The sequence below is a fragment of the Streptomyces sp. ISL-10 genome, assembly GCF_018614575.1.
In the GTDB taxonomy this organism is placed as follows: Bacteria; Actinomycetota; Actinomycetes; order Streptomycetales; family Streptomycetaceae; genus Streptomyces.
Genome location: NZ_JAGGOJ010000020.1, coordinates 230,166 through 287,836 on the forward strand (window position 1 = coordinate 230,166; position 57,671 = coordinate 287,836).

The 57,671-nt window shown below is 71.2% G+C and carries 44 protein-coding genes, 1 tRNA gene and 1 pseudogene (2 of these 46 cut by a window edge); 24 read left to right on the top strand and 22 right to left on the bottom strand.

Features of this window, described 5'->3' with window-relative positions; all coding sequences use genetic code 11:
- Positions 1–84 carry the beginning of a hypothetical protein gene (locus tag J7E88_RS24545; RefSeq protein WP_215184622.1) on the bottom strand. The gene continues 186 nt to the left of window position 1, outside the view, so only the first 84 of its 270 coding nucleotides appear in the window; it begins with the start codon at positions 82–84; its stop codon lies off the left edge, out of view.
- A 318-nt stretch (positions 85–402) separates the two neighbouring features.
- Here J7E88_RS24545 and J7E88_RS24550 point away from each other — a divergent pair, with 318 nt between their 5' ends.
- Entirely contained in the window at positions 403–3,318 is a 2,916-nt protein-coding gene (locus J7E88_RS24550; protein WP_215184624.1) for a beta-N-acetylglucosaminidase domain-containing protein, read from the top strand.
- Positions 3,319–3,719: 401 nt separating this feature from the next.
- Here J7E88_RS24550 and J7E88_RS24555 read toward each other — a convergent pair whose 3' ends face one another.
- Positions 3,720–4,256, bottom strand: coding sequence for an HNH endonuclease (locus tag J7E88_RS24555; protein WP_215184626.1), 537 nt, complete (start codon positions 4,254–4,256; stop codon positions 3,720–3,722).
- Between the two features lie 314 nt (positions 4,257–4,570).
- Between J7E88_RS24555 and J7E88_RS24560 the strand changes: the two genes are divergently transcribed.
- The 14 genes from J7E88_RS24560 to J7E88_RS24625 all read left to right on the top strand — a co-directional run bounded on the left by J7E88_RS24560 (position 4,571) and on the right by J7E88_RS24625 (position 23,800).
- A complete protein-coding gene (locus J7E88_RS24560) occupies positions 4,571–5,584 on the top strand; it encodes a mechanosensitive ion channel family protein (protein ID WP_215184738.1) in 1,014 nt (337 codons plus the stop codon).
- 174 nt (positions 5,585–5,758) lie between these two features.
- Positions 5,759–6,961, top strand: a complete 1,203-nt coding sequence (locus J7E88_RS24565; protein ID WP_215184628.1) for an ROK family transcriptional regulator — start codon at positions 5,759–5,761, stop codon at positions 6,959–6,961.
- Between the two features lie 144 nt (positions 6,962–7,105).
- On the top strand, positions 7,106–8,443 hold the full coding sequence (locus J7E88_RS24570; RefSeq protein WP_215184630.1) for an ABC transporter substrate-binding protein: 1,338 nt from the start codon (positions 7,106–7,108) through the stop codon (positions 8,441–8,443).
- On the top strand, positions 8,443–9,396 hold the full coding sequence (locus tag J7E88_RS24575) for a carbohydrate ABC transporter permease (protein WP_215184632.1): 954 nt from the start codon (positions 8,443–8,445) through the stop codon (positions 9,394–9,396). Before J7E88_RS24570 ends, J7E88_RS24575 begins: the two co-directional genes overlap by 1 nt.
- Before the next feature lie 3 nt (positions 9,397–9,399).
- Positions 9,400–10,308, top strand: coding sequence for a carbohydrate ABC transporter permease (locus tag J7E88_RS24580; RefSeq protein ID WP_215184634.1), 909 nt, complete (start codon positions 9,400–9,402; stop codon positions 10,306–10,308).
- A 3-nt stretch (positions 10,309–10,311) separates the two neighbouring features.
- The gene (locus J7E88_RS24585; RefSeq protein ID WP_215184636.1) at positions 10,312–11,577 is read left to right on the top strand and encodes a 6-phospho-beta-glucosidase; all 1,266 of its coding nucleotides are present in this window, start codon (positions 10,312–10,314) and stop codon (positions 11,575–11,577) included.
- Positions 11,574–12,584 (top strand): BadF/BadG/BcrA/BcrD ATPase family protein, encoded by a 1,011-nt coding sequence (locus J7E88_RS24590; RefSeq protein WP_308307590.1) that lies wholly within the window; start codon positions 11,574–11,576, stop codon positions 12,582–12,584. Before J7E88_RS24585 ends, J7E88_RS24590 begins: the two co-directional genes overlap by 4 nt.
- A gap of 369 nt (positions 12,585–12,953) precedes the next feature.
- Positions 12,954–14,348: a hypothetical protein gene (locus J7E88_RS24595; RefSeq protein ID WP_215184639.1), complete on the top strand. Its 1,395-nt coding sequence runs from the start codon at positions 12,954–12,956 to the stop codon at positions 14,346–14,348.
- Between the two features lie 11 nt (positions 14,349–14,359).
- Positions 14,360–15,457 (top strand): glutamate ABC transporter substrate-binding protein, encoded by a 1,098-nt coding sequence (locus J7E88_RS24600; protein WP_215184641.1) that lies wholly within the window; start codon positions 14,360–14,362, stop codon positions 15,455–15,457.
- Positions 15,458–15,587: 130 nt separating this feature from the next.
- The gene (locus J7E88_RS24605) at positions 15,588–16,925 is read left to right on the top strand and encodes a hypothetical protein (protein WP_215184643.1); all 1,338 of its coding nucleotides are present in this window, start codon (positions 15,588–15,590) and stop codon (positions 16,923–16,925) included.
- Positions 16,922–19,612: a serine/threonine-protein kinase gene (locus J7E88_RS24610; RefSeq protein WP_215184645.1), complete on the top strand. Its 2,691-nt coding sequence runs from the start codon at positions 16,922–16,924 to the stop codon at positions 19,610–19,612. The genes J7E88_RS24605 and J7E88_RS24610 overlap by 4 nt, the downstream gene beginning before the upstream one ends.
- 3 nt (positions 19,613–19,615) lie before the next feature.
- Positions 19,616–20,977, top strand: coding sequence for a PP2C family serine/threonine-protein phosphatase (locus J7E88_RS24615; protein WP_215184647.1), 1,362 nt, complete (start codon positions 19,616–19,618; stop codon positions 20,975–20,977).
- 142 nt (positions 20,978–21,119) lie between these two features.
- Entirely contained in the window at positions 21,120–22,481 is a 1,362-nt protein-coding gene (locus J7E88_RS24620) for a VWA domain-containing protein (RefSeq protein ID WP_215184649.1), read from the top strand.
- A gap of 71 nt (positions 22,482–22,552) precedes the next feature.
- Positions 22,553–23,800 carry an FHA domain-containing protein gene (locus J7E88_RS24625; protein ID WP_215184651.1) on the top strand — a complete coding sequence of 416 codons (1,248 nt, stop codon included), beginning with the start codon at positions 22,553–22,555 and terminating at the stop codon, positions 23,798–23,800.
- 121 nt (positions 23,801–23,921) lie between these two features.
- On the opposite strand, the gene J7E88_RS24630 is transcribed toward J7E88_RS24625, so the two are convergent.
- A complete protein-coding gene (locus J7E88_RS24630) occupies positions 23,922–24,908 on the bottom strand; it encodes a methyltransferase domain-containing protein (RefSeq protein ID WP_215184653.1) in 987 nt (328 codons plus the stop codon).
- Positions 24,909–25,050: 142 nt separating this feature from the next.
- Between J7E88_RS24630 and J7E88_RS24635 the strand changes: the two genes are divergently transcribed.
- Positions 25,051–25,458: a globin gene (locus J7E88_RS24635; protein ID WP_215184655.1), complete on the top strand. Its 408-nt coding sequence runs from the start codon at positions 25,051–25,053 to the stop codon at positions 25,456–25,458.
- Positions 25,459–25,948: 490 nt separating this feature from the next.
- Here J7E88_RS24635 and J7E88_RS24640 read toward each other — a convergent pair whose 3' ends face one another.
- From J7E88_RS24640 to ettA, 3 genes are read right to left on the bottom strand one after another with little or no spacing between them, the layout of a single operon-like run.
- Entirely contained in the window at positions 25,949–26,617 is a 669-nt protein-coding gene (locus J7E88_RS24640) for a hypothetical protein (protein ID WP_215184658.1), read from the bottom strand.
- An 8-nt stretch (positions 26,618–26,625) separates the two neighbouring features.
- Complete coding sequence (locus tag J7E88_RS24645; RefSeq protein WP_215184660.1) at positions 26,626–27,087, bottom strand: thioesterase family protein; 462 nt, start codon at positions 27,085–27,087, stop codon at positions 26,626–26,628.
- A gap of 7 nt (positions 27,088–27,094) precedes the next feature.
- Positions 27,095–28,759, bottom strand: a complete 1,665-nt coding sequence (gene ettA / locus J7E88_RS24650) for an energy-dependent translational throttle protein EttA (RefSeq protein WP_215184662.1) — start codon at positions 28,757–28,759, stop codon at positions 27,095–27,097.
- 421 nt (positions 28,760–29,180) lie between these two features.
- Between ettA and J7E88_RS24655 the strand changes: the two are divergent.
- A pseudogene (locus J7E88_RS24655) lies at positions 29,181–29,500 on the top strand (multidrug efflux SMR transporter).
- Positions 29,500–30,051: a TetR/AcrR family transcriptional regulator gene (locus J7E88_RS24660; protein ID WP_215184664.1), complete on the top strand. Its 552-nt coding sequence runs from the start codon at positions 29,500–29,502 to the stop codon at positions 30,049–30,051. The pseudogene J7E88_RS24655 and the gene J7E88_RS24660 overlap by 1 nt, the downstream one beginning before the upstream one ends.
- A 565-nt stretch (positions 30,052–30,616) precedes the next feature.
- On the opposite strand, the gene J7E88_RS24665 is transcribed toward J7E88_RS24660, so the two are convergent.
- The 4 genes from J7E88_RS24665 to J7E88_RS24680 form a co-directional block, all read right to left on the bottom strand.
- The gene (locus J7E88_RS24665; RefSeq protein WP_215184666.1) at positions 30,617–32,032 is read right to left on the bottom strand and encodes an LAETG motif-containing sortase-dependent surface protein; all 1,416 of its coding nucleotides are present in this window, start codon (positions 32,030–32,032) and stop codon (positions 30,617–30,619) included.
- 323 nt (positions 32,033–32,355) lie between these two features.
- A complete protein-coding gene (locus J7E88_RS24670; protein WP_215184668.1) occupies positions 32,356–32,877 on the bottom strand; it encodes a single-stranded DNA-binding protein in 522 nt (173 codons plus the stop codon).
- Positions 32,878–33,018: 141 nt separating this feature from the next.
- The gene (locus J7E88_RS24675; protein WP_374196317.1) at positions 33,019–34,962 is read right to left on the bottom strand and encodes a GTPase; all 1,944 of its coding nucleotides are present in this window, start codon (positions 34,960–34,962) and stop codon (positions 33,019–33,021) included.
- A 6-nt stretch (positions 34,963–34,968) separates the two neighbouring features.
- A complete protein-coding gene (locus tag J7E88_RS24680; protein ID WP_215184670.1) occupies positions 34,969–36,588 on the bottom strand; it encodes a dynamin family protein in 1,620 nt (539 codons plus the stop codon).
- 304 nt (positions 36,589–36,892) lie between these two features.
- Between J7E88_RS24680 and J7E88_RS24685 the strand changes: the two genes are divergently transcribed.
- Positions 36,893–36,965 (top strand) — tRNA-Arg (locus J7E88_RS24685).
- Positions 36,966–38,104: 1,139 nt separating this feature from the next.
- On the opposite strand, the gene J7E88_RS24690 is transcribed toward J7E88_RS24685, so the two are convergent.
- The 3 genes from J7E88_RS24690 to J7E88_RS24700 form a co-directional block, all read right to left on the bottom strand.
- Entirely contained in the window at positions 38,105–39,223 is a 1,119-nt protein-coding gene (locus tag J7E88_RS24690; protein ID WP_215184672.1) for a GTPase, read from the bottom strand.
- A 129-nt stretch (positions 39,224–39,352) separates the two neighbouring features.
- The gene (locus J7E88_RS24695) at positions 39,353–39,721 is read right to left on the bottom strand and encodes a hypothetical protein (protein WP_215184674.1); all 369 of its coding nucleotides are present in this window, start codon (positions 39,719–39,721) and stop codon (positions 39,353–39,355) included.
- A 16-nt stretch (positions 39,722–39,737) separates the two neighbouring features.
- Positions 39,738–40,016, bottom strand: a complete 279-nt coding sequence (locus J7E88_RS24700; RefSeq protein ID WP_215184676.1) for a hypothetical protein — start codon at positions 40,014–40,016, stop codon at positions 39,738–39,740.
- 1,006 nt (positions 40,017–41,022) lie between these two features.
- Between J7E88_RS24700 and J7E88_RS24705 the strand changes: the two genes are divergently transcribed.
- The 3 genes from J7E88_RS24705 to J7E88_RS24715 all read left to right on the top strand — a co-directional run bounded on the left by J7E88_RS24705 (position 41,023) and on the right by J7E88_RS24715 (position 43,063).
- The gene (locus tag J7E88_RS24705) at positions 41,023–41,643 is read left to right on the top strand and encodes a PIN domain-containing protein (RefSeq protein ID WP_215184678.1); all 621 of its coding nucleotides are present in this window, start codon (positions 41,023–41,025) and stop codon (positions 41,641–41,643) included.
- Between the two features lie 397 nt (positions 41,644–42,040).
- Positions 42,041–42,178 (top strand): hypothetical protein, encoded by a 138-nt coding sequence (locus tag J7E88_RS24710; RefSeq protein ID WP_215184680.1) that lies wholly within the window; start codon positions 42,041–42,043, stop codon positions 42,176–42,178.
- 297 nt (positions 42,179–42,475) lie between these two features.
- Positions 42,476–43,063: a hypothetical protein gene (locus J7E88_RS24715; RefSeq protein WP_215184682.1), complete on the top strand. Its 588-nt coding sequence runs from the start codon at positions 42,476–42,478 to the stop codon at positions 43,061–43,063.
- 209 nt (positions 43,064–43,272) lie between these two features.
- Here the strand turns inward: J7E88_RS24715 and J7E88_RS24720 are convergent, their stop codons facing one another.
- The 5 genes from J7E88_RS24720 to J7E88_RS24740 form a co-directional block, all read right to left on the bottom strand.
- On the bottom strand, positions 43,273–44,493 hold the full coding sequence (locus J7E88_RS24720; RefSeq protein ID WP_215184683.1) for an FG-GAP-like repeat-containing protein: 1,221 nt from the start codon (positions 44,491–44,493) through the stop codon (positions 43,273–43,275).
- Between the two features lie 223 nt (positions 44,494–44,716).
- Entirely contained in the window at positions 44,717–45,190 is a 474-nt protein-coding gene (locus J7E88_RS24725; protein WP_215184685.1) for a DUF1772 domain-containing protein, read from the bottom strand.
- A gap of 161 nt (positions 45,191–45,351) precedes the next feature.
- Positions 45,352–46,932: a von Willebrand factor type A domain-containing protein gene (locus tag J7E88_RS24730; RefSeq protein WP_215184744.1), complete on the bottom strand. Its 1,581-nt coding sequence runs from the start codon at positions 46,930–46,932 to the stop codon at positions 45,352–45,354.
- Between the two features lie 174 nt (positions 46,933–47,106).
- Entirely contained in the window at positions 47,107–47,994 is an 888-nt protein-coding gene (locus J7E88_RS24735; RefSeq protein WP_215184687.1) for an ABC transporter permease, read from the bottom strand.
- The gene (locus J7E88_RS24740) at positions 47,991–50,957 is read right to left on the bottom strand and encodes an alpha/beta fold hydrolase (protein WP_215184689.1); all 2,967 of its coding nucleotides are present in this window, start codon (positions 50,955–50,957) and stop codon (positions 47,991–47,993) included. Before J7E88_RS24740 ends, J7E88_RS24735 begins: the two co-directional genes overlap by 4 nt.
- A gap of 360 nt (positions 50,958–51,317) precedes the next feature.
- Here J7E88_RS24740 and J7E88_RS24745 point away from each other — a divergent pair, with 360 nt between their 5' ends.
- Together J7E88_RS24745 and J7E88_RS24750 are read left to right on the top strand one after the other, a co-directional pair.
- Positions 51,318–52,508 carry a S8 family peptidase gene (locus J7E88_RS24745; RefSeq protein WP_308307591.1) on the top strand — a complete coding sequence of 397 codons (1,191 nt, stop codon included), beginning with the start codon at positions 51,318–51,320 and terminating at the stop codon, positions 52,506–52,508.
- A gap of 326 nt (positions 52,509–52,834) precedes the next feature.
- On the top strand, positions 52,835–53,095 hold the full coding sequence (locus tag J7E88_RS24750; RefSeq protein WP_215184692.1) for a hypothetical protein: 261 nt from the start codon (positions 52,835–52,837) through the stop codon (positions 53,093–53,095).
- Positions 53,096–53,216: 121 nt separating this feature from the next.
- Here J7E88_RS24750 and mmsA read toward each other — a convergent pair whose 3' ends face one another.
- The 4 genes in view from mmsA to J7E88_RS24770 are tightly spaced (at most 15 nt apart) and all read right to left on the bottom strand, a layout consistent with a single transcriptional unit that may run on beyond the window.
- Positions 53,217–54,719 carry a CoA-acylating methylmalonate-semialdehyde dehydrogenase gene (gene mmsA / locus J7E88_RS24755; protein ID WP_215184695.1) on the bottom strand — a complete coding sequence of 501 codons (1,503 nt, stop codon included), beginning with the start codon at positions 54,717–54,719 and terminating at the stop codon, positions 53,217–53,219.
- Between the two features lie 14 nt (positions 54,720–54,733).
- Positions 54,734–56,647 carry a 3D-(3,5/4)-trihydroxycyclohexane-1,2-dione acylhydrolase (decyclizing) gene (gene iolD, locus J7E88_RS24760; protein ID WP_215184697.1) on the bottom strand — a complete coding sequence of 638 codons (1,914 nt, stop codon included), beginning with the start codon at positions 56,645–56,647 and terminating at the stop codon, positions 54,734–54,736.
- On the bottom strand, positions 56,602–57,459 hold the full coding sequence (gene iolB / locus J7E88_RS24765) for a 5-deoxy-glucuronate isomerase (RefSeq protein WP_215184699.1): 858 nt from the start codon (positions 57,457–57,459) through the stop codon (positions 56,602–56,604). Before iolB ends, iolD begins: the two co-directional genes overlap by 46 nt.
- Before the next feature lie 15 nt (positions 57,460–57,474).
- Positions 57,475–57,671, bottom strand: partial view of a deoxyribose-phosphate aldolase gene (locus tag J7E88_RS24770; RefSeq protein WP_215184701.1) — the end only. It continues 688 nt past the right edge of the window; only the last 197 of its 885 coding nucleotides appear in the window; the start codon falls outside the window, past its right edge; its stop codon occupies positions 57,475–57,477.

Here is a 57,671-nt window from a genome sequence, read left to right on the forward strand (position 1 = left end):
CGGGCATTCTGCGGGGGCATGCGCCGACTGCGCCGGGACCTGTTTGGACAGGGCGGAGAGCAGCAGATGAGCGGATGCGGCCACGGTAATCACTCCAAGCGGGTGTGAACGGGCGTGAACGGGTCACAGCAGCCCTACCCCGTCGGCACGATCGCAGACGTACACGATCGGCCAACGTGTTCCGGGTCACATCATGTTTCGCGTCCGGCCGCCTGCTCCGGCGACGCGCTGGCGATCCGCGCCGGCGGTCCGCGAATCCGCGCCGGCGGTCCGCGAACTCGCCCCGATCGTCCACCACACCAGGCAAAAGGCACACAACGGCCATGCGCATTGACACTCCGGCGGTGGGGTGGTGGGCTCGAAACCGACCGAACGGCAGGGGAGATCCGAGGGGAGACCGGCGTGCGGCTCGCGGGCGGAAGACGTACAGCGGCGGCCGTCGCCGTCGCCGTCATCGGCGGTCTGCTCGGAGGTGCGCCGGGAGCCGTCGCCGCCCCCGCGGACCCCGGCACCCCGGCGGGTTCGGCGCAGGACCCCGAGGGCACGGCCGCGGCGCCTTCCGTGTGGCCGCGCCCGCAGTCGCTGCGCACCACCGGCGGTGCCGTCGCGCTGGGCGACGAGGCGACGCTCGTCGCGGACCCGGCGGCCGACCCCTATGCGATCGGGCTGCTGAAGGACCTGTTGCGCGAGGCCGGCGTGCGGACGGTGCACACCGAACTGCCCGGCCGCGGGCCCGTGTTCCGCATCGGCGGCACAGGCGCGCAGGACGCACTGCGCGCCCTGCGCGCCGCGGAGCGCGCCGATCTGCCCTCGGGCGGCTACCGCCTGGCGGTGGGCCGCGTCGGCGGACGCGACACGGTCGCCCTCGACGGCGTGGGCGGCGACGGCCTGTTCCACGGTGTGCAGACGCTGCGGCAGCTCATGACGGACGGCCGCGTTACGGGCGTCGCCGTGCGCGACTGGCCCGGAACGGCCCTGCGTGGCCTGACGGAGGGCTTCTACGGCCAACCGTGGTCGCACGAGCAGCGGCTCGCGCAGCTCGACTTCATGGGACGCACCAAGCAGAACCGCTATCTGTACGCCCCCGGCGACGACCCCTACCGGCAAGCGATGTGGCACGAGCCGTACCCGGCGGCGCAGCGCGCGGAGTTCCGCGCGCTGGCCGAGCGCGCCCGGCGCAACCACGTCACGCTCGCCTGGGCCGTGGCTCCCGCGCAGTCGATGTGCCTGGCCGACGACGGGGACGTACGGAAGCTGACCCGCAAGATCGACGCGATGTGGGCCCTCGGAGTACGCGCCTTCCAGCTGCAGTTCCAGGACGTGAGCTACAGCGAGTGGCACTGCGAGAAGGACGCGGAGCGGTACGGCTCGGGTCCCGAGGCCGCGGCCAGGGCCCAGGCACACGTCGCGGGGGCCGTCGCGCGGCACCTGGCGGACCGTCACCCCGGTGCCGAGGCGCTGTCGGTGATGCCGACCGAGTTCTATCAGGAGGGCGCCACGGAGTACCGCACGGCGCTCGCCAGGGAGCTCGACGGGGGCGTGCGGGTGGCGTGGACGGGCGTCGGAGTCGTACCGCGCACGATCACCGGGCGCGAACTGGCGGGCGCGCGCGAGGCGTTCGACCACCATCCGCTGGTCACGATGGACAACTACCCGGTCAACGACTACGCACAGGACCGGATATTCCTCGGCCCGTACACCGGCCGGGAGCCCGCGGTCGCGACGGGCTCGGCGGCTCTGCTGGCCAACGCGATGGAGCAGGCGTCCGCCTCCCGCATCCCGCTGTTCACCACCGCCGACTACGCCTGGAACCCGAAGGCGTACCGCCCTGAGCAGTCCTGGCAGGCCGCGCTGGACGACCTGGCGGGCGGCGACGCGCGGACGCGCGAGGCGCTGGCCGCGCTGGCCGGGAACGACTCCTCGTCGATCCTCAGCCCCGACGGCGAGTCGGCGTATCTGCGGCCGCTCATGGAGGAGTTCTGGCGCTCGCGCACCACGACGGACGCCAGGACGCGGGAGCGGGCGGCGGCGGCGCTGCGCGCCGCTTTCACGGTGATGCGCCAGTCGCCCGAGCGGCTGCGACACACGGCCGAGGGGTCTCTCGCCGCGGAGGTGCGGCCGTGGCTGGACCAGCTGGCCCGTTACGGCCGGGCCGGCGAGCTGGCGGTCGACATGCTCGCGGCGCAGGCGCGCGGGGACGGGCAGGCGGCCTGGCAGGCGTCGCTGGACCTGGAGACGCAGCAGAAGTCGCTGCGGGCGAGCAGGGCCACCGTCGGCAAGGACGTGCTCGGCCCGTTCGTGGAGCGCGCGGTGAAGGAGTCGCGGATGTGGACGGGCGCCGACCGCGCCCGGGCCGGCGAGGACACCGTATGGCTGGAGCGGCCGCGTCCGATGACCGCGGTGACGACGATGACCGAGCCCACCGACTCCCCGCGCGGGCGTCTGGAGGCGCATGTGCCGGGCGAGGGCTGGCGAGTGCTGGCGCCGCTGTCGGCCGGGGGCTGGACGCAGACGGACGCCAAGGGTCTGAAGGTGGACGCGCTGCGGGTGTCGCCGGACGGCGACGAGCCGATTCCGGTCCGTTCGGTGGTGCCGTGGTTCGCGGACGATCCGGCGGCGGGACTCGACCTCGTGCGCACCCAGACCAGTGCCGAGATCGGCGGCGCGCCGCAGCGCGCGGGGGTCCGGCTGACGGCGCAGCGGCCTGGCGAGGTGCGCGGCGCGCTCACCGCGAAGGCGCCGGCGGGCATCGAGGTGAAGGTGCCGAAGGAGACGACGGTCCCGCGCGGGGTGCGGACCACCGTGCCGGTGGAGGTCACGGTCCCCGAGGACACGCCTGCGGGCGAGTACCAGGTGCCGTTGTCCTTCGCCGGGCAGGAGAGCACGCTGACGGTGCGCGCGTTCCCGAAGACGGGCGCCACGGACCTCGCGCGCGTCGAGGGCGTCCGCGCCACCTCGTCCGGCGACGAGACCGCGGACTACCCGGCCGCGGCGGCCGTCGACGGCGACCCGCTGAGCCGCTGGTCGTCCGCTCTGGGCCCGACGGCCTGGTGGCAGCTGGAGCTGCCGCGGCCGGAACGGGTGGGCCTGGTGGTGCTGCACTGGCAGGAGGCGTACGCGACGAAGTACCGCGTACAGGTCTCGTCCGACGGCCGGATCTGGCGCACGGCGGCGACGGTCACGGACGGCAGGGGCGGTCGCGAGTCGGTCCGCATGGACGCCAGGGACACCCGCTTCGTCCGCGTCCAGGGCGACGAACGTGTCACCGAGTTCGGGTACTCGCTGTTCTCGGTGGAGGCGTACCCGGTCGCGGAGTGAGCCGCCGGTCGGCGGCCGGCGCCGTACGCCGTCCCCAGCGAGCTGCCGACTGGCCGCGGGGCCGTACGCAGTCGGCGGCGGTACGCCGTCGCCGAGTGCGACAGCGCCGACGGCCGGGGCCCTACGCCGTCCCCAGTGAGACACGGCCGACGGCCGCAGGCAGTACCCGGCGCCCAGTGATGCGGCGGCCGGCGGCGGGGCTACGCCGACGCCGAGCGTGACACCGCCGACGGCCGGGGCATTCCCGGCGCCCAGCGAGGCGGGCCGACGGCCTCGGCAGCAATACGCGGTGCCCAGCGGGCACGGCCGACGGTGCGGTCCGCGAGTCAGGCGCGCGGGCGCGCCATGCCCTCCCCGGTCGCATGAGGAGGGCCGGGAACGAAAAAGATGGCCTGCGGCTCTCAGGCGGAGATGCCGTCGATCCGGGCCATCGCGTCGTCCGCGCCGTACGGCTGCAGGTAGGGCAGCCAGCGCGGGTCCCTATGTCCGGTCCCGATGATGCGCCAGGCGAGCCCGCTCGGCGGCGCGGGCTGGTGGCGCAGGCGCCAGCCCAGTTCGCGCAGATGCCGGTCGGCCTTGACATGGTTGCAGTGGCGGCAGGCCGCCACCACGTTGTCCCAGGCGTGCTGTCCCCCGCGACTGCGCGGAACGACATGGTCGACGCTGGTTGCGACGCCACCGCAGTACATACAGCGCCCGCCGTCGCGGGCGAAGAGCGCTTTGCGGGTGAGAGGAACGGGCCCCCGGTAAGGGACCCGAACGAACCGTTTGAGCCGCACCACGCTGGGTGCGGCGACGACACGGGTCGCACTGTGCATGAAGGCGCCGGATTCCTCGAGGCAGGTTGCCTTGTTCTCCAGGACGAGGACGAGCGCGCGGCGGAGCGGTACGACGCCGAGCGGCTCGTACGACGCATTGAGGACCAGGACATGCGGCACGGTGGATGCCTCCTTGTACGCCGGCGGCGCGTGGCTCGCGCCGGGACGATCTGTCTTCAGTTTGTCCTCATGGCCGGTCCCGGCGCCACCACGTGCACGTAACGGGCTGGAGGTGTTTTCCGCCACAGGCCTCGGGACGTTCCTTCCCTTTTCTTCCCCCGGGTGAGCCTTGTCTCTCCCGGGGGAAGTGCGCCGATGCGGGCTCCGTACCCCGTTAGGGTGGTTGGTCTCATCGCACGCATGGAGGTTGTGTCCCCGTGACCGCGTTCTGGTCCGCCGTACGCGCTGATGCCGATCCGTCGCCCGCACCCGTCATGCTCGACGAAGCCGCCACGCGGGCGGGCAACGCCGCGGGCTGGGTCGAGGAGAACTGGTCGACCTGGCTGAACACCGGCCTGCGCATCGCGCTGATTCTGGTCGTGGCGCTGGTGCTGCGCATGCTCGTGCGCCGGGCACTGTCCAAGCTGATAGAGCGCATGAACCGCTCCGCGCAGGCGGTGGCGGGCACGGCGCTCGGCGGTCTGCTGGTCAACGCGGAGCGGCGCAGGCAGCGCTCGGAGGCCATCGGGTCGGTGCTCCGCTCGATCGCGTCGTTCGTCATCCTCGGCACCGCGGGGCTGATGATCCTCGGGGCGTTCAAGATCGACCTCGCGCCGCTGCTCGCCTCCGCCGGCGTCGCCGGCGTCGCGATCGGTTTCGGTGCCCGCAATCTCGTCACCGACTTCCTCTCGGGCGTCTTCATGATCATGGAGGACCAGTACGGCGTCGGGGACTCGATCGACGCGGGAGTGGCCTCCGGCGAGGTGATCGAGGTCGGTCTGCGGGTGACGAAGCTGCGCGGCGAGAACGGCGAGATCTGGTACGTGCGCAACGGCGAGATCAAGCGGATCGGCAACCTCAGCCAGGGCTGGGCGACCGCCACCGTCGACGTCACCGTCCGCTCCTCGGAGGATCTGGACCGCGTCAAGGCCGTGATCGGCGAGGTGGCGGACGACCTGGCCAAGGCGGAGCCGTGGAACGAGCAGCTGTGGGGCCCGGTCGAGGTGCTGGGCCTGACCGAGGTGCTGCTCGACTCGATGACTTTCCGTGTGGCGGCGAAGACCATGCCGGGCAAGTCCCTCGGCGTGGAGCGCGAGCTGCGCTGGCGGATCAAGCGGGCCTTCGACGCCGCGGGCATCCGGATCGTCGGCGGGATGGCGCAGCAGGCGGAGGAGAGCGCCGCCGACCCGGCCGCCGGCGTGGCGGCGCCCTCGGCCTACGCGTCCGCGACGTCGCCGCAGTCGATCGCCGCTTCCCCGATACCGTCGCCCACGAACCTCTCGAAGTAGCCGCACGGCCGGCCGCCGGACACCCGGACGCGCCCGGACGCACGCCCCCTCGGTAACTCTTTGGTTGCCCAGGGGGCGTTTGCCATTGACGACCCCCTGACGTGCGGCCTACTTTTCTCCCATGGAATAGGAAACTTTCCTAACAGTGCAGATCGAAAGGCAGGTGCAACCGTCGTGGCCGGAACGACCCCCGGTACCCCGCGTGTGCTGCGCGCCATGAACGACCGCGCCGCGCTCGATCTGCTGCTGGAGCACGGCCCTCTGTCCCGCACCCGGATCGGCAAGCTCACCGGTCTGTCCAAGCCCACCGCCTCCCAGCTGCTGGCCCGGCTGGAGTCCGCCGGCCTCGTCGTCGCCACCGGCACCACCGAGGGACGCCCCGGCCCGAGCGCACAGCTGTACGCGGTCAATCCCCGAGCCGCGTACGCCGCCGGCCTCGACGTCACCCCGCTGCGCATCCGCGCCGCCGTCGCCGACGTCACCGGAGAGACCGTCGGCGCGTTCGAGCTCCCCACCCCCGGACGCCGGGCGGAGAGCGTCGTACGGCAGGTGACCGACGCGCTCGACGGCGCCGTCAAGGACGCCGGCATCACCCGCGCCGACGTCCACCGCATGGTCGTCGGCACACCCGGCGCCTTCGACCCCTCGACCGGCCGGCTGCGCTACGCCTCCCACCTGCCCGGCTGGCACTCCCCCACCCTCCTGGACGAACTCGCCGCGGTGCTGCCGATGCCCGTCGAGTACGAGAACGACGTCAACCTCGTCGCCGTCGCCGAGCAGCGCGCCGGCGCCGCCCACGGCCACGAGAACTTCGTGCTCCTGTGGAACGAGGAGGGCCTCGGCGCCGCCGTCGTCATCGGCGGCCGGCTGCACCGCGGCTTCACCGGCGGTGCGGGCGAGGTCGGCTTCCTGCCCGTACCCGGCACCCCGCTGGTCCGCCAGGTCACCAAGGCGAACAGCGGCGGTTTCCAGGAGCTGGCCGGCGCCCAGGCACTGCCCCGGCTCGCGCGGGAGCTCGGCATCGAGGGCATCGGCAGCGGCCCGCACGCGGAGGTCGCCACCGCGCTGGTCGCCCGGGCCGCGGAGGCGGACTCGGGGCCGTACCGGCAGCTGCTCGGCGCCTACGCGACCGGGCTCGCGACCGGGCTCGCGTCCATGGTCGCCGTGCTCGACCCGGAGCTCGTCGTCCTGTCCGGCGAGGTGATCGCCGCGGGCGGGGAGCCCCTGCGCGAGCGCGTCCAGGCCGAACTCACCGAACTGGCGGCGTCCCGGCCCCGGCTGGTGCTCGGCTCGGTGCGCCGCAGCCCGGTGCTCCGGGGCGCGCTGGAGCGTGCGCTGGCCACGACCCGCGACGAGGTCTTCGACACCTCCCGCTGAGCCCGCCGGCCAGCCCGCCCGTCCCCTCCTTCCTCCTGCTTCCTCCTCTGCTCCGCTCCCCCTCTGCTCCGCTCCCCTTCCGTTCCTCTCCTTCCGTTCCTCTCCCCTGCCCCGACCCCGTCCTCGTCACAGGGAGACACCGCCATGCCCAGAAACCGCCGGACGACGGCTGCCGCGCTCGCGGCGACGGCCGCGATATCCCTCCTCGCCTCGGCCTGTACCGGCTCGGCCGCGAACAACGCCTCCGACGACCCGAACGCGAAGACCACGCTGACCTTCTGGCACGGCTGGTCCGCGCCGAGCGAGGTCGCGGCCATCGAGGCCAACATCAAGGCCTTCGAGGACAAGCACCCGGGCATCACGGTCAGGGTCGTCAAGGGCATCACCGACGACAAGCTCAACCAGGGCCTGCGTACGGGCGGTTCCAACGCCCCCGACGTGGTCTCGTCGTTCACCACCGACAACGTCGGCCGGTTCTGCTCCTCCAGGGCGCTCACGGATCTGAAGCCGTTCCTCGACACGTCGAAGATCGACCCGGGGAAGACGTTCCTGCCGCAGATGGCCAAGTACACCGAGCACGACGGCACCCGCTGCACCGTGCCGCTGCTGGGCGACGCGTACGGCCTGTACTACAACAAGACGGCCTTCGAGGAGGCCGGCATCAAGGCCCCGCCGAAGACGCTGTCCGAGTTCGACGCGGCGGTGAAGAAGCTCACCAAGCCGGGGGGCGACGGCTTCGAGCGCCTCGGCTTCATGCCCCTGTACCTCGGCTACGAGACGACCGTCGAGCACTACGGCGGCCAGTTCGGCATCCAGTACCTCGACGCGGACGGAAGGTCGAACACGGCGAAGGATCCGGCCGTCAAGGCGATGTTCGCCTGGCAGAAGAAGCTCGTGGACGACCTCGGAGGCTTCGCGAAACTCAACCGGTTCCGCACGTCGCTCGGGGACGAGTGGGGCCCCAAGCACCCCTTCCACACCGGCCGGGTCGCCATGCAGCTGGACGGCGAGTGGCGCGGCAAGATGGCCTCCGACGCCAAGCTGCCGTTCGAGATCGGGGCGGCCCCCTTCCCCGTCCCGGACGACCAGGTCGCCGACTACGGCAAGGGCTACCTCTCCGGCACGATCCTCGGCATCGCGAGCAACAGCGCGAAGAAGAACGCCGCCTGGGAGCTGGTGAAGTACCTGTCCACCGACACGGACGCCGTCGTCTCCTTCGCCAACGCCATCCACAACGTGCCCTCCACCGTCGCCGCGCTGAAGTCGCCGAAGCTGAGCAGCGACCCGCTGTACCGCACGTTCGTCGACATCGCGCAGCATCCCAAGAGCTCGCACGCGCCCTCGTCCGTCAACGGCGGCGCCTTCCTGCTCACCCTCCAGGACCACGCCCAGCGGTACGAGAGGGGCACGGAGAGGGACCTGGACGCGCTGCTGAGGAAGAACGACACCCAGGTCGACAAGGACAACGAGCAGGCCCGCTGATGACCACGGCCCACCTCGCACCGGGACTGAGGTCCAAGCGGCGGCGCTCCGCGCTGCGCACCCTCGGCTTCCTGTCCCCCTGGCTCGTCGGGTTCGGCGTCTTCTTCGCCTACCCGCTGGTCGCGACCGTCTACTTCTCCTTCATGGAGTACGACGGGTTCACCCCGCCCTCCTTCGTGGGTCTGAAGAACTGGGTGTACGTCTTCCGCGACAACCCGCATCTCTGGCCCGCCCTGGCCAACACTCTGTGGCTGGTGCTGGTGATGGTGACGCTGCGCGTCGCCTTCGGGCTCGGCATCGGCATGCTGATCACCAGGATCAGGACAGGCGCGGGGGTCTTCCGCACCCTGTTCTATCTGCCCTATCTGGCGCCCCCGGTCGCGGCGACGATGTCGTTCGTCTTCCTGCTCAACCCCGGCACGGGCCCGGCCAACACCGTCCTGGGCGCGCTCGGGCTCGGGCAGCCCGAGTGGTTCAACAGCCCCGCCTGGTCCAAGCCCTCGCTCACGCTGCTCGCGCTGTGGGGCATCGGCGACCTGATGGTCATCTTCATGGCGTCGCTGCTCGACGTGCCCAAGGAGCAGTACGAGGCGGCCGAGCTGGACGGCGCGAGCCCATGGCAGCGCTTCCGTTTCGTGACGCTGCCCAACATCTCGCCGATCGTGCTGTTCGCGGTGGTCACCGGAGTGATCGCGACGATGCAGTACTACACCGAGCCGCTGGTCGCCGCGAAGGTGGCCGGCGGGGTGATCGGCGGCTCCGGGCAGCACTTCGAGCCCGGCTATCCCGACAAGTCCACGCTCACCGTCCCGCAGGTCGTCTACAACCTGGGCTTCCAGCGCTTCGACACCGGAGCGGCGTGCGTGGTCGCGCTGGTGCTGTTCGTACTCGCCATGGTGTTCACGGCGTTCCTGATGCGCCGGCGCAGCGGCTTCATGTCGCCGGAGGACTGACCGATGACCCGGACGACCTCTCCTTCCGTGCGGATCCTCCCGCCGGCCGCCGGCGCGGTGAGCACCGCCGCACGGCGCACTGCCCGACGCAGGGCCGCCCTGGAGTGGATCGCGGTCCACGCCCTGGGGATCGCGGCCGCGCTGTTCTTCGTGCTGCCGTTCGTCTTCGTGTTCCTGACCGCGGTGATGAGCGACGACCAGGCGCTCACCCGCGACCTGTGGCCGCACACCTGGGAGTGGGGCAACTTCGCCACCGTGTGGAACACCCCGGGGTTTCTGACGTGGTGGCGCAACACCCTGCTGTACGCGGGAGTCGGCACCGTGCTCGCCGTGGCGAGCAGCCTGCCGGTGGCCTACGCGCTCGCCAGGTTCCGCTTCCGTGGGCGCAACGTGATGATGATGCTGGTCATCGCGGCGATGATGCTGCCACCCCAGGTGATCATCGTGCCGATGTACCTGTTCTGGGCGCGGCAGATGGACCTCGCGGGCACGCTGTGGCCGCTGATCGTCCCGTTCGCCTTCGGTAACGCGTTCACCATCTTCCTGCTGCGGCAGTTCCTGCTCACGATCCCCCGCGAGTACACCGAGGCGGCCCGGATCGACGGCTGCGGGGAGTTCCGGGCGATGGTCCGTGTCGTGCTGCCCATGGCGCGGCCCGCGATCGCCGCCGCCGCGCTGTTCCACTTCTTCTACTGCTGGAACGACTACTTCGGACCGCAGATCTACGCCTCCGAGAACCCGGCCGCGTGGACCCTGAGCTACGGCCTGGAGTCCTTCAAGGGCGCCCATCAGACGGACTGGAACCTGACCATGGCGGCCACGGTGCTGATCATGGCACCGGTGATCGTGGTCTTCTTCTTCGCACAAAAGGCCTTCATCGAGGGCGTCACCCTGACCGGAGTGAAGGGCTAACCCATGAAACTCGCTGTTGTGGGGGGCGGTTCCACCTACACCCCCGAGCTGATCGACGGATTCGCGCGCATGCGCGAGACCCTGCCGATCTCCGAACTGGTGCTGATCGACCCCGCCGCCGACCGGCTCGACCTGGTCGGCGGCCTGGCCCGGCGGATCTTCGCCAAGCAGGGCCACGACGGGCGGATCGTCACCACCTCCGACCTCGATGGGGGCGTCGCCGGCGCGGACGCGGTCCTGCTCCAGCTGCGCGTCGGCGGCCAGGCCGCCCGCGAGAAGGACGAGACCTGGCCGCTGGAGTGCGGCTGCGTCGGGCAGGAGACGACCGGCGCCGGCGGCCTCGCCAAGGCGCTGCGCACCGTTCCGGTGGTGCTCGACATCGCCGAGCGCGTCCGCCGGACCGCCCCCGACGCCTGGATCATCGACTTCACCAATCCGGTGGGCATCGTGACGCGCGCACTGCTGCAGGCCGGGCACCGCGCCGTCGGCCTGTGCAACGTCGCCATCGGGCTCCAGCGCAAGTTCGCGAGGCTCCTGGACGTCGCCCCGGCCGACGTCCACCTCGACCATATGGGGCTCAACCACCTCACGTGGGAGACCGGTGTGCGCCTCGGCGGCCCTGACGGCGCCGACATGCTGCCCAAACTGCTCGCCGAACACGGTGACGCCATCGCCGACGACCTGCGGCTGCCCCGCCCGCTGCTGGACCGGCTGGGCGTCGTCCCCTCGTACTACCTGCGCTACTTCTACGCCCATGACGAGGTGGTGCGGGAGATGCGCACCAAGCCGTCGCGGGCCGCGAAGGTCGCGGAGATGGAGCGGCGGCTGCTTCGGATGTACGCCGATCCGGCGCTCGACGAGAAGCCGGACCTGCTCGCCGAGCGGGGCGGCGCGTACTACTCCGAGGCGGCCGTCGACCTCGCGGCGTCGCTCCTGGGCGGCGCGGGCAGCCCGGTGCAGGTGGTGAACACGCTGAACAACGGCACGCTGCCGTTCCTGCCGGACGACGCGGTCGTCGAGGTGCAGGCCCGCGTCGGCACCGGCGGCGCCGCGCCGCTGGCCGTACCGGAACTCGACCCGCTGTACGCGGGGTTGATCGCCGCTGTGACGGCGTACGAGGACCTGGCGCTGGAGGCCGCCCTGCGCGGCGGTCGCGACCGGGTCTTCAAGGCCCTGCTCGCGCACCCTCTGATCGGCCAGTACGCGTACGCGGAGAAGCTCACCGACCGGCTCGTCGCGCACAACCGGGAGCACCTGGCGTGGGCGTGAGCGACATTCCCGCAACCCGCCCCGGGCCCGCCGGTGTGGTCCTCGCCATCGACGCGGGGAACAGCAAGACCGACGTCGCCTGCGTCGGCGCCGACGGGACCGTCCTGGCGTCGGCCAGGGGGTCCGGCTTCCAGCCACCGCGGGTCGGCGTCGCCACGGCCGTCGACGCGCTGGCGTCGACGGTCGGCGGGGTGCTCGCCGCCGCGCGGGCGGCCGGCACGCCGGTCGACGGCGCCGAGCACGTCTCCGCCTGCCTCGCCAACGCCGATCTGCCGGTGGAGGAAGCCGAGTTGACCGAGGCCCTGCACGCACGCGGATGGGGGCGCACCACACAGGTCCTCAATGACACCTTCGCCGTCCTGCGCGCCGGGGTGGACGAGCCGCGGGGCGTCGCGGTGGTGTGCGGGGCGGGCATCAACTGCGTGGGGATGCTGCCGGACGGCCGCACCGCACGCTTCCCCGCGATCGGGAGGATCTCCGGTGACTGGGGCGGCGGAGCGGGACTCGCCGACGAGGCGCTGTGGTTCGCGGCGCGCGCGGAGGACGGCCGGGGCGAGCCGACGGCGCTGGCGCGGGCACTGCCCGCGCACTTCGGACTCGACTCGATGTACGCCGTGATCGAGGCACTGCACCTGGGCCGTGTCCCGGCCGCGCGCAAGCACGAGCTGACACCGGTGCTCTTCGCCTCCGCCTCGGACGGCGACCCGGTGGCCCGCGGCCTGGTGCGCCGGCTGGCGGAGGAAGTCGTCGCCATGGCGACAGTGGCACTGGAGCGGCTGGACCTGCTCGACGAGCAGGCACCGCTGGTGCTCGGCGGCAGTGTGCTGGCGGCGCGCCATCCCCAACTGGACGCGGACATCGCCGAACTGCTGGCCGTCAGGGCTCCCAAGGCGGTGGTGCGCGTGGTGACGGCGGCACCGGTACTGGGCGCGGCGCTGCTCGGCCTCGACCACATCGCGGCGCCGCCCGAGGCCCGGCAGCGGCTGCGGGCCCACTACGGGGGCTGATCCGGGGGCTCACGTCTTGTGCCGCGCGCCGCCCGCCCGCCCCGCGCCGGGGCGGGCGGCGCGGGCGTATGCGCTCCCGGGCGCGGCCGCGCAGTCGCACCCGGACCGTGCGGCCGTTGCGCTCCGGCACGGCCGCCGCACGTTCACCCGTTCGGGGGGAACCGGTCGGGGCCGGGAGGCGTATTCACTGTGGGGACATGGTTGGGGGGACGGGCCCGGCACGACGTCGAGGCGGCCCCGAGTCGCGGCGAGTGGGACAAGATCCAGACCCTTCTGGTGTGAAGCAGTCCCCTGCGGCCATACTGCTGGCCGGGAGTTGTCCCAGGACCCGCCGGGGGGCGGGCCGTCGGCGACCGAGGGGGAGGTCACGTGACACACCCGCCGAATGTGCGCACCGCACCCCAGCCGGCCGCTGCGCCCGCACCCGTACGGCCGCCGGCCGGACCGGCGCCGCACGGCGGCGGCGCCTGGGCCGAGGGAAAGCGGCGGCTGCGTGCCGCGGCGACGACCGAGCCGGGGCGACTGCAGATCATCGGGGCCGTTCTGGCCGGGCTGGTGGTGCTGTTCGGAGCGGTGACGGCGTTCGAGGTCGCCGACCGGGCGGCGGCCGCCGACGACGTGGTGAGCCGCAGCCAGCCGCTCAGCGCCGACGCCGCCTCGATCTACCGTTCCCTGGCAGACGCGGACACGGCGGCGTCGAGCGGCTTCCTGGCAGGCGCTGAGGAGCCCCGCGACGTCCACGAGAGGTACGAGAAGGACATCGCGCTCGCGTCCCGGCTGCTCGTCAAGGCGGCGACCAACACCGACAGTTCGAGCGAATCGGGCCGTCAGATCGCCGATCTGAACGAACAGCTTCCCCGGTACACGGGCCTGATAGAGACCGCCCGCGCCAACAACCGGCTCGGCCGGCCGCTGGGCGGCGCGTATCTTCGGTTCGCCAACGAGCTGATGACCAAGCACCTCCTGCCCGCCGCCCAGAAGCTGTACGACGCGGAGACGGCACGGCTGGAGCAGGACGACGAGGACGCCCGGTTCTGGCCGGTGGCCTCCCTCGGAGCCGGTGTGGCCGCCCTGGCCGTGCTCGTGTGGGCCCAGCGGCGCACCTACCGCCGTACGAACCGGGTCTTCAACCAGGGCCTGCTCGCCGCGACCGCGGCGTCCACCGTGATGCTGCTGTGGCTGGCGGTCGGGCACACGGTGGCCCGCGCCCAGCTCAACGACGCGCAGGCGCACGGCCAGCAGTCGCTCAAGGTCCTGGGAGACGCCCGCATCAACTCCCTGAAGGCCAGGGCCAACGAGAATCTGACGCTGGTCGCCCGGGGCGCGGTGCTCACCGACGACGGCCGGAGCGACAAGTACGAGACGGAGTACGACGCCGGCATGGCACGCCTGGGCGAACAGCTCGGCCGGGCGCAGCGGCTGGCCGACGACGCAGAGGGCCGGGGCCCGGTCGCGGACGCCGTCCGCGGCGTGTCCGAGTGGCAGACCCGCCACAAGGACGTGGCCGCCACCGACCAGGCAGGTGACTACGACGGCGCGGTGCGGAAGGTCATCGGCGGCAAGGGATCCACCGACGAGTCCTTCGACCGGGTGGACGAGGCACTGGAGAAGGCGCTGGCGCACGAGCAGCGGGAGTTCACCGAGGCGGCGAAGGACGGGCGCGGCGCGCTCACCGGGCTGCCGGTCGGGGCCGCGCTGCTGGCCGTGATCGGGGCCGTGGCCGCGATCCTCGGCATCAACCGCAGGCTTTCGGAATACCGGTGAGAGGGGGAGAGATGACGGACACCAGGACGGGCTCGCGTCCGCTGCGCCTGTGGCGCGCGAGCCGCCTGCGCGGCTGGGGCGGCGTCGCGGGAATGGCCGCCGCGTGCGCGCTGACCGCGGCCGTCACACTGCTGCCGCTGGCCCACGGCGGCGCGGACGCCCTCAGCCCGCACCCCGCCGGTCAGGGCACGGCGGTCCCCGGCAAGGCGGACGACTGCAAGGACCCGGAGGCGTCGCTGCGGCCCTCCACGGCCGGCGGCCCCAACATCGACGCGATCAAGGCCCGCGGGAAGCTGATCGTCGGCGTCGACCAGAACAGCTACCGCTGGGGCTACCGCAACCCGGCGGGCGGCGGTCAGGACCCGGCGGATCCAGGTGGCGGCGAAGAGGGCTTTGCCCCTGCGACCGGCGGCGTCCTGGAGGGCTTCGACATCGATCTCGCCCGGGCCATCGCCGAGAACATCGTCGGCAGCAAGGACGACATCATCTTCCGTGCGATACCGACGAACCAGCGCATCGCCGCCCTCGACAGCGGGGCGGTGGACATCGTCGTGCGGACCATGACGATCAACTGCAGCCGCATCGAGCAGGTGGCGTTCTCCACGGCGTACTTCCAGGCGGGTCAGCAGGTCCTCGCGCCGAAGAGCTCGCCGATCACCGGGTACGACACGTCCCTGACGGGCAAGCGGGTGTGCTCCGCCGAGGGCTCCACGGCGTACGAGGCGCTGGAGAAGAACAGCTTCGGCGCGACGTTCAGGGACGAGCACGACGGGCAGCCGGGCGACGAGGACCTCTACACCGTGCCGAACCAGCTGGACTGCCTCGTCAGACTCCAGCAGGGACTGGTCGACGCGATCGTCACGGACAACGCCCTCGCGGCGGGTCAGGCCGCCCAGGATCCGGCGGTGGAGCTCAAGGGCGACAAGCCGTTCACGACCGAGTTCTACGGCGTGGCCACCAAGCTCGGCAAGGACGACCTCGTGCGCCGGGTGAACCAGGTGCTCGTCGACTACCGCAGGGGACCGTGGATGCAGGCGTACGACAAGTGGCTGGCCACCGACCTGCCCGGGATAACCGGGCCGCCGGAGCCGAAGTACCGGGCCGAGTAGGCCGGGAGCCGCCAGAGGACCCGCCGCCCGGCGGGCGCAGGGCAGCTGCGCGGGAACGGGCAGCACACAGCACGCAGAGCAGACCGGGGCGCGTCCCGGACAGGCACGGACACGAACGGAGACGTGATCGATGAGCGTCGCGGGACCTTTCCCCGGCTCGGCGGGGACACCGCACGGGCCGGTGATGGACCGGGACGAGGTGGACCGTGCGCTGGCGCGGCTCGGCGCGGAGCACGAGGCGGTCGAGACCTCGCTCCTCGCCCTGCAGGACCATGCCGGGCGACGGCTTCTCGAAGGGGCCGAGCTGACCGGGGTCACCAAGGAGCGCTGGGCCGCCGCCGAGCAGTCGATCACGCTGCTGTGGAGCTACTTCGACGCGTACACCGCCGCGCTGACGGACCTGCGTGAGCTGCGTGCCCGTCGCCGCTGGTCCAGCCGCGAGGACCTGGCCGAGCTCACCGAGCGGCTGCGCGGTCGCAGTGTGACGGTGGCCGGACCGGCCGCGCACGCGGCACCGTCGCTCACCGGACCCGCCAGGCTCGCCGAACAGTTCACGCTCGGGGAGCTGGTCGCCCGGATGAACGAGCTGTACGCGGCGGCGCTCGACATGGTCGTCGCGGCGGACGCGGTGTGGTCGGCGCTGCCGGCCCGGATCGATCTGCTCTCCGCCGAGCTGCAGCGCACCCGTTCGCTCGCCCACTCGGTGGGCGTACGGCCCGGGGAGCACACCGCAGGTGACGACCTGGAGGGCATCACCCACGAGCTGTCCGCGCTGCGTGCCCAGGTCGTCTCCGACCCCCTCGCCTTCTGGCGTCCCGCGCCCGGCAGTTCGGCGCCGGGCGGCGGCCGCCCGGACACCGACCGCTACGACCGCGCGGCGCGCGCCCTGGAGGACGTGCGCCGGGAGATCGAGGCGGTGCTCCGGGTCCGGCAGGACTCCGAGGAGCGGCTGCTGCGGCTGCGCGACCTGCTCTCGCGTGCCGACCGGACGCTGGCCGAGGCCCGCTCGGCGCGGGGCGAGGTGCTCGCCAAGATCGCCGCGTCCGAGGTCCCCGCGGTCAGCGGACCGCCCACGGCGCTGCAGGAGCGGCTGGCCACGGCCGCGGAGTACCGGCGGCACTCCCAGTGGCACCGCCTGTCGCCGCTGCTGGAGTCCCTGGAGCGCGAGGCGGAGGACGAACTGCACCGGGCCCGGGAATCGTTGACGGCGGTCACCGCGCCGCTGGCCGTGCGCGCCGAGCTGCGCGGCCGGCTCGACGCCTACAAGGCCAAGGTCGCCCGGCACGGGATGGCGGAGGACCCGCTCCTGATCGAGCGGTACGACGTGGCGCGGCGGATGCTGTGGAGCGCACCGTGCGATCTGCGCGCAGCGGAGCAGGCGGTGCTGCGCTATCAGCAGGCCGCCGCCGAAGCGCTGGTGCCGAGGCAGGGCGAAGCGGTGCCCGAGGAACGCAGGGGGGATTCATGAGCGAGAAGACGAACTGCCAGCGCCCCGGCTGCGAGGGCTCGTACGAGGACATGGGCGGCGGCGAGCTGTACTGCGACACCTGCGGTCTCGCGCCGGTCGTGTCCCCGACCGGCATGGTCGAATCGCAGCCCACCGGTGTCGCCGGGGGCGGCCGTGACTCCTCGTCGGCGCGCAGCAGTTCGCGCTCCTCGCGGGCGTCGTCGCGTTCGTCGTCCTCGCGCCGTTCGGTCTCGGGCAGGCTTTCGCGGTCGCTGTCCGGGAGCAGCACGTCATCGCGTTCGGTCTCGGTGCGCAGCTCGGGGTCGTCCACGGCCGCGTCGGGGCGCGGCAGGCTGGGCGCCGGGCTGGTCACCATGCCGGAGGTGCCGCGGCCCGACCCGCGTACGGCGGTGATGGCGAACCCGGAGGTGCCCGAGCGGAAGCGGTTCTGCTCGCGTTCGGACTGCGGCGCGCCGGTCGGACGTGCGCGCGGTGACCGGCCGGGCCGCACGGAGGGCTTCTGCACCAAGTGCGGCCATCCGTACTCCTTCGTGCCCAAGCTCAAGGGCGGCGACATCGTGCACGGCCAGTACGAGGTCGTGGGATGCCTGGCGCACGGCGGTCTCGGCTGGGTGTACCTGGCGGTGGACCGCGCGGTGTCCGACCGCTGGGTGGTGCTCAAGGGCCTGCTGGACACGGGCGACCAGGACGCGATGGCCGCGGCGATCTCGGAGCGCCGCTTCCTCGCCGAGATCGAGCACTCCAACATCGTCCGCATCTACAACTTCGTCGAGCACCTCGACCAGCGCACCGGATCCCTCGACGGCTACATCGTCATGGAGTACGTGGGCGGCAAGTCGCTGAAGGAGATCGCCAACGGGCGCCGCGGCCCGGACGGCCGGCGCGATCCGCTCCCGGTCGAGCAGGCGTGCGCGTACGGCATCGAGGCGCTGGAGGCGCTCGGCCATCTGCACAGCAGGAACCTGCTCTACTGCGACTTCAAGGTCGACAACGCCATCCAGCAGCAGGACCAGCTCAAGCTGATCGACATGGGCGCGGTCCGCAGGATGGACGACGACGAGTCCGCCATCTACGGGACCGTCGGCTACCAGGCCCCCGAGGTCGCCGAGGTCGGACCCTCGGTGGCATCCGACCTGTACACGGTCGCGCGGACGCTCGCGGTGCTGACCTTCGACTTCCAGGGCTACACGAACGTGTTCGCGGACTCCCTCCCCGACCCGGAGCACATCCACGTCTTCCGCACCTACGAGTCGTTCTACCGGCTGCTGGTGCGGGCCACCGACCCGGACCCGGGACGCCGTTTCGCCTCGGCGCAGGAGATGGCCGAGCAGCTGACCGGAGTGCTGCGAGAGGTCGTCGCGCTGCAGACGGGCCGGCCGCGCCCGGCGCTCTCGACGCTGTTCGGCTCCGAACTGCGCGTGATGGACACGGAGTTGTTCGCCGAGCTCGACGAGGACGTCTCATCGCTGGGCGCCCGTCCCCCCGCGGGCGCACGCCGCCCCAAGGCCGGGGCGAACGGCAGCGCGACCGGAGGCGTCGCAGTGCCGCCGGGGCCGCCGCCGATGCCGTCGCTGCCCGGGGCGCCGCCGCCGGCGGCCGGTGTCCCGGCGATGGGGGGCGCACCGGTTGTAGGCGGCGCACCGGCCCGCACCGATCATGCCCCGGTGCCCGCGCAGCGCGCCCCGGGGGGCGCACTGGCGACCGCACCTCTCGCGCTCGCCCCGCACCTCGCCGGCCTCGACACCCGCGGCACGGCCCTGGCCCTCCCCGTCCCCCTGGTCGATCCGAACGATCCGAACGCGGGATTCCTCGCGGGCCTGATGGCCGCGGCCCCGGCCGAGCTGATCGCCGCGCTGCGGGCGGCGGCCACGAGTTCACCGGAGACGCTGCTGCGCGAGCTGCGGGCCCTGTTGGAAACGGGTGATCTCCCCTCGGCGGCCCGGACGCTCGCCACGCTGGAGAGCGCACGGCCAGACGACTGGCGCGTCGTCTGGTACCAGGGCGTCACGGCGCTGGTGACCGGCGACCACGAGGCGGCGGCCCTGTCGTTCGACGCGGTGTACGACGCGTTCCCCGGCGAGAGCGCGCCCAAGCTGGCGCTCGGCCTGTGCGCCGAGGTCCTCGGGCAACTGGACAACGCGGCGGAGTACTACCGCCTGGTGTGGACGACCGATCCGGGCTTCGTCAGCGCCGCGTTCGGGCTCGCCCGCGTGCAGATCGCCTCGGGCGACCGCGCCGGAGCCGTACGGACGCTGGAGTCGGTGCCGGAGGCGTCGATCCACTACACGGCGGCGCGGGTGGCCGCCGTACGGGCGAGACTGCGCCGGCGCGCCGTGCACGAACCGCTTCTTGACGACCTGTCGGCGGCCGCCGCGCAGGTGGACGCACTGGGGAGCTTCGGACTCGACGCGGTGCGACGCGAAAAGCTGGCCACCGAGGTGCTCGGGACGGCGCTCGACTGGGTACTCTCCGGTAGTCCCGGAGCCCTGCCGTCCGTTCCGACCGCACCCCCCTCGCCGAGCGCGAGCACGCCCACCGTGCTGCTCGGCAGCGAACTGGACGAGCGCGGCCTGCGCTTCGGCCTGGAACGCTCCTACCGGGTCCTGGCCCGGCTCGCCCAGCGCGGTGAGGAGCGGATAGAGCTGGTGGAGCGGGCGAACCGCTACCGCCCCCGGACGTGGGTGTGATTGATGGCGCAGATGCACCAGCCGGCCGACGACCCGGCCTGCCCCGGCTGCGAGGAGCCGGTGGAGCCCGGCGACCGATTCTGCGGAGCCTGCGGGTACGACCTGTCGGCCGTTCCCGCGCCCTCGCCGGACCGCCCCACCCTGGCCATCGGCACACCCGTGGAGTGGCCCGCCGCCACCGTCACCGACACCTCGGGCATGTCTCCGCGCACACAGCAGCCGGGGGATCTGCCCGGCACGGACTCCGACGGCGATGAGTTGTCGCACCACGGCGTCCGCTACGACACCCCGCCCTCGGGGGACTTCGAGCTGGCCGCCCCTGACCCTGCGGGCGTCGCACCGGACACGGTGGGAGCAGCCCCGGATCCGGTAAGGGCCGCGCCGGCCGACCCGCGCGCCGCCGAGCCCCTGGCGGCGCCGACGCGGGGGCCGTCGGGCGGCAGGCTGTGCGTGGCCTGCCGCGCGGGGCACGTCGACCCCGACGGCTACTGCGAGAACTGCGGCCACGCCCAGCCCCGTGAGCGCGACCACATGGAGCAGGAGCTCGGGTCGGTCGCCGCCGTCAGCGACCGTGGCCTGCGCCACCACCGCAACGAGGACGCGTTCGCGGTCTCGGCCACCTCCCTGCCGGACGGTTCGCCCGCCGTCGTCGCGGTCGTCTGCGACGGCGTCTCCTCGGCCACCCGACCGGACGAGGCGTCGTCGGCGGCGGCCCGCGCGGCCAACGAGGAGCTGCTCGCCGCACTGCCGCGCGGCACCCATCCGCAACAGGCGATGCACGAGGCGATCGTCGCCGCCGCCACCGCGGTCAACTCCCTTGTCGACGGAGGCGCTTCGGGCGACGGCTCGGAGCCCGACCAGGGCCATCGGCAGAACGCGCCGGCGTGCACCATCGTCAGCGCCGTCGCGGCCGGCGGACTGCTGGTCGTCGGCTGGGTCGGCGACAGCCGCGCCTACTGGGTGCCGGACGATCGCAGCGGCCCGCCGGCTCGGCTCACCGAGGACGACTCGTGGGCGGCGCAGATGGTCGCCGCCGGCCTGATGAACGAGGCCGAGGCGTACGCGGACGAGCGCGCCCACGCGATCACGGGCTGGCTGGGGGCCGACGCGTACGAACTGGAGCCGCACACCGCGTCGTTCAAGCCGGACCGCTCCGGTGTGGTCGTGGTCTGCACGGACGGTCTGTGGAACTACGCCGAGGGCGCGGACGAGATGGCGCGCGCCGTGCCCCCGGACGCTGCCGAACGGCCGCTGCACAGCGCCCAGGTCCTCGTCGGTCATGCCCTCGACGGCGGCGGTCACGACAACGTCACGGTGGCGGTGCTGCCGTTCGCGGTCCGGGGCGAAGGGGCAGGACCGGCCTGAGGGAAGGAACCCGCCTCCGGGCGGCTCCCTCCCCCCGGCCGCACCGCCTGCCGGGGCGGCCCGGCCCCTTCGCCCGTGCCCCACGCCCTTTCCGTCCCTGTCCCGACCCATCGCCAGGTGGGGCCCCGAGGAGCCGATTCCGATGGCCGTTTTCTCCAAGTCCCAGGTGCCGCAGTTCTCGGTCGACGTCTACCAGAACGCGTACCTCCCCGAGGGCGGCCGCGAGGTCAACGCGATCGTCACCGTGACGTCGACCGGTGGTGGCACCACGGCCGGCGTGCCGCTGCTCGGGGCGTCGCCCGACCCGTCGTCCGGACCGAGCCGCACCGCCCCGGACGCCGGTGTCGTGATCATGGTGGACTGCTCCGGATCGATGGACTACCCGCCGACGAAGATGCGCAACGCCCGGGACGCCACGGCGGCCGCCATCGACACACTGCGCGACGGAGTCGCCTTCGCCGTGGTCGCGGGGACCCACAAGGCGGCCGAGGTCTACCCGGGCGACGGCCGCCTCGCCGTCGCCGATCCGGCGACCCGCACCCAGGCCAAGGACGCGCTGCGCCGGCTGAGCGCGGGCGGCGGCACCGCGATCGGGACCTGGCTGCGGCTGGCGGACCGGCTGCTCTCCTCGTCCGACGTGGCGATCCGGCACGGCATCCTGCTCACCGACGGCCGCAACGAGCACGAGTCGCCCGAGGATCTCCGCTCGGCGCTGGCGGAGTGCGCGGGCCGCTTCACCTGCGACGCCCGCGGTGTGGGCACCGACTGGGAGGTCAAGGAGGTCACCGGCATCGCCTCCGCCCTGCTCGGCACGGCCGACATCGTCGCCGATCCGAGCGGACTGGCCGCCGACTTCACGCAGATGATGGAGAACGCGATGGGCAAAGGGGTCGCGGACGTGTCACTGCGGCTGTGGACGCCCGTCGGTGTGGAGATCGGCTTCGTCAAGCAGGTCGCGCCGAGGGTGGAGGACCTGACCGGGCGGCGTACCGAGGTCCCGCCCCGGGCAGGGGACTATCCGACCGGTTCCTGGGGCGACGAATCGCGCGACTACCACGTGTGCGTGAAGGTTCCGCAGGCCGGCATCGGCCAGGAGATGCTGGCGGCGCGCGTCTCGCTGATCGTTCCGGCGGCGGACGGCGGCGCTCCGGAGGTCCTGGCCCACGGGCTCGTGCGGGCGGTGTGGACGGACGACATGGTGGCGTCGACCTCGATCAACCCTCAGGTCGCGCACTACACGGGCCAGGTGGAACTGGCCCAGGTCATTCAGCAGGGCCTGGACGCCCGGAAGATGGGCGACATCGACGGCGCGACGGCGAAACTGGGGCGCGCGGTGCAGCTCGCGGCCCATTCCGGGAACGAGGACACTGCGAAACTGCTTTCGAAGGTGGTGGACGTCGTCGATGCGGCGACGGGTACTGTGCGACTGAAGGCGAAGGTCGCGGAGGCGGACGAGATGACTCTCGAAACGCGCTCCACCAAGACGGTTCGCGTGAAGAAGTAGACACGAGCAGTACGCACGAGCAGACGTGGATCGGCCCTGGGGCCGCCAGAAGGAGAGGGGGAGGCGCCGACATGCCGACCTGCCCGAACGGACACCAGTCGGGTTCCGACGACTGGTGCGAGGTCTGTGGCCACCGCATGGCCGGTCCTGGCGCTCCCTCGGGAGCCGTGCCGCCACCGCCTCCCCCACCGCCCTCCTACGGCTACCCGGGCCCGGGCGGCGATCCGAACGCCACCGCCCAGGCCGAGCTCTGCCCGCAGTGCCGTACGCCGCGCGAAGCCATGGCCCCGTTCTGCGAGGAGTGCCGTTACAACTTCCTCACGAACACCGCCACTTCCTACACGCCGGCGGCGCCGCCGCAGCCCGGGCTGAACCTTCCGCCGGGCTTCCAGTCCCAGCCGGGCCCGCCCGCGCCACCGCCGCATCAGGTGCCGCCCCCGCACCAGGGGCCGCCGCCTCCGCCGCCCCAGCAGGGCCCGCCCCCGCATGAGGGGCCCCCGCGGCCCCCGCAGCAGCGTGACCCCTTCGAGTACCAGGGCTCGCGGCCGTCGCAGATGAATCGGCCCGCCGAGCCGCTGGGGCAGGAGCCTTCCGGGCCGCAGCAGCCTCCGCAGGCGTTCCAGCAGGGCGGCCCGCCGCCCGCCTTCCAGCAGTCCGGTCCCCCGGCGCCGCCCGCGCCGCCGCAGCACACGGGTGGTGGCGACGACTGGATGCTGTCACCGCCGTCGCGCACCCAGTCGCCCCCGCCGCCGGCCCCCCAAGGGCCACAGGCACCGCGGCACCAGGGGCCACAGGCACCCCAAGCACCGCAGCACCAGGCACCGCAGCACCAGAGCCGGCAGGGGCCACAGGGCCCGCCGCCGTTCCAGCAGCAGGGCGGGCAGCCTCCCCAGTTCCCGGGCCGGCCGGCCCAGGCGGGCTGGACGGCCGTGATCGGGCCCGACCGCGAGTACTTCATGGCGATGATGCAGCGCAGCGGCCCGGAGGCCACGGGGCTCAACCTGCCCGCGTACTCCCCCGAGCAGCGCCTGCCGCTCACCGGCACCCAGGTCACGATCGGCCGCCGCAGGCACTCGACGGGAGAGTCGCCCGACATCGATCTGTCCGTGCCGCCGGAGGATCCCGGCGTCTCGCACCAGCATGCGGTGCTGGTGCAGCAGCCGGACGGCTCCTGGGCCGTCGTGGACCAGAACTCCACGAACGGCACGACGCTCAACGGCGCCGAGGACCCGATCCAGCCCTATGTCCCGATCCCGCTGAACGACGGCGACCGGGTCCATGTCGGGGCCTGGACGACGATCACGGTCCGCCGCGGCTGACTCTTTGGCCCCGCCCCGGCCACCGGTCCGGGCCGGGGCCGCCGTATGTCCCGGCCCATGGCCGTACTGAGCGCGGAGACCCCGCGGGCATGGCCGGGCAGGGGGGTTGGCCGCCGCTCCGTCAGGACGGCCGGGTGTCGAGCGGCCAGACGTACGGCCCCTCGGGGTCGTCCAGCCAGGCCCACTGGTGGGCGTCGGCGACGGTGATCCCGAAACGGTTGCGCTCGGGACGCCGCTCGCGGTCCCACAGGGACATGGCCTCGCGGGGATCCAGGCTGCCCGCGGTCAGGCTCAGCAGGAAGCGGAACAGGTCGTTCTCGACCGCGCGCCGGGGCAGCCCGCCCGCTCGGGCCTCCGGCGGAACCTGCGTGCCGCGCAGCGGTACGAAGAACGCCGACGTCCGCAGGAAACGCCCCTCCGCCGTCCGCCCCTCCGGGCCCTGGCGCACCCGCAGCACGATGATGCCCGTCGACAGCGGAGCGACGATCCGGGCGCCGGGGCTGCACTGCGGCAGCCACTCGTGCGGCACCGACGGCAGCGTGCACGTCGCGATGACGCAGTCGAAGGGAGCGCGCTCCGGGCAGCCGCGTGCGCCGTCGCCGGTGACGACGGCGGGCCGGTAGCCGGCGGCGGCCAGGTGCCTGCGGGCGGCCTCGGTGATCTCAGGGTCCAGGTCGACGGTGGTGACCGCCTCGGCGCCGAGGCGGTGCGCCAGCAGGGCCGCGTTGTAGCCGGTGCCCGCGCCGATCTCCAGCGCCGTGTCGCCGTCGCGTACGTCGAGGGCTTCGAGCATCTCGGCCATGAGCGAGGGCTGGCTGGAGGAGGAGACCAGTTCACCGTCGCGGACCCGAGTGGCGAGCGGCTCGTCGGCGTAGGCCCCGCGCAGCCACCGGTCCTGCCGTTCGGGATCGGGGTCCTCGCACCACAGGCGCTCGTACGAGCCCGCCCTGCCGATGAAGTAGTACGGCACGAACAGATGCCGCGGCACCTCCTCGAACGCGGCCCGCCAGGCGGGGTCGGTCAGCCCGCCGGAGGCCACGATCCGGCGCACGAGCGCGGAGCGCGCCTCGGCGCCCCGCTCGGCGAATCGGTCCGCATGTGCACCCATGCCTCCACTCTCCTGCGCCCGCGGCGGCGAAGCGAGCGCCCCCGCCGGGCGGTGCACAGCCCCCTCGCGTACCCCCGCGGCCTTCGAATGCAAGGGTCCTGGGCCTGGCGTCCTAGGCCGGTGCGTCTGAGAGCATGGACGGGTGAACGAGATTCCGCGCGGGACGCTTCAGGAGCAGACCTTCTACGAGCAGGTCGGCGGCGAGGAGACCTTTCGGCGCCTCGTACACCGGTTCTACCAGGGTGTCGCCGAGGACCCGCTGCTGCGGCCGATGTACCCGGAGGAGGACCTCGGTCCCGCCGAGGAGCGGCTCGTGCTGTTCCTGATGCAGTACTGGGGCGGACCGCGCACCTACAGCGACAACCGCGGCCACCCCCGGCTGCGGATGCGGCACGCGCCGTTCACCGTCGACCGGGCGGCGCACGACGCCTGGCTGCGGCACATGCGGACGGCGGTCGACGAGCTCGGCCTGTCCCAGGAGCACGAGGAGCAGCTCTGGGGCTACCTCACCTACGCCGCGGCCTCCATGGTCAACACCGTGGAGCAGTAGCCCGCCACGGACGGGAACGCCCGTTCGGCGCGGTGTCCGGTCGCCCGTCGCCCGTCCCGTCGCCGGATAACGGTCATCGGGGGGGACGGCCCGGTCCCGGTGGCGCTGCCGGAGACCGCTGCGAAGCTGCTGGGGCTGCGGCCCGGCGCGCGGCTCACCCACACCGACGGCCTCACCGAGAAGGCACTGCGGGTGAAGGTCACCGGCGTGTACCGGGCCACGGACCCGGCCGAGTCGTACTGGCAGTTGGACGCGCTCGGTCGGGCGCGGAGTGCGCCCTGTGGTCTTCACCACCTACGGGCCCCGCTCACCGACCCCTCCGAACTCGCCTCCGGCCGCAACAGCGCCGGGGACACCGCGTGGCCGGCCACCGCCGATTTCCGGGGCGTCACCACCGACCGGACCGGCGCCCTGTACTCGGCGGCGACGAGCGGTCCCCAGGGGTTCGGGGAGGGGCGGGGTGGGGGAACTCCACCGCCGACCGTCAGGGTCAGTGCGTCGGTCGCACCGGCGTCACACTCAACCCGCCCATCCCGTTCGTGCGGACCGCGACCGAGCCGAACGGCGTCCGCAGCCTCAGCCACGTCCCCGCCGACAGCAGCGCCACCGGCACTCCCGGGCGCAGGAAGCCGAACGCCTGGGCCGCGTGCACGGCGCGCAGCGGCAGGCCCGTGCCGCCGACCGAGCGCGACCAGATCTCACGGCCGATACGGTCGCGTTCGGCGCGTGTGCGCCGTTCCGAAGGCAGCGCCTCGTCCCGCGCGCGGAACTCCGCGACAGCCACCGCCACCGCTCCGCGCATCGCCTGCACCTCCGGCAGCCCCGCCAGCTCGCGCCAGCCGCCTCGCGGCGGCAGCACTCCGGCCCACGGCGGCCCGGTCACGGCACCCGGCACGGTGAACTCCGCGCCGCCCAGCGACTCCAGCAGTTCCCCGGCCGACACGGTGACGTCGAGCTCGACGACTTCGGCCAGCCGTGCCGTACGGATCGCGAGCACCTCGAAGGAGGGCGGGCGCCCGAAGACGGCGAGCGCACCGCTGCCCGCCTGCAGCCTGACCGCGGCTGCGCGGTCGTAGTGGATCAGCCGGGCGAGGAAGGCGGCGAGATCGTCCGCCTCCCTCGCGTCGGCGAGATGCAGGCTCTGCACAGGTACGGACATGGGCACGGTCATGCGACGAGGGCGTCCTCGGCCTTGGCGTCGGGGTCGCCGGCCTTGTCGTCGAGGTACTTCTTGAGGAACGACTTCTCCTCCGCGCTGATCCGGCGCGGCCTGCCCTCGGCGAGGTTGTAGGGGACGACGATCGTCGAGGCCCGCACGTACACCTGCGCGGGGTCGTCGGCCTCCTTCACCTCGTAGGCGATGGTCAGCGACGCCGCGGTGATCTTGGTGACCCACGACTCGATGACGACCGGCTCGTGGCGGTGGACCAGCGGCCGCACGTAGTCGATCTCGTGGCGGGCGACGACCGATCCGCCGGAGAAGGACGGCGAACCGTCCCCCGGCGCCAGCCGGAACATGAAGTCGATGCGCGCCTCTTCCAGATACCGCAGGAAGACGACGTTGTTGACGTGCCCGAAGGCGTCCATGTCCGACCAGCGCAGGGGGCAGCGGTAGATGTGGCGAGCCATGCGCTGCTCAGCCCCGGGTGAGCTTCTTGTAGGTGGCACGGTGCGGACGGGCCGCGTCCGGGCCAAGACGCTCGATCTTGTTCTTCTCGTAGGACTCGAAGTTGCCCTCGAACCAGAACCACTTGGAGTCGCCCTCGTACGCCAGGATGTGCGTGGCGACGCGGTCGAGGAACCAGCGGTCGTGGGAGACGACCACGGCCGCACCGGGGAACTCCAGGAGCGCGTTCTCCAGGGAGGACAGGGTCTCCACGTCGAGGTCGTTGGTCGGCTCGTCGAGGAGCAGCAGGTTGCCGCCCTGCTTGAGGGTGAGCGCCAGGTTGAGGCGGTTGCGCTCACCGCCGGAGAGGATCCCGGCCGGCTTCTGCTGGTCCGGGCCCTTGAAGCCGAAGGCGCTCACGTACGCGCGGGACGGCATCTCGACCTGGCCGACGTTGATGTAGTCCAGCTCGTCGGAGACGACGGCCCACAGCGTCTTCTTGGGGTCGATGTTGGCGCGGCTCTGGTCGACGTAGGAGATCTTGACCGTGTCACCGACCTTGATGTCGCCCGAGTCCGCGGTCTCCAGACCCTGGATCATCTTGAACAGGGTCGTCTTGCCGGCGCCGTTCGGGCCGATGACGCCGACGATGCCGTTGCGCGGCAGCGTGAAGGACAGGTCGTCGATGAGGACCTTGTCGCCGAACGCCTTGGAGAGGTTGTTCACCTCGACGACGACGGAGCCCAGACGCGGGCCCGGCGGGATCTGGATCTCCTCGAAGTCCAGCTTCCGCATCTTGTCGGCCTCGGCGGCCATCTCCTCGTAACGCGCGAGACGGGCCTTGGACTTGGCCTGCCGTCCCTTCGCGTTGGAGCGGACCCATTCCAGCTCGTCCTTGAGCCGCTTCTGACGCTTGGCGTCCTTCTGGCCCTCGACCTTCAGACGGGAGGCCTTGTTCTCCAGATAGGTGGAGTAGTTGCCCTCGTACGGGTGGGCGCGGCCGCGGTCGAGCTCGAGGATCCACTCGGCCACGTTGTCGAGGAAGTAACGGTCGTGGGTGATGGCGACGACGGTGCCGGCGTACTTGGCGAGGTGCGCCTCCAGCCACTGCACCGACTCGGCGTCGAGGTGGTTGGTGGGCTCGTCGAGGAGCAGCAGGTCGGGGGCCTCGAGGAGCAGCTTGCACAGGGCGACGCGGCGCTTCTCACCACCGGAGAGGTTGGTGACCGGCCAGTCGGCGGGCGGGCAGCCGAGGGCGTCCATGGCCTGCTCGAGCTGGGCGTCGAGGTCCCACGCGTTCGCGTGATCGAGCTCCTCCTGGAGCTTGCCCATCTCCTCCATCAGCTCGTCCGTGTAGTTCGTCGCCATCTCCTCGGCGATCGCGTTGAAACGGTCGAGCTTGCCCTTGACCTCCGCGACGCCCTGCTGGACGTTCTCCAGGACGGTCTTGGACTCGTCGAGCGGCGGCTCCTGGAGGAGGATGCCGACGGAGTAGCCGGGCGACAGGAAAGCGTCGCCGTTGGACGGATGCTCCAGGCCCGCCATGATCTTCAGCACGGTGGACTTACCGGCGCCGTTGGGGCCGACCACACCGATCTTCGCACCGGGCAGGAAGCTCAGCGTCACGTCATCGAGGATGACCTTGTCGCCGTGCGCCTTGCGCGTCTTGCGCATCGTGTAGATGTACTCAGCCAAGAGAAACCGTCCGGCAAGCAGTGGGTGGGCAGATACACCCATCTTGCCGTACGCCTCCCCCCGGACGGAAACCGCGGCCCGGGCCCGGACGCCCTGCGCAGGCTGCGCCACGCGCCCCGCCAACGTCGGTCGGTGACTCAGCCCCCGCGGCGAGGGGGCTGAGTCACCCGCCCACGGCAAGGCGGTGGGCAGAGCGACCCGTCAACCGCGACGGGGACGTCGCCGCCGGCCGCGAAGGCCGACTGAGCCGCTGGAGGAGCTGTCCGATCACGGTGGTGGTCATGTGGCGATGAGGGAGCGGGTGGTGGGTGCTCCGCTCCTGTGGTGGCGCCAGTGGTCGTGGCGGATGGCCACGGCCGGTCCACGAGGTGTTCCCGGGCTTTGCGTACGCACGTACACAACGATGTGTACACTCGTACACATGGCATACGGACTGCTGGCCGCGGCCATCGCGGCGGAGGTGGCCGGGACGACGGCCATGAAGTACAGCGAGGGGTTCAGCAAGCTGTGGCCCTCGCTCGGCACGCTGGCCGGGTACCTGCTCGCCTTCGCGCTGCTCGCCCAGACCCTGAAGACGATGCAGGTCGGCACCGCGTACGCGATCTGGGCCGGGGTGGGCACGGCGGCGTCGCCGCCATCGGGATCCTCTTCCTCGGCGAGTCGGCCGGCCTCGCCAAGCTCGCCGGGATCACCTTCGTGATCTTCGGTGTCGTGCTGCTCAGTCTCGGCGGGGCGCACTGATGGCGGCACGGCGCTACGACCCCGAGCGGCGCCAGCGGATCATCGACGCCGCGATCCGGGTGGTGGGCCGCTCCGGCATCGCCGGGCTCAGCCATCGCACGGTGGCGACCGAGGCGGATGTGCCGCTCGGCTCCACCACGTACCACTTCAAGACCCTCGACGACCTCCTCGTGGCCGCCCTTCGCCAGGCCAACGAGGGCTTCGCCAAGGTCGTACGCGAACACCGCAGCGCCCTCGCCGACCCCCGCTGCGACCTCGCGGCCGAGCTGGCCCGGCTGACCGGCGAGTGGCTTGGCGGCGACCGCACCGGCGTGGAGCTGGAGTACGAGCTCTACCTCGCCGCGTTGCGCCGCCCCGCGCTGCGCACCGTCGCCGCCGAGTGGTGCGAGGAGGTCGCCGAGCTGCTCGCCCGGCGCACCGACCCACGCACCGGGCGCGCCCTGGTCGCGCTGCTCGACGGGATCTGTCTGCAAGTGCTGCTGACGGGTGGGAAGTACGACGAGGAGTACGCGAGGGACGCGCTCACGCGGGTGATCGGGGCGAGTGACTAGCCGGCCCGCGACGACGCGGTCGGGTTCGGAGCGCCCCGCAGCGAAGCTCCCGTCGCGCGCGTAGCGCCCGCGGATCGCGAACACGGTCCGGGCGGAGCACCCACCGCCCTCGGCGCTCTCGCCACGCGGAGCGCCCGCGAGGCACGCAAGGCCCGAGGCACGCGAGGCGCCGGGCGCTACCCGCGCCAGGGCGAGGCGGAATCACCGCCAACCGTGACGCTCCCGCGCGGAACCACCCCGCCCGGCGACTCGCCGGGCGCTCCCCGCGAGGGTGTCGGAGCCGGCGCAGCCGGTGCCGGGCGGGATGGCAGCACGGACGCCACAAGCCGCCCGAAAGCCCCGCCGCCTCCGACGGAGCCCAGTCCGTCCCGAGCAGTCACCGCCCCAGGAGCGGGAGCCGGGGTCGACCGCGACGGGGCAGGGAGCTCCCGCGACGGACCGGCCTGACACGGTCCCGGGTGGAGTGGCACGACGGCCGGCCGGCGGCGGCCCCGCACGAGAAGGGCCCGGCACGTCTCGTGCCGGGCCCTTCGTCAACGCTGGGTCACACCCCGCGGTCGTTCACTCACTCGCCCGCGGCGGACGCCTTCCTGCGGAGGAAGAACACCGCGCCGCCGCCGACCAGCAGCAGGACGATCGCGATGCCCGCGATCATCGGCGTGGCGCTGGAGCCGCCCGTCTCGGCGAGGTCGCCCTCGGGGCCCTCGGAGCCCGAGGACGTGCCGCCGGCCGAGGCCGGGCTGGGCTGCGGCGACGGGGTCTCGGTGCCCGGCTGCGGCGTACCCGTGGTCTTGCAGTCCAGGACGCCCTTGAAGTTCTTCTCGAAGCCACCCGGTCCGGTGATCGTGAAGTCGTACGCCTGGTCCTCTGCGACCGGCACGGTCACCGTCCGGGACTCGCCGGCCGGGATGGTGTGCTTGGTGCCGGCCAGCTCGAAGGTGAACGGGGAGTCACCCTTGTTGCCCGCCGTGATGTCCACGCCGCCCTTGGCGCAGTTCTTCTCCGCGGTCACGGACGGGATCGCGCCCGTCTTCGCCCACGTCGCGGTCGCCGTCGCGGAGACCGTGGACTGGCTGGACCCCGCAAGGATCTGCGTCTGGCTCTTCGTCGCGCTGGCGAACGCGCGTCCCACCGGCACCGACATGGTCGCCTGCGCGCTCAGCGAGGCCGTCCCGTCGGCCGCGCCCTGGGGAACGTCGAAGTAGAGCTTGCTGCCGTTGACCGCGGAGGTGACCGGCTTGCCGGCCTCGTCCGTGATCTTGATGCCGCTGGCCGCCGCGTCGGCCGGAGGCGTGACGGTGACCTGACCGGCGTCGGTGCGCACCGTCACCGGGCCGATCCGGCTGCCGGCCTTGCCGGAGACCGCGTTCGGCTCCAGGCTCAGCGAGGCCTTGGGCTCGGCGACGTCCTCGGCGGACTTCTCCAGCCAGTCGGCCAACTTCTCCGCCTGCGGGTCCACCGCCTCGACGTCCGCGCCGTCCGAGAAGCGCCAGATGGCGACCTGGGTGCCGGCCGCCGCGGTCTCGGCGGTCAGCGACCCGGCGTCCGCGCCCTTGGCCAGCGCCGCGAGGTCGTCGACCTGCGGGTAGGAGTGCTCGAGGATCCAGCGGATCTTGCCCGCGTTCTTGTTCGAGCCGAGCGAGGTCTGACTCCAGGGAGTCTCCAGGTACTTGGCCTGCTCCTGGGTCGGGTTGTGGATGTCGATGCAGTACGTCTTCAGCTGGCCGCCACCCTCGACGGTCATCTCGAAGAGCCCGGCAGGGATCTGCTGATCCTTGCCGTCGTTGTGCAGAACAGCCTTGTGGTACGTCTTCAGCCCGTCGAGGGTGGCGACCGCGCCACCCTGGTGCTGCGTACCGTCGTCGGCGGCGGCCGTGCCCGCGCCGGCGAGAGAGCCTGTGGCGATCAGGCCCGATACGAGAGCCGCCGCGGCAAGACGACGAGCGACGCGCCGCCTGCGTGCAGCAGACGCAGAGAACACAGCAAACACAGCAGAATTCCCCTCTGGGCGAGCACTTCGCGTGTGACGCGTGGGGGAAGTGTCTCGCCAGCTAACTCAAGTGCCCCGTGAGTACCCGGGAATCCTATGGACGGCGCGCAGCCCAGTCCCCCGTCATGACATCAGATAACCATTCTGACTCGTAATCGTTATCACGGTCGGTCAGTTCACCCCCTCATCAACCCTTTTACCGACCGGCGCCCGCCGCTCCGTCCGGTCCGCCCGTTCCTCAACTCCCCCTCGTACACCCCTCACAGGCTCCCGCGCCCGCCACTCTGTCCGGCCGCCCGTCCCTCAACTGCCCCTCACGCAACCCCCGCAGGCGCCCGCGTCCGCCCGCTCACGCCATCCGAGCCGACCGCGCCGCTCACGCCATGCGAGCCGACCGTGCCATGCGCACCGGCCGCACCGCTCGCGCCATCCGCCTCGCCCGGCTCCGCCCGCCGGGCCGCCGCCGGCACCTGTTCGCCCCTCGTCACTCGCCGGAACGCCGCCGTCCCGCGGGTCAGGTCGTGCCCCGCCGCGAGCGCGTCGATGTCCACGAACGTCCGGCGCCTGCCCTCGCCGTCCTCTTCCCGCACCTTCAACCTGCCGTGCACGACGAGCGGTTCACCCACCGATACGGAAGCGGCCAGATTGGCCGCGAGCGTGCGCCACGCGAAGACCGTGTAGAAGCTCGTCGGCCCGTCGGTCCAGTTACCGCTCTGCCGGTCCCACCGTCGCGAGGGCACCGCGAAACGGAATCGCGCCATCCCTCCCGTGGCCGTTTCCCGGTACTCCACATTCGTGGCCACATTCCCCACCACCGTCACCACGGTGTCGTTCATGACGGTCACCTCCCCGTCCGGTTGCGTTGTCCGATCGCTGTCGGCTCACTGCCGACTCGCTGCCGATCGGACTCCATGCTGGACCGGACGGGGAAGACCCGCAGACGCCTGTGGACAGACGTCGCGTTGGGGAAAACCCGGTCACCCGATCCGGGTACGCACCCTTCCATGTCCCGTGCCCGGACCCACCCCCGGCCGTGTGGTCCCCGACACCGTCCCGGAGACCGTCGCGTACTGCTCCCGCACCTCCCGGTACCGCATGAGCTCTGCCGAGACCGGGTCGAGCACCTTCGCCCTTCCGCACCCGGCGGCCGCCTCCTGCAATCTGCGTCTGATGTCCTGCCCGTACCGCCGGGCGGGCCCCCTGGCCGCCGCCGCACATCCCCACTCCACCAGCGGGCCGCCCACGATCCCCGCGAGCATCACCAGCACCGGCGGTACGAGCCCCGGCTCCAGCACGCCGATGATCTGGCCCACCAGCCACAGCCCCCCGTAGATCTGAAGCAGCGTCATGGACACCTGGGCCAGCACAGCGGCCGGCCACCACGCGGGCCGCTGCGGCCGTCCGCTCGTCGCCGCGGCCTCGCGCGCCGCGAGCTCGTCCAGCGCCTCCGGCAGCCCCTGCGCACCGCGTACCGCCGCCTCCCGCACGGCCTGCCCCCAAGGGGCAGGCAGCCCGCGCGAGGCTTCGCCGGCGACCGTGCGGACCGCCTGTTCGACCCGCTGGCGCGCGGTGAGTTCCTCTTCCACCGGCACGACGGGCGGCATCAGCGCAGCCCCCGGCATGCGCTTGCGCTCGTACCAGCGCCACAGGCGCAGCCACGGCGTCCCGCACGCCCGCCCCGCGTTCCTGTGCCACTCGCGCTCCGCCGCCTCCCCGGCCGCCGTCGCGCCGATCGCGTCCGCCAGCCGTGCCGAGAAGTCCTCGCGGGCGCGCTCGTCCAGCCCCGTCCGGCCTTCGGCGACGTACACGGGGCGCAGCTTCGCCGCCGCCGCGTCCACGTCCGCGGACAGCCGCAGCGCCGGTGCGCCGCGTTCCTGCACGAACGTGCCGATCATCTCGCGCAGTTCACCGACGCCCTCACCGGTGAGCGCCGACAGTGCCAGGACGGTGGCGCCCGGTTCCCCGTGCTCGCCCAGCGCCATTCCGTCCTCGTCGAGGAGGCGTCGCAGATCGTCGAGCACCTGGTCGGCGGCTTCGCCGGGCAGCCGGTCGATCTGGTTGAGCACCACGAAGGTGATCTCGGCGTGCCCGGCGAGCGGCCTGAGGTAGCGCTCGTGCAGGGCCGCGTCCGCGTACTTCTCGGGGTCGACGACCCAGATCACCGCGTCGACGAGCGCGAGCACCCGGTCGACCTGTTCCCGGTGGCGTACGAGGGCCGAGTCGTGGTCCGGCAGGTCGACCAGGACCAGCCCCTGCAACTGCTCGTCGCCGTCGCCGCCGGCGAGCGGCCTGCGGCGCAGCCGTCCCGGGATGGCGAGCCGGTCAAGGAGGCCGGCGGCCCCGTCCGACCAGGTGCAGGCGATGGGCGCCGACGTCGTGGGCCTGCGCAGCCCGGTCTCCGCGATGCGCACTCCGGCGAGCGCGTTGAACAGGGTCGACTTGCCGCTGCCGGTCGCCCCGGCGATGGCGACGACCGTGTGGCGCGAGGAGAGCCGCTGGCGCGTGGCGGCTTCGTCGAGGACCCGGCCGGCCTCGGCGAGGGTGCGTCCGTCCAGCCGGGTCTGGGAGAGCCCCAGCAGTTCCCGCAGCGCGTTCAGCCGGTGGCGCAGCGGTCCGCTGTAAGCGCCGCCGATCGGCAGGTGGTCGTCCCGGTCCCCCGGCCCGGCGTCGCGCCCGTCCTCGCCCCTGTCCTGGTCCGCCTCCGGGTCCTCGTCCTCGTCCAGGGCGTCGGCCGCGTGCCGCAGCTCGGCGCGACGCGCGATCAGCCCGTCGTCCCAGCGCCCACCGGCCCGTTCACCGACAGGGGCGCCGACGGCGGCACCGTCCAGGGCACCGTTCACAGCCCCGTTCACAGCCCCGCCCACGGTTCCGGCGGCGGTCTCGTTCCCCGCCTCGTTCTGGTCGTCGGTGACGGCGGTCACCCGCGCTCACCTCTCCTTCTGCAGTAGGGACAGCGCGGCGATCAGCTCGGCCTGCGGCTCGGGGGTCACTTCGAGTGCGTCCAGTGGCGCCAGCCGGCGGTCCCGTTCGCTGTGCAGCACGTGGTCGATGTACGTCGAGACCAGCTCGCCGCCCTTGTCGCGCAGCCGCAGCGCGCCCTGGGCGCCGATGCGTTCGGCCAGGCGCTCCCCCGCGCCGCGGGCGCGCCGGCCGCCGAGCAGGGCGGTGGCGAGAAGCGCGGCGACGGTCTCGGGGTCGGGGGCGGCGTTGCGTTCCATCCCCCGTGCCTCCTCCTCGGCGAGCTCCTCCAGGACCCGCCGCCAGCGGCGTACGGCCATCCCGATCCGTTCGCTCGTCTCCAGGTCGACGCGGTGGTGCGGGCTGACGGCCGCCGCGGCCGGCTCGCGTCGCCAGGCTCTTTGCACATGCTCGTCGGCGGCGGCGACGGCGCACTGCAGGAGCGCGGACAGACTGGCGACGAGGGCGTCGAGCAGTTCAGCCGCCGTGCAGTCCCGCGGGTAACCCCGCCAGCGGGTGCGCGCGTCACCGGCGAGCACGGCACCGGCCCGAAGCTGGCCGCGCACGCGTTCACTTTGCTTCTCGTACGCCTCCTCCACCGCGCCCGTGAGCCGTACGGCCGCCGCGTACTGGGCCGCCACCGCGCTCGCCAGCTCCGGCATCCGCGCGTCGAGGGAGGCGATCACCCCGCCCGCGGTGCGCCCGAGCACCTGCTGGCGGGCGGCCGGGTCCTGGGCCCGGTGGGCCAGCCAGGACAGCAGGGGCGCGACGGCGGTGGTGGGCAGCAGCCCGTTGCCGGCGCCCGCGGACTCGGGCAGCTCGGGGATCGTGAACCGGGGCACGTGGCCCAGCCCGGCCTTGGTGAGCAGCGCCGCGTACTGCCGCGACACCTCCTCGACGACCTGGTGCGGCACCCGGTCCAACACGGTGATCAGCGTGGCGTCGTATTCCTTGGCCGTACGCAACAGGTGCCACGGCACGGCGTCGGCGTAGCGGGAGGCAGTCGTCACCATCACCCATACGTCTGCGGCGCAGATCAACTCGGCGGCCAGCACCCGGTTCTCCACGACGAGCGAGTCGATGTCGGGCGCGTCGAGGAGCGCGAGGCCGCGCGGCAGGGTGGACGCGGTCTCGATCCGCAGCGGCTTCTCCTCGACGGCCTGCCCCCCGGCCCCGCGCTGCCGCTCTCCCACGTCCCTCTCCCCCTGCTCGTCGGCGGGGGGCATCCATACGCGGGTGAACTGCGGAAGCACCCGCATCCCTGCGAACCAGTGGTGGTCGTCGGGGTGGCAGACGAGCACGGGCGTCCGCGTGGTGGGCCGCAGCACCCCGGCCTCGCTGACCTTCCTGCCCACAAGGGAGTTGACGAGTGTGGACTTTCCGGCGCCGGTGGATCCGCCGATGACGGCGAGCAGCGGGGCGTCGGGGTCCTTGAGCCGGGGCACGAGATAGTCGTCGAGCTGGGCGAGCAGCTCGACGCGCGTCTGCCGGGCGCGCGGCGCGCCGTGAAGAGGGAGCGGCAGACGCACGGCGGCGACACGGTCGCGCAGGGCGGAGAGTGCGTCGATCAGCTGAGGCCGTGCATCCAAGGTCACCACATGCGAAGAATGCCCAATTTGATCGGCTTTTTGAAGCGTATGGGCCTCTCTGCGCGCCGATCAGACAGATGGGACACACGGGGCGAGTGGGACTCAGGCATAACGAGTGCACAACACCCGCGACGCCAGGCGTCAAAAGCGATGCACGAATCGCACCCGCCTGCGATTATCGGTTCGCTTCACCGAACCTCCACATCGTGTCACGCAGGTGAGGCAACCGGGCCAAGGCGATCGGAGCCCTATCCTTGTCCCCGACAGGTCGGACCACCCCTCGTGGGGGTCCAGGCCGCTTCCGGCCCCCGTAGCTCAGTGGATAGAGCAGGCGCCTTCTAAGCGCTTGGCCGCAGGTTCGAGTCCTGCCGGGGGCGCACCACCCGCACCACCCTCAGGCCCTCCTCCCGGGAGGGCCTTCTTGCTGGTCAGGGGCACATTAGCGGGTGAGGCGTAGAGGGCGCGTAAGCGCCGGAACGCCCTCGGATGATCACGAGGGGGGTCCGGCGCTGTCCGGCTGGATCCGGGTTTCTGCGGGTGGCCCTGTCGAATACGTGTCGAAGTTTTCGCGGGTGTCTCAGCGATCTTCCGTCAGGTCGGGGAGGTCTCCCCCGGCCTCGATCCGCTTCTGGTGGTCCTTGAGCTGACCGGAGATGCACCGGGCGTACGTGGCGAGCAGGACAGGGACACTGTTGCCAGCCCACTCGGCGACCTGCGCCGGCGGTATACCCGCGTTGAGCCACGTCGTCAGGCAGGTGTGGCGGAGGTATTAAACGCGCTTACCGAGCGGCGAGGCGAATTCCTCGGGCAGTAGGACTTCCTTTCGAGCGGTCCGCCAGGCGCGGCGGAATATACGGCGTACTCCACGGCCACATTTAGGATCCTGCGATTGCGCTTGATCGAGGAGGCCGCTGCGGTCGAGCCGTCCAGCTTGGTCGCGAGAGCGTGGAGCACGTCGTCAACCCGTCGCGGGTCCTCCCAGGCCGCCATGGACTCGGTGTTCCGCTCGACCTGATCGCCTGGGTCCGAGACCACAGAGCCGAGCGAGTACGACAAGGCGATGCCGATCGTGACAGCCCATCTGGCGAAGGTCGAGCGGGCGGTCAGTCGGACCGGCACCTCTCAGGCCTGGCAGCCGTACGCACGGTCCAGCAGGCTCTCGTCGAAGCATTGCGCGAGGAAGATGCCCAGAGCGTTCCGTCGCAAGCCGTAGAGGCGTTCGCCCGTCGGATCTCTGAGCATCCGGACATACTCCCGTTCTGACATCCACACCTGACATCACCGACGGTGGACAGTGGCAGCCCCGAGCGGCCCAACACGACCTCGCCGCCCCCAATTGTGAGTGCCGCGACACGTCGCCGATCGAACTCCGGGTTCCACTGTCAGTGGCTGGCACTACTCGTTGATGTAAGACGTCCGCAGACCAGCTCTGCTACCTGTGTGATCACAGGACAGCTGCCACACCGGCGAGTAGGCGTGGGCCGCTGGCGGCTAGCAGGTTGGGATGGCGCAACGGTCAGCGAACCTTCTTCCATTCCCTGACCAACGCACCGATGACGTCGTTTTGATCAATTGGCACCCCGGCGATTTGAAGCCGCAGCAGCCCCTCACACGCCTTGATGTAGGCGGCGCCCATTGCATAGGTGGTCGAACCTGCGACGGTGGCGTTTACGGCACTCCCGACGAGCGGGAAGGCAAGTTTGAGCAAGCTCGATGCCGTCCTAGCTGCTGTTCCCACCCCGATAACGGCCGTGCAGGCGGCAGCCAAGGATTTCGGTTCAATGCTGAAGCCCATGACCCGAGTGATGCGGGCAAACATCGCAACCTGCAGGGCGCTCAGCGGGCCTATGTCGTAGAGTGGAATTGGCACCGCAGCAATGGCAGCCGCCTTTAGAGCAGTTTCCGCTACGATGGCATTTGCTTCCTTTATCTTCAGTTCGAGGTTCACTCGCTGGCGGCTCGCCAAGGTTCGTTTTTGTGCCAACGGCAGCACATGCATCAGCGCTTCAAGAAGCTCGGTGAGGCCATGCGACTTAACCAGAATACTTTGGCCCGCAACGGTAAGCAATTTGTCCTGGGCAAGCACGGGAAACGGTCGCGATTCCACAATGGGTAGCCGCATGTCATCGATAACGGCCCGAAGATTAGTTACCTCGACTGAGTCCTTGTCGAGACACCTCGTCAGGACAAAAGCCGTATGAACTTCCTTCGCCAGATCCCGGACGAGATTTGCTTCAAAATCCTCAATGCGGCCATTGTCGACCAGGTTACAGAAGAGGGAAAAGTGAATTTCCGACTCTTCAGCCATCACTTCTTCCTTGATCCGGCTAAGGAAGTAGTGAGCAACTTCCGCCGCGCTTTTTCCCAACTCGAAACCAGGCGTGTCGTATACCGTAATCGGCAAACCTGGTCGACGATACCGCTTGATCTCCTGGGTTACGGGCCTGCCCGTTCCGACCGGCGCAATACGCTCTCCGAAGATTGCATTAACGAGGGTGCTTTTACCCGCTCCCGGTCGGCCAGTCAGCATAATATTGAGCATGGCTTCCTCTTGCTCCGCCTGAGCTAGCCCCTCCTCAAAGATGGCTGCGATGTCGAAGTCGTTGCCGTCATGGGCACGGGTGTCTGCGTTCACTTTAGTCCCCTTGGTGGTTTCCGAATGCTCTCACTTTGCCTGACTTGGACCTAGCACTCTTAGCAAGCCAGATACGGCCGAGAGACTTTTTCCATGATTGCAAGGCATGGCAAAGAGGGCTCGCCTGTGCTAGGTGGCCAGAACGCCGAATATCACCACAAGCGCCAAGCCGAGGCCGAAGAAGGCCATCTGCATAGCGGCCGGCAGCCGGATATTCGTCGCGTATATCGACCTCGTGTTATCTCCCTCGTTGACCGTGCCAGCGAGAGCCATGAGCGTGGCCACTCCTGCCAGAACCGACACGGCGTGGGCAAGCCACGCCAGCTGGAGCCACAAGAGATCGGACGGCGTGGCCTTTCCAACAATGTCTTTGGCCAAACTGATGGTGATAGTAATGACTGCGGTTGTCAGTGTGAGGACGTGCTTGCTGGTTTCCGATGCAGCGGCGAAGGCGAGCTTGCGTCGCTCTGCCATCGCTTCGTATTCCTCGACTGCCATCAGGCCCTCTCCAGATTCAGCAGAATGGCCACAGCGGGCAGGTGCGCTCCTTGACTGTGACGAAAACAGCCAAGGTGACGGCGGCGAGACTGCGGCGTCGTGTTTCGCCAGCCAGGCCCCCAGTGAAATCTTCGAGGTTTCCAGTAGCTTCGGGTAGCCGGGCTTCAGCATTTTCTCTGGCCATCAGTGCATCAAGGCCGTCTTGAAGGAACCGCACATACGCTGGCTGCGTCTCCTCAGCAATTGGAACACCGCCGAGTCCGCGAGCCGCCGCGGCATTGAATTCCCGAATCACTCGGTTCCTTAGCTGTACCGCGGTGCGCCGATTATCGCCCCCACGCCGCTGCCTTGGGTCACCCTCAGATCCCCGCCGACGGTGGTTACCACTCACTAACTTCGCCTCCTTGCCAAGAGGCATCGAAGTCATATTCGTCGGCCACTCGCCCATCCCCCTTTTTCACGTTCCAGCAACCGAAGAGGCAGCAGAACGTGAGCCCCATCGGTCGCGGTTGGGACATTACTCGTGCGATTGGCCGATTGTCAGCGGCGCGTTTGGCTACTGGCCTCCGCCGGAGCGCACGCCCCCGGGCGCACGTTTTGGTCAGATGGCCACTCATGAGCTACCTCTGGGGCAGGAGTTGATCAATGACCGTGTTGACCCAATTCGGCCGTCCGGCCCCACCGTGCGCAAGAGTCGCTGCCCAGCCACCGCGCGATGAGTAGCGGAGGTGTCTCACGCATTTGTCCCTCAGTCGGGGAAGGTCGCCGTCAGGATTTCCCAATGCCGACGTTGAGCACTGGCATGCCTTGCCAGTCTGTGGATGACTCCCCCGTCATCCGCTCCTGTGCGTAGCTGTACGGCGCCAGGTCCTCGAAGTAGGCACCCAGAGCTCGCCGGCACGCCGATCACCGAGCTGCGGCCTATTCGTGGACAGGATGCCGCAAGCCCATCAGCATCAGGACTGCGACCAGCTGGGACGCCCGTCGCTCAAGGGCCTCCGGAGCCGTATATGTGCCGGCCGCTCTGCATCCCTGAATTCAAGTGCTGCACTGGCTGTCCATCTGCCAGGCTCTCGGTATGAGGTTGAACCCGGGCATCACCATGGCCTACGCCGACGACATGCTCCGACGCGCGGAGACGACGTGGGGCAACGCGCGTGGCGCACAGGACTACTTCCGCGCCTACACCGATGCGGTCCATGAGACGTATCCCGTACTCAAGCAGGCCTTCGCCACTCCGGATCTCGCCACCAACCTGCACTCCGGCCTACTGGAATCTGCTGTCGATCGGTGGCGCACGTGTGGACCTCGGCGTCTTCAGCGACCCCGACGTGGCAGCGAACTTGAGGCGTGCCCTGCGCGCGGAGAACCAGGCGCTCGCCACCGAGATTGAGAACCAAGTGAAAGCCCTGGATCAGGCCCGCACCGAGCTTGAGGCACTGAAGAAACTCGCAGCCCGGCCTGGCCTCCCCGTCGTCTACGACACCAATATGCTCAACCACTGGCGGCAGCCCGGCGACGTCCTGTGGCGCGACGTCTTGAAGGCTCAAGGCGAGACCGTCCGACTTACACGGCTTGTGATTCCACTGCGCGTGGTCGATGAGCTCAACAAGCAGAAATACGGTCAGGGCGAGCTCGCCAAGAGGGCTACCACGGCCATCCGCTACCTGGAGCGTGTCCTCCAGGGAAGCCAGCCCGGCGACCCTGTACAGCTGCGCCAGGGTGCCACCTTGGAGGTATGGGTCAACATAGATGATCGTGGTGACGATGCCGACCTGGCGATCTTGCGCTGTGCGGCAGACCTGGACAACCTTCACCGAGACACCGGAGCCCGTGTGCTGACCGATGACTTCGGCATGCGTCTGCGCGCTCAGCAGGTGGGACTGAAGGTCATCTCCCTCCCGCAAGACCACAAGAAGTGACGCGCGCTGTGTCGAATGCAGGTTGAAGTTCGAAGGCAAGGCGAATGCGGCAGGCAGATATGTGCAGGTCAACCCCCTGCCGAGCTTGAAGCATGCATGCCCCTTCTAAGCGCTTGGCCGCAGGTTCGAGTCCTGCCGGGGGCGCACCACCCGCACCACCCTCAGGCCCTCCTCCCGGGAGGGCCTTTTTGCTGGTCAGGGGCACATTAGCGGGTGAGGCGTAGCGGGCGCGTAAGCCCGGACCGCCCTCGGGTGATCGTGACGGGGATCCGGTGCTGTCGACTGGCACCGGCGGCGATTCCCAAGCTCAGGGGCCTGTCGGGCCTGGTGCAAACTTGCATCGCCCAACGAAGACAGATGGGAGCGGCCAGGTGGGGCTTCGGAGTGGGACTACTACGTGCCGCACCAGGAGGACCTGGGGGCGGCGCTGGACGAGCTGCGCCGCAAGGTGTTCGAGGCGGGGGACTACTACTGGGTCAACGGCGCCGGCCGGCGACCGGCGGCGCTGGATCGGCCGATGCGCAGTACTGCATGACGACCGGAGCCGGCCTCAAGAAATCTGCTTCTGGGGCCACTCCGGCGACTGATCCGCAGTCAAGGCGCGCTCACACCTGCATCTACGTCCGACATCAACGAGGACGAACACCAGCACACCCGAGCGCTCCCTCTCACTTGGGGCCCGGAGGACGGATAAAATGCCCGCAGTTTCATCGGTGCTTCAGGGGGGCCAATGAGAGGCGAGTCACAAGTACGCGTACGTCGGAATGTACTTTTCTTCACGATCCCTCTTATTCTTCTCGGCCTAGCCGCAAGCCTCCTTCTGTGGGTCATAGTGACCCAGAATCTTCCAGTTTCCATTCGCTCTTCCTGGCCGTGGAAATTGCAGATGCTCGATACTCAATCGGCAACCGCCGCAACGACGATCGCAGCCAGCCTTGTGTTCGCTCGTGCGCAGTACGCATCAGTGGTACGCCCCATGCTCGGGTGGACTGGCAGCGTGGTGGAGGTCGCCGGACGTTCCGACGAGTTGGCGTGGCGGGTCAGGTTGTTGAACGGAGCATCAGCAGCATCGCGGATCAATATCACCGGCTACCGCGTCATCCTGAATCCTGCTGTTCATCCATCAACGCCGGCTTCTGACTCATGGCTGTCACGAGAAGAAGCCATATCTTGTCTGCGGTCTGCGGGCATGAGTCATTTTACAGACTTCGAGCTGCGTCACATCGGCCCTGCATTTCCGCTCTCCAATGCAACGCCGAATGCCGGAGTCGTGGGGATATTTACCCGAAGAGCCATGGAGCTGATCGAAGAACTCCACGTCAGGGTAGAAGCCACAGATCAGGCGGGGGACACTCACCAAAGGACCGTTTACTGCATGTCCGGGGCTATTCGCCAACCTACCTCCATCACCCTGGAATAATGGTGGAAAATCAGAGCAGAACCGCCGGCCCCCGGCACCCGATGAACGTCATCGAGTTCTGCAAGAGCTTCGGCCAAGCGATGAGAACGACACAGAGCTGCCCCCGGCAGCGGCCCTCTGGCGACGCGGCAGGCCAGCAGGACCAGCGCGGCCCGGCGCCGCGCATGACGAAAGGGCCTCCGCTCGGAAGCGGAGGCCCTTTCCTTGGATCAGAAGAAGCCGTTCAGGTGCCACCAGTCGGTGGCTGTCTCCTGGCGCGAGCCCAGTGAGCCGGTGCCGCGGCCCGGGTACACGAGCTGGCAGCCGACGCCCCGGCATCCTTCGCCGACGTAGCTGCTCTTGGTGGTGGTGACGAGGTCGCCATGGCCGTCGCCGGTGACATCGCCCAGGCCCAGGAACGTGTCCATGACGTTCCAGCCACCGCTGCCGATGAGCACACGGGATCCGAGGACTCCGGCCTTGCCCGGGTACAGGTACAGGTTCCCGGTGGAAGCCTGGCGGGCGATCAGGTCCGCACGGCCGTCACCGTTCATGTCACCCGCCCCGACCAGGGCGCTCATGCCGTTCCAGCCGCTGTTGCCGATGATCTTGCGCGCACCGAGGGTGCTGGCGCCCGTGCCGGGGTACAGCCACAGCTTGCCCGTGGCCTTCTCGACGGCCAGCACGTCCGAGCGGCCGTCGCCGGAGAGGTCTCCGTAGGCGACGATCCGGCTCATGGCGTTCCAGCCGCTGATGCCCATGAGCTTGCGCGCACCGAGGCTGCCGGTGCCGGTGCCGGGGTACAGCCACAGCTTCCCGGTCGACGCCTCGCGGGCGATCACATCCTCGCGGCCGTCACCGCTGAAGTCGCCGTGCCGGACGAGGGCGTTCATCGCGTTCCAGCCGCTGTTGCCGACCAGTTGCCCGGTGCCGTCGCCGCGCAGGAACCACAGCCGGCCCGCCTTGTCCCGGACAAGGACATCGGCCCGGCGGTCGGCGTTCAGGTCACCGAAGCCCGCCGCCTGGGGCGCGGTCGCCGTGTACCACTCCGGGTAGGCCGGGAAGTAACACTCCCGCTGGGTGGCGACGAGGCTCACGGAGCTGACGGTACGGTGTGAGTAACCCCACTCGGTACCCGGGGGGTCGGGGGCCCACGAGGCGACACCGCCGGTCCGGCTGTAGTTCGGATCGTCGTGCAGGCAGGCGAACTTGGACGTGCGGTTCACGACGGACTGGAACGTGTTGTCCCAGTCCCCGAGCGTCGCCTTGTTCGTGTTCGTCTTGAACATGGTGCCTGTGCCGTTGTCGCTCTTCCAGGCACAGAAATAGCCCGCCGGGCAGTCGCTGATCGCGGCCTGCGCGGGCGCCGCGCCCGCGCCGAGGAGCCCGAGCGAGGTGAGCCCCAGCGCCGTGGCCAGCGTGGCCACGCGCCGAAGCAGTGAAACGTGCATGTCTTCCCTCCCTAACGCGGCGCGGAGGACGCTCGACGCGCCGCGACAGGAAGATACCTCGCCGACGTGATCACTCCTCGCGCGCGTTGCCATCTCGTGCGACAGGTCCGGTGCCCCGGTGGCAAGGCGTCCGGCTGGTACCGGGCTTCTGCCGGGTGTCTGCGGAGAATGCGCGGTCAGGTTTCCCGGCGCGGCACCGGCGTCGAGCCGGCCTGCCGTCCCGCTAAGGAAGCCCCGCGCAGACCAGCAGCGCGAAGGCCGCCAGCGTCAGCAGGGTGCGAATCTGGTGCAGGCGGTTCCAGCGGGTCTCGAAGGCGGCCCGGACCTGGCTGTCCGGCACCGGTGGGGTGGCGTTCTCCGACGCCGCCAGCGCGTTGTTGAGGGGGATGTTGCCCGCGACGGTGACCAGGTGGTTGAGGACCGCGCACACGAGCCCCGCGACGATCAGCCACCGCTCGCTGACCGTGCGGCCGTCCACGGGGACGGCCACCGCGGCGGCCGGGAACGCGATGATCGCGACGAAGACGACGAGGAACACCCCGCGCGGCACGGTCTCGTTGATGCGGCGCATCGCGGGCACGAACTGTTCGTCGGACAGCCGGGCGAGGCCGGGCATGATGCCGGTCAGGAAGATGAGCATGAAGCCCGCGTACAGACCGGTCGAGATGACGGCGAGGGCGAGCAGCAGGGTCGGCATGCGCCACATCATGACCCGCCGCGCTGGGCAGCGCAGCCGAGTTCGCCCACCGCGCGGGCAGGGTCGGCATGCGCCACATCATGACCCGCCGCGCGGTGCGGGGCAGCCGAGTTCGCCCGCCGTGCGCGTACGCACCAGGCCGGCTGCCCCAGGACCCAGCGTCAGCCCTTCAGCCGCTGCGCCTGTCCGATCGCGTCCGCCAGCTGCCGTACCGCGCGGTCCTCCGTCGATTCGGCGAGCCCCCGGGCCCGGTCCCTGAGTGCGGGCAGGCCGGGCGAGCCCGGGACGGAGCCGCCGCGCAGTTCGTCGGCGAAGTACGCGGCCACCGCCGTGACCTGGAGCCGCTTGGACGCGGCGTCCCACAGCGCCCCGTCGATCGCCCCGGTCTCCACCGAGCCCGACCGCTCGTGCGGCGCCCGCGTCGCGGGGTCGAGCCAGCGCACCGTGGCCGTGGCGACATGGCCGCTCGCGCCCTCCCGGAGCCGTACGGCGTACAGCGCGGTCACCGTGTGGCCGGGGCCGACCTCGCCGCCGTCGACGCGGTCGTCGCGGAAGTCGTCGTCGGCGACGGCCCGGTTCTCGTAGCCGATGAGCCGGAACCGCTTCACGGTCTGCGGGTCGAACGCGACCTGGGCCTTGGCGTCGCGGGCGCGCAGTTCGACGTGGGCGGGCAGCTGGTCGACGAAGACCTTCCTGGCCTCCTCCTCGTCGGAGACGTAGGTGGTGTGGCCGTCCCCCTTGTCGGCGAGGCGTTCCATCAGCGCGTCGCCGTAGTCGCTGCCGACCCCGACGCCGAAGAGGGTGATGCCGTGCTCCCGGCGGGCGTCGTCGATCCGGTCGAGGATCGCGTCCGCCTCCGTCTGTCCGGTGTTGGCGAGCGCGTCGGAGAGCAGGACGACCCGATTGGTGGCGCCCTTCCTGCGGCCTTCGACGGCCACCTCGTAGCCGGTGGTGACTCCGGCCTCCAGGTTCGTCGAGTCCGTGGGCTCCAGTTCGTCGACGATGTCGTGGATCCGGTCGCGTTGGCCACCGAGCCGGGTCATGGGCAGCCGGGTCCTCGCCTCGCCGCTGAAGGTGACCACGGCGATCGCGTCGTCGTCGCGCAGCTGGTCGGTGAGGGTGCCGAGCGACTTCTTGACGAGGTCCAGGCGGCCGGGTTCAGCCATCGAGCCGGAGATGTCGATGACGAACGTCAGCGCGGCGGGCGGTCGTTCACTGCTGCGCGCCGGCGCCGCCGTGGCCAGTCCCACGCGGACCAGCGACCAGTCCTCGCCGCCGCCGTCCCCGTGCATCTCGCCCTCCGTGGCCTGCGGCCGTGCACCGTCGACCGTCACGGAGAAGCCGTTGCCGTCGGGCCGTTCGTAGTCCTGCCGGAAGCTGTTGACGAACTCCTCTGGCCGGACCTCGTCCGGCCGCGGCAGCCGCCCCTCTTTCAGGAGGCGGCGGGCGTAGCCGTAGGAGGCGGTGTCGACGTCGAGGGCGAACGTGGACAGGTAGTCGGCGGGCGGCGCGGATTCACGGACCGCGTCGCTGTCCTCTTCCGCCCCTTCGCGTGGTGCGCCCTGGCCGCCGTCGGGGACGGCGGGCGCCGGCGCGGCCCCGTTGGACCTGCGCCCGTCGGCCTGGTCGGTGGCGATGTTCTCCGAGCCCGAGCAGGCAGACGTCAGCAGCATGCCTCCGGCGAGCGCCACGGCCGACGCGGCCCTGACCGCCCAACCGCCCCTTCTCCTGCGGCACGTCATTCCGGTACGGAACGTCATCCGGCTCTCCCCCTCGCATCGAACGGCACTTGTGAATGTGACGTCCGAGACGGCCCGCAGGAGCAGACGAAGGGGTTGCGGAAGCATCTCGATGCGGCAACGGCCACGAGCAGAACACCGTTGCCCAGGGGTCGCCCGGGGGCCCAGAAGGCCCGCCTACGACACGATGTCCTTCCGCGAGAAGTTACGGAAGGCCAGCGCGAACAGCACCAGCGCATAGGTGACGGACACGGAAGCCCCCTTCACCATCCCGGTCCACTCCAGCTGCGGCTGGAGTGCGTCGATCCAGGCGAACTGCCAGTGCGCGGGCAGGATTTCGCGCCACCCGCCCAGTGCCGTGACCGCGTCCAGCACATTGCCGATGATCGTCAGCCCGACCGCGCCGCCGACCGCGCCGAGCGGCGCGTCCGTCTTCGTGGACAGCCAGAACGCCAGCCCCGCCGTGACCAGTTGGGACACGAAGACGAACGCGACCACGATCCCCAGCCGCCCCAGTGACGCCCCGGCGCCGAGCGAACCGCCCGTGGGCAGCTCCAGCGGCCCCCAGCCGTAGGCGACCGTGCCCGCGGCCAGCGCGACCAGCGGCAGCAGCGCCATCGCGGCGGCGCTGAAGCCGAGCGCGACCGCGAGCTTGGACCACAGCAGCCGGGTCCGGGGCACCGGCGCGGCCAGCAGGTAGCGCAGCGACGACCAGCTCGCCTCCGAGGCGACGGTGTCGCCGTGGAACAGCGCCACGGGAACGACCAGCAGGAAGCCCGCCGAGACGAACAGGCAGGTGGCGGCGAAGTTGGCGCCGGATGCGGTCGCCGTGTCCATCAGGGTGATCCGGCCGTTGTCCCGGCCGTCCGGCGTGCCGCCGATGGCGAACGCCGCGATGAGGATGAACGGCAGGATGGCCAGGATGCCGCCCATCACCAGGGTGCGGCGGCGTTTGAGCTGCCGGATCGCCTCCACCCGCAGCGGCAGGGTGTGTCCGGCCCGGTAGCCGGGGGCCGCCCCGACGAGCACGGGCTCGGCCGGGGCCTGCTCTACGGGCGCGCTCATGCGGAGCCTCCGATCAGGGTGAGGAACGCGTCCTCCAGGCGGCGGTGCGGTCCGACGCCCGTCAACGGCACGTCGAGGCGGACCAGTTCGGCGATCATCACGGTGGCGTCGGCGCCGTCCAGCCGTACCAGCAGGCCCTCCTCGGTGCGGACGGCCGACCCGATGCCCGGCAGTGCGGCGATCTTCTCGACGACCGGCTCGGGCACCTTGCGCGCCGTGGTGACGAGCAGGGTGTCGCTCTCGCCGGTGATCTCGGCGACCGGTCCGGCCTGCACGAGCCGGCCCCGGTCCATGACGACGAGATGGGTGCAGGTCTGCTCGACCTCCGACAGGAGGTGGCTGGAGACGATGACGGTCCGGCCCCCGGCCGCGTACCGGATCATCACGTCCCGCATCTCGCGGATCTGCGGCGGGTCGAGGCCGTTGGTCGGTTCGTCGAGGATCAGCAGGTCCGGCAGTCCGAGCATCGCCTGCGCGATGGCCAGGCGCTGCCGCATGCCCTGCGAGTACGTGCGGACCGCACGGGCCAGCGCATCGCCGAGACCGGCGATCTCCAGTGCCTCCTCGATGTGCGCGTCGGCGGCGGGGCGGCCGGTCGCCTGCCAGTACAGCTCCAGGTTCTCGCGGCCGGACAGGTGCGGCAGGAAGCCCGCGCCCTCGACGAACGCGCCCACCCGGGAGAGCACCGGCGCTCCCGGCCTGATCGCGTGGCCGAAGACCCGGATCTCGCCGGCGTCGGGCCGGATGAGGCCCATCAGCATGCGCAGGGTGGTCGTCTTGCCCGCGCCGTTGGGGCCGAGGAGTCCGAGCACCTGGCCCTTCTCGACGCGGAATGACAGGTCCCGTACGGCGTACCGGTCCGCGGACTTCGCGTAGCGCTTGGTGAGTCCGGTGATCTCCAGCGGCACGTCGGCGCGTTCCGGGGCGGGCGCCGGCGCGACGGCCCGGCGGCGGGCGATGATCAGCAGCGCGGCCGCGACGAGCGCGCCGGCGGCCGGCAGCCCCCACACCCACCAGGGCAGTGCGGCGTCCTGGGTGCGCACGGCCGGGGCGGTGGGCACGGTGAGCGCCCCGGCGAGGGAGACGGTGTACATGGCCGGTTCGGCCGGGGAGGCGTAGCCGAGGTCGGTCGCGGACAGGACGAGACGCAGCCGGTGCCCGGCGTCGACCTCGTGGTCCACGGCGGGCAGCGTGAGCGTCACCTTCCTCTCCGCCGTGGCGTCCTCGACCCGGACCGGGGCGACGAGCTGGGCGGGCAGTACCTGCTGCCTGCCGTCGGGTCCGACGTCGTACACCTTGCCGAACAGCACGGCGTCTCCGCGGTCGGAGGCCACCTCGACGGTGACCACCGGGGAACCGGTGATCCGGGTGGCACGGTCCAGCGGCGTGGAGGTGAAGCTCGCGAACTGGCCGGGGAAGTCGAGGGAGAGCCCCACGCCGAGCGACGACAGCGCTCCGGCGCCGCCGCCGAGGCCGGGGACGGCGGAGATGGCGGGCGGGGTGGCGCCGGCCGGATTGGCGAAGCGCTGCTCGCCGCCGGCCAGCGGGAAGGCGCGGGTGCCGCTCGTGAGGCCCGGGTAGCGGTCTGCGGTCGCGCCGCGCAGCAGTGCCTGACCGTCGGTCGAGTCGACGCCTCCGGTGCGGCTGACGCGGAAGGCGGGCCCGGTGTCCACACCCTTGTCCTGCTTGAGGTACCGGTCGAACCAGTCCCCGATCCGTGCCTGCACCCGGCTCGTCTCGCGGTCGCCGCCGTCGTGCCCGCCGGCGATCCAGTCGACCGCGACGGGAGCGCCGTTTCCGGCCACGGCCTTGGCCATGGCGTCGGCGTGGGAGAGCGGGAAGAGGGAGTCGGACTGGCCCTGGACGATGAGCGCGGGCACCTCGATCCGGTCCGCCACCGCGGAGGGGCTGCGTGCCTGAAGGAGCGTACGGGCCTCGGCGTCTGGCTTTCCGGCGACGGCCACGCGCTCGTACATGGCGCACAGCCGCGCCTCGAAGCGGCCGCAGCCGGACGGGTTCAGGCGGTCGGCGGCCGTCCCGTCCGCGGAGCCGGCCCGGTCATCCGAAGGCGCGTCCCGCGCGGCACGTTCCTCGCCAGCACCGGCCTCGTCCCCACCGGTTTTGTCCGCACCTGCCTTGTCCCCACCGGCCTTGTCCCGGCCGGCCTTGTCCCGGCCGGCTTCGTCCGCACGGTCATCCTCCGCACCCGGCTTGTCCCGGCCGGCCTCCTCGCCGCCGGCCTCGTCCCCGGCCGGGGCGTCACCCGTCGGGGCGTCACCGGCCGGTGGCGTGGCGGGCTGGTCGGCGGAGGGCGCCGAGCCGCCCGGGAACGAGCCCGTGGAGAAGAAGATGCCGGCCCACAGCTTCTTGAAGACTCCGTCGGGGAAGAGGGCGTCGGCGAGATTCCAGTAGGTGATCTGCGGCGCGATGGCGTCGACTCTCCGGTCGTGACCCGCGCCGAGCAGCGAGATGGCACCGCCGTAGGAGGAACCGGTGATGCCGACGCGCGGGTCGCCCTTGCCGTCGAGCAGCACCTCGGGCCGCCGCGCGAGCCAGTCGATCAGCCGGGAGACGTCCTTGACCTCGGCCTTCGGGTCGTTGATTCCGATGCGTCCGGTGGATTTGCCGAAGCCACGCGCGGACCAGGTCAGTACCGCGTATCCGTCCTGCGCCAGCTTCTCCGCCTGGGCGCGCACGTCCTCCTTGCTGCCTCCGAATCCGTGCCCGATGAGCACCGCGGGCCTGCGCCCGTCGCCGCCGGCGGTGAAGTACGAGGTGTCGATCTGTGCCCCGGACACGTCCTGCACCCGGTCCTCGCGGTGAACGGCGGGCGGGCCGTCGTCGGCGACAGCGGTCCAGGTGCCCGCGCCCGCGAGCACGGCGAAGGCCGCGACACCGGCGAGCCATCGGCCCCGTGGTGCGGTCCTGAGCCGGCACAGGGACCGGGGAAGTCGGATCTGCATGGTGAAAACCCTAAGCGGACAGCCTGTGCGAGCTCTGCTGCCGCCAGGCGGAACCCATGCACCTTCCCCGGGAGTACGCGGCGGGCTCGGCGTACACCGGACGCGGTATGCGGGGCCCCGGGGGAACGGCGTACGCAGATCTTCACCTGGCACCCATCGGAGCTGCACACCGGCCAGGGGCTCGCCCGATGATCTCAATTGCCGTTCCCAGCAGGGAAGTTGAAAACTTCACCGCACCGATGCTTTTGGCATGCACGCATCTTGTGGCGCAGGTCACAGCACGAGACTCTGTTCGACGCGACGGCTTCACCTGGCACGATGCACGCCCAACCTTGTCCGTGCTCGGTCAACGAAAGGTAGGTGCACGAGATGAGAGTCTCTGCCCGCCGCATCGGGGTGCTGATACCCGCAGCAGCCCTGGCGGCCGGTCTCCAGTTCGCCGTCTCCCCCACCGCGCAGAGCGCGACCCTCGGCGATCTCCGTCTCGCCCCCACTGCAACCGCCGTACAGAACAGCTGGATCGTCGTCCTGAAGGATGGCAGCACCAGTGCCGCCGATCTCGGCGTCACGCCCCAGCACACCTACCGCAGCGTCCTCCAGGGCTTCTCCACCTCCATGTCCGCGGAGAAGGCCAAGGCACTCGCCTCCGACCCGCGGGTGGCGTACGTCGAGCAGAACTCGATCGTCCGCCTGAACGACACCCAGCCGAACGCCACCTGGGGCCTCGACCGCATCGACCAGCGGAGCCTGCCGCTGTCGAAGTCGTACACCTATGACACGACCGCGTCGAACGTGAACGCGTACATCATCGACACCGGGATCCGCACCTCCCACAGCGAGTTCGGCGGACGCGCACGCGTCGGCACGGACACGGTGGGCGGCGGCCAGAACGGCCAGGACTGCCAGGGCCACGGCACGCACGTGGCGGGCACGGTCGGCGGCAAGACGTACGGCGTCGCCAAGGGCGTCAACCTGATCGCCGTACGCGTCCTGGACTGCCAGGGCTCCGGCACCACCGCAGGCGTCATCGCCGGTGTCGACTGGGTGACCGCCAACGCCAGGAAGCCGGCCGTTGCCAACATGAGCCTCGGCGGCAGCGCCAACACGTCGCTGGACAACGCGGTGAAGAAGTCGATCGCCTCGGGCGTCAGCTACTCGATCGCCGCGGGCAACGGCCTGCCCATCGTGGGCCTGCCCGCGAACGCGTGCAACTACTCGCCCGCCCGCGTCCCCGAGGCGATCACGGTCGGCGCGACGGACAGCTCGGACCGCCGGGCGTCGTTCTCCAACTTCGGCACCTGCCTGGACCTGTTCGCACCGGGTGTGTCCATCACGTCGGCGTGGAAGGACAACGACACCGCCACCAACACCATTTCGGGCACGTCGATGGCGACGCCGCACACGGCGGGCGCGGCCGCTCTCTACCTGGCCACGCACCCCACGGCGACCCCGGCCCAGGTCAGGGACGCCCTGGTGAACAACGCGACCAGCGGCAAGGTCCAGGACGCCCTCATCGGCTCTCCCGACAAGCTGCTGTACTCGCGGTTCTAGACAGACACCACCGGGGCCGCACGGCCCTTCCCGGCCCCCCTCGCGCATGCGTCCACGGACCTCGCGCGCGAGGGGGGCCGTCCCTGCGAGGGGGTGCATCCGTGCCCGCACGGCGCGCCGGCCGGCGCGCCGTGGGCGGACACAAACCCCGTTGTGAGGTCACTCGGCGGCGCTCCGGCATCGCCGCCACGACGATGGACAACGCCGGAGGTCATGCCGCGTAGGCGGCCGGGTGCGTGCGCGCCGAGGCGAGGGTGAGGTACGGGTGCCCCCCGGGCGGGCCGGCTCCGATCCGGGGACTCTCCCGCCGCACGCTGTACGAGATCGTGCGGATCGAGGAAACCCGCACCTATTTGTGGACCGGGGCCGTCGGCGAGGCGCTGACGCAGTGGCGGCAGTTCGTGCACCAACCGAATCGGCGGCTCTACGACCCTGGGTTGTGCCGGCTGCACCGAGTGGCTCTGCTGCGCAGACCCCCTGCGGGCACGGGAGCGCTGGAGGGCGCCATCTGCGCCCTTCCCCGCCGTGCGGCGCGCGAACTGCGCCTGATCGTGCTCGCCTTGGACGAGTTGGACGAGCCGTTCTGACGAATCGACGAATCGACGAATCGACGAGCTGACGGACCGGCCGGCGGACCGGCCGGCGAAGGGCGAAGGGCGAAGGGCGGGCCCGTGCCACGGGCCCGCCCTTCGCCTTCGCCATGCCGCGTCAGTGGTTGCGGGGGAAGCCCAGGTCCACGCCCGACGGGGCGTCGGCCGGGTCCGGCCAGCGGGTCGTGACGACCTTGCCACGGGTGTAGAAGTGCACGCCGTCGTTGCCGTAGATGTGGTGGTCCCCGAAGAGGGAGTCCTTCCAGCCGCCGAAGGAGTGGTAGCCCACCGGCACCGGGATCGGCACGTTCACGCCGACCATGCCGGCCTCGATCTCCAGCTGGAAGCGCCGAGCAGCGCCGCCGTCGCGGGTGAAGATCGCCGTGCCGTTACCGAACGGCGAGGCGTTGATCAGCGCCACGCCGTCCTCGTACGTCTCGGCGCGCAGCACGCACAGCACCGGGCCGAAGATCTCGTCGCGGTAGGCGTCGGAGTCGGTGGTGACCTTGTCGAGGAGGGACAGGCCGATCCAGTGGCCGTCCTCGAAGCCGTCGACCGTGTGACCCGTGCCGTCGAGGACGACCTCGGCGCCCTGGGCCGCCGCGCCGGTGACGTAGGAGGCGACCTTGTCCCGGTGGGCCTTGGTGATCAGCGGGCCCATCTCGGACGTCGGGTCGTTGCCCGGGCCGATCTTGATCTTCTCGGCGCGCTCGCGGATCTTCTCCACCAGCTCGTCGCCGACCGAGCCGACCGCGACCACGGCGGAGATCGCCATGCAGCGCTCGCCCGCCGAGCCGTACGCGGCCGAGACCGCGGCGTCCGCCGCCGCGTCCAGGTCCGCGTCGGGCAGGACCAGCATGTGGTTCTTGGCGCCGCCGAGGGCCTGGACGCGCTTGCCGTTGGCGGAGGCGGTGGTGTGGATGTACCGGGCGATCGGGGTGGAGCCGACGAAGGAGACCGCGGCGACGTCCGGGTGGGCGAGCAGCGCGTCGACCGCGACCTTGTCGCCGTGGACCACGTTCAGCACACCGTCGGGCAGGCCGGCCTCTGCGGCGAGCTCCGCGAGGAGGTTCGCGGCGGACGGGTCCTTCTCACTCGGCTTGAGGACGAAGGTGTTACCGCAGGCGATCGCCAGCGGGAACATCCACATCGGCACCATCGCCGGGAAGTTGAACGGCGTGATGCCGACGACGACGCCGAGCGGCTGGCGGATCGCGGCGACGTCGACGCGGTGGGAGACCTGGGTCGACAGCTCGCCCTTGAGCTGGGTGGTGATGCCGCATGCCAGCTCGACGATCTCCAGACCGCGGGCCACCTCGCCCAGCGCGTCCGAGTGCACCTTGCCGTGCTCGGCCGTGATCAGGGCGGCGATGTCGTCGCGCCGGGCGTCGAGCAGCGCCCGGTACCGGAACAGGACCGCGGTGCGCTGCGCCAGCGACGACGTGCCCCAGGTCGCGTACGCCTCGCGGGCGGCACGGACGGCCGCGTCGACCTCCTCCGCGGAGGCCAGGGCGACCTTGGTGGTGACCTCGCCGGTCGCCGGGTCGGTCACCGGACCCCAGTTGCCGGACGCACCCTCGACGGTCTTGCCACCGATCCAGTGGTTGACGGTCTTCGTCATGGCGAAAAACTCCTTCAGAGATGGCGGCGTCGGGATGCGACTTGCCGGTCGTACTCCTCCCGGGCCTTGACCGCCGACGGGCGGGTCGCGGTCTCGGCCACCGGAACATCCCACCACGCCTGTGCCTCGGGCGCGCCCGACACAATGTCTGCCGTTCCGGTCTCCACGTAGACACATGTGGGGCCGTCCGCCGCCCGCGCCTCGGCCAGCGCTTCGCGCAGGTCACGCACGGTCCCGGCGCGGATCACCCGCATCCCCAGCGACTGCGCGTTGGCCGCCAGATCGACCGGCAGCGGGGCTCCGGTGTACGAGCGGCCAGGACCGCTCCGGTGGCGGTAGTCCGTGCCGAAGCGCTCCGCGCCGACCGCCTCGGACAGGCCGCCGATGGACGCGTACCCGTGGTTCTGCAGGATCACCATCCGGATCGGGACGCCCTCCTGCACGGCGGTGACGATCTCGGTGGGATTCATCAGGTACGTGCCGTCCCCGACCAGGGCCCACACCGGCCGCCTTGGTGCGGCCATCGCCACGCCGATCGCGGCCGGGATCTCGTAGCCCATGCAGGAGTAGCCGTACTCCACGTGGTACTGGTCGGCGGAGCGGGTGCGCCACAGTTTGTGCAGGTCGCCGGGGAGCGAACCGGCGGCGTTGATCAGGATGTCGTCCGCTGTCACCAGGGCGTCCAGGGCGCCGAGCACCTGGGTCTGGGTCGGGGCCGTGTCCTCGTCACCGGCCTCGTACGCGGCGTCGACACGGCGCTCCCAGCGCTCCTTCCCGCGCGTGTACTCCCTCTCGTACTCCTGCGTCACGCGATGGCCCGCGAGGGCGGCGGTCAGTTCGCCGAGTGCGGTGCGGGCGTCGGCGACGAGCGCGAGGCCGGCCAGCTTGTGCGCGTCGAAGGAGGCGACGGAGATGTTGACGAAGCGGACGCCGGGGGAGGCGAAGAGGGTCGATGACGCGGTGGTGAAGTCCGACCAGCGGGTCCCGACGCCGATCACCAGGTCCGCGGTGCGGGCCAGGTCGTCGGCGGTGGCGGTGCCGGTGTGGCCGATGCCGCCGATGTCGCAGGCGTGGTCGTGGGGCAGCGAGCCCTTGCCGGCCTGCGTGGAGGCGACGGGGATGCCGGTGGCGTCGGCGAGGGCGCGCAGCGCGTCCTCTGCCTCGCTGTGGTGGACGCCGCCGCCCGCGACGATCAGCGGCCTGCGGGCCCGGCGAACCGCGTCAGCGGCCTGCGCGAGCGCCTCCGTGTCGGGGCGGGGGCGGCGTACGGGCCACACCCGGTCGGCGAAGAACTCCTCCGGCCAGTCGTACGCCTCCGCCTGCACGTCCTGCGGCAGCGCGAGCGTGACCGCGCCGGTCTGCGCGGGGTCGGTGAGGACGCGCATCGCCTGGAGCGCGGCCGGGATCAGGGCTTCGGGGCGGGTGATCCGGTCGAACCAGCGGGACACCGGGCGCAGGCAGTCGTTCACCGACACATCGCCCGCGTACGGCACTTCGAGCTGCTGGAGAACGGGGTCGGCGGGGCGCGTGGCGAAGACGTCGCCGGGCAGCAGCAGCACGGGCAGATGGTTGATCGTGGCGAGTGCGGCACCGGTGACCAGATTGGTGGCGCCGGGGCCGATGGACGTGGTGACCGCGTGCGCGGACAGCCTGCGGGACTGTCGGGCGTAGCCGACGGCCGCGTGCACCATGGCCTGCTCGTTGCGGCCCTGGACATAGGGCATGTCCGCGGACGGCTCGACGAGGGCCTGGCCGATGCCCGCGACGTTCCCGTGGCCGAAGATGCCCCAAGTGGCGGCGATCAGCCGGCGACGGCGGCCGTCGCGCTCGCTGTACTGGTGGGACAGGAACCGCACCAGAGCCTGGGCCGTGGTCAGCCGCGTCATCGGTAACCCTCCGTGTGGTCGGGGTGGAAGCGGATCAGCCATTCCCGTTCGGCGCCCGGTCCCGCCATCACGTTGAGGTAGTACATCGTGTGGCCGGGCTCCGCGATGGACGGCCCGTGCCAGCCGTCGGGGACCAGGACGGCGTCACCGCTGCGGACCTCGGCGAGCACATCGGCGCCGCCGGGGCGCGAGGGCGAGACGCGCTGGTAGCCGACTCCGGCGCCGTCGATCTCGAAGTAGTAGATCTCCTCCAGCTCGCTCTCCTCGCCGGGGACGCGCTCGTCGTGCTTGTGCGGCGGATAGGAGGACCAGTTCCCTCCGGGTGTGAGCACCTCCACGGCGATCAGCCGGTCGCAGTCGAACGCCCCGGCGGCCGCGAAGTTGTGCACTTCGCGCGCCTGGTTCCCGCTGCCGCGGGCCTCGACGGGTACCTCCGGCGCGGGGCCGTAGCGAGCGGGGAGTCGGCGCTCGCACCTCGCTCCTGCCAGGGCGAAGCGGCCTCCCGCACCGGAGGCGATCTGGGCACGGGCGTCCCTCGGCACATACGCGAAGTCGCTCACTCCGCCGAACACGCCTTTGCGCCCCTGCAGTTCAAAGATCCCGTCTTGCGCCCGCACCGTGCAAGCGCCACTGAGGGGAAGCACGATCCACTCGCTGTCGCCGGTCGCGAGCACATGCGAACCACCCGGCTCCAGCTCCAGCACGCGCAGCTGGGAGTGGCCCCAGCCGGCCTGCTCGGGGGTGATGCTCAGGGCGTACGGCCCAAAGGCGGCGCTGCCCGCGGGGAGGTGCAGTCCGGGCAGCTCGGGCACTCCGTGCGGTGCCGGAAGCTCGGAGGATTCGTCGTCGCTCATACCTTCTCCGTACCCCTACAGCAGGCCCACGGCCGTGTCGACCGCGCCCGCGACATCGCCGTCGACCGGATAGAGCAGCGCGCGGCCCACCACCAGCCCCTGGACCGTGGGCAGTTGCAGCGCGGCGCGCCATTTCTCGTACGCGCTGTCCTGGTCCTTCCCTGCGTCCCCGCCGAGCAGCACCGCGGGAAGGGTGGAGGTCTCCATCACGG

Bases quoted from the DNA above. Each gene is read 5' to 3' on its own strand.
- J7E88_RS24570 (WP_215184630.1), top strand. From the start codon at position 7,106: ATGCCCAGAAACCGCCGGACGACGGCTGCCGCGCTCGCGGCGACGGCC.
- J7E88_RS24725 (WP_215184685.1), bottom strand. From the start codon at position 45,190: ATGCCGACCCTGCTGCTCGCCCTCGCCGTCATCTCGACCGGTCTGTAC.
- J7E88_RS24620 (WP_215184649.1), top strand. From the start codon at position 21,120: ATGGCCGTTTTCTCCAAGTCCCAGGTGCCGCAGTTCTCGGTCGACGTC.
- J7E88_RS24645 (WP_215184660.1), bottom strand. From the start codon at position 27,087: ATGGCTCGCCACATCTACCGCTGCCCCCTGCGCTGGTCGGACATGGAC.
- J7E88_RS24580 (WP_215184634.1), top strand. From the start codon at position 9,400: ATGACCCGGACGACCTCTCCTTCCGTGCGGATCCTCCCGCCGGCCGCC.
- J7E88_RS24670 (WP_215184668.1), bottom strand. From the start codon at position 32,877: ATGAACGACACCGTGGTGACGGTGGTGGGGAATGTGGCCACGAATGTG.
- J7E88_RS24585 (WP_215184636.1), top strand. From the start codon at position 10,312: ATGAAACTCGCTGTTGTGGGGGGCGGTTCCACCTACACCCCCGAGCTG.
- J7E88_RS24735 (WP_215184687.1), bottom strand. From the start codon at position 47,994: ATGAGCGCGCCCGTAGAGCAGGCCCCGGCCGAGCCCGTGCTCGTCGGG.
- J7E88_RS24660 (WP_215184664.1), top strand. From the start codon at position 29,500: ATGGCGGCACGGCGCTACGACCCCGAGCGGCGCCAGCGGATCATCGAC.
- J7E88_RS24600 (WP_215184641.1), top strand. From the start codon at position 14,360: ATGACGGACACCAGGACGGGCTCGCGTCCGCTGCGCCTGTGGCGCGCG.
- iolD (WP_215184697.1), bottom strand. From the start codon at position 56,647: ATGGCTGATCCGCTTCCACCCCGACCACACGGAGGGTTACCGATGACG.
- J7E88_RS24730 (WP_215184744.1), bottom strand. From the start codon at position 46,932: ATGACGTGCCGCAGGAGAAGGGGCGGTTGGGCGGTCAGGGCCGCGTCG.
- J7E88_RS24640 (WP_215184658.1), bottom strand. From the start codon at position 26,617: ATGTCCGTACCTGTGCAGAGCCTGCATCTCGCCGACGCGAGGGAGGCG.
- mmsA (WP_215184695.1), bottom strand. From the start codon at position 54,719: ATGACGAAGACCGTCAACCACTGGATCGGTGGCAAGACCGTCGAGGGT.
- J7E88_RS24615 (WP_215184647.1), top strand. From the start codon at position 19,616: ATGGCGCAGATGCACCAGCCGGCCGACGACCCGGCCTGCCCCGGCTGC.
- J7E88_RS24610 (WP_215184645.1), top strand. From the start codon at position 16,922: ATGAGCGAGAAGACGAACTGCCAGCGCCCCGGCTGCGAGGGCTCGTAC.
- J7E88_RS24695 (WP_215184674.1), bottom strand. From the start codon at position 39,721: ATGGCAGTCGAGGAATACGAAGCGATGGCAGAGCGACGCAAGCTCGCC.
- iolB (WP_215184699.1), bottom strand. From the start codon at position 57,459: ATGAGCGACGACGAATCCTCCGAGCTTCCGGCACCGCACGGAGTGCCC.
- J7E88_RS24605 (WP_215184643.1), top strand. From the start codon at position 15,588: ATGAGCGTCGCGGGACCTTTCCCCGGCTCGGCGGGGACACCGCACGGG.
- J7E88_RS24740 (WP_215184689.1), bottom strand. From the start codon at position 50,957: ATGCAGATCCGACTTCCCCGGTCCCTGTGCCGGCTCAGGACCGCACCA.
- J7E88_RS24630 (WP_215184653.1), bottom strand. From the start codon at position 24,908: ATGGGTGCACATGCGGACCGATTCGCCGAGCGGGGCGCCGAGGCGCGC.
- J7E88_RS24560 (WP_215184738.1), top strand. From the start codon at position 4,571: ATGCTCGACGAAGCCGCCACGCGGGCGGGCAACGCCGCGGGCTGGGTC.
- J7E88_RS24625 (WP_215184651.1), top strand. From the start codon at position 22,553: ATGCCGACCTGCCCGAACGGACACCAGTCGGGTTCCGACGACTGGTGC.
- J7E88_RS24575 (WP_215184632.1), top strand. From the start codon at position 8,443: ATGACCACGGCCCACCTCGCACCGGGACTGAGGTCCAAGCGGCGGCGC.
- J7E88_RS24720 (WP_215184683.1), bottom strand. From the start codon at position 44,493: ATGCACGTTTCACTGCTTCGGCGCGTGGCCACGCTGGCCACGGCGCTG.